Here is a 57371-nt window from a genome sequence, read left to right on the forward strand (position 1 = left end):
GGCACGCTGCTGCCGAGCCCGGGGATCATCCGCCGGCCGGGCGCGTCGCCGAAGGTCACCGAGCCCGCCGCGTCGACGGCCACGATCCGGACCTCCGGGGCCCACTCGCGGAACCAGCGCGCGCACCCCATCAGGGTGCCGGTCGTGCCGGCGCCGACGAAGAGCACGTCGAGGTGCGGGAACTCGCGGTGGATCTCCGGCGCGGTCCGGCGGTAGTGGGCGCGCCAGTTGTCGGTGTTGCCGTACTGGTTGAGCCACACGTACTTCTCGTCCGAGGCGAGCAGGTCGCGAACGTGCCGCAGCCGCGCCCCGAGCAGTCCCTCCTGCGGGTCCGGGTCGGTCATGACGTGCACCTCGGCGCCCAGTGCCTCCATCATGCGGCGGGTCGCCAGGTTGCACCGGGAGTCGGTCACGCACACGAACTTCAGGCCCTTGCTGGCGGCGAGCATGCTCAGCGCGACGCCGAGGTTGCCGGAGGACGACTCGACGAGCACGGACCAGGGGTGGATCACGCCGCGTCGCTCGGCGGCCTCGACCATCTCGGTGGCGGCCTTGAGCTTGATCGACCCGGCGAAGTTGAACCCCTCGCACTTGAGGTGGAGCGGCTGGTCGAGGACGGCGCCCAGGTCGACGTAGAGCGCGTCCTCGTTGTACTGATGGGGCTCGGTGATGACGGGCACGGTGGCCCTCCTCGTCTGACTGCTCGCCGGCGGTCGGCCGGGCCGGACCGGGCGAGACCATGGTGGAGAACGACGGAGGTTCGGGGTCCCGGCACGCGCGCTCGGGCGCCCTCCGTGCCGGGGTGCGGTGCCGGTCGTCGCGCGGGGCGCGGAGGCGGCCGGTGTGCCGGCCGGCCCGCCGTGCGGGCGACCCGGGTGGTCGATGGACGTGGGCCGGCGGAGCGGGCGTCGGACCGGTAGGGCACCGGTCGCTGCAGCCGTCCGTGCGGCCCGGCGGTGCAGCCGGTCAGGGCGGACCGGGCGGCAGCCGCACGGGTGCGGCGGCCGCGAGGCCCGGTGGTCGGCGCGATCGCCTTCGCCTGGACTCGGCTCTCCGGGCGTCGTCGCGAGCGGTCAAGGTTCCCCCCTTCCCGATCGGCGACGGCACCCCCATGCCCCGCCGATCAGTGCCCCGCCGCCCCCTTGCGGCGAGTCGTGCACGTAGATCCCTCGGGACCACCCGGTTGTTTCACGCGAGCCGGGAATTCACTCGGAAGTCGTATAAACGGTTGCGGGACAGCAGCGTTGTGTGCGCGGTCCACGACAGCGGGGTGATCACGGCCCGGAATCACGGTTGATCACGCCGGCGACGCCCTCGCCTGGGTCGATTTGAGTCCATTGTGGACTGTGGGGGCAACGCGGGGTCATCGTGGCCGGCGTACGGTCTTCCGGGAAGACGGTCGTCGAGCCCGCGGCCCCGGTGCCCGGGCCCCGTCCCGCCTCAGCGGGACGGGGCCTCCGGAGTACTACCGTGCGATCGGGTGGACGTTGGCCCTGTCGGTCGCCCGGTCGTCGGGCGTGGCCGCGTCCGTGTCGACGATCGCGCGCAGCACGAGGCCGCCCTGCAGCTTCACGACGCGGGACGTCAGCCTCGCGAGGTAGCGCACGCCCTCACGGGGGTCGAGCACCGTGCGCGGGCCGATGTCCAGCGCGGCCTGCTTGACCTTGGTCGCGAGCTCGAGCGGGCTGGGCTGGTGCAGCCAGGCCGGTCCGGCCGGGCCCTGCGGGCCCTGGACCCCGGGCACGCCGACCGGGCCGGGCGGGCCCTGTTCGCCCTGCGGGCCCTGCGGTCCGCGGATCCCCGGGACCCCCTTCTCGCCGCGCTCGCCCTGGACACCCTGGAGGCCGCGGGGTCCCTTCTCGCCGGTCTCCCCGATGACGCCGCGGGGGCCCTGGGCGCCGGGCAGGCCCTGCTCGCCCCGCGGGCCCTGTTCACCTCGCTCGCCGGGCAGCCCGGCGAGCCCGGACGGGCCCTGCTCGCCCTGCGGTCCGCGGGGCCCCTGCTCGCCCTGCTCACCCTGCTCGCCGGGCAGCCCGGCGAGCCCGGACGGGCCCTGCTCGCCCTGCGGTCCGCGGGGGCCCTGCTCGCCCTGTTCACCGGGCAGGCCGGTGGAGCCGGGGATGCCGCGCTCGCCCTGCGGGCCGGTCTCGCCCTCCGGGCCGCGCGGACCCACGGGGCCCTGCGGGCCCTTGTCCCCGCGCTCGCCCTCGGGGCCGACGGGACCGACCGGGCCCTTCGGTCCTCGCTCGCCCTGCTCACCGGGCGGGCCTGCGGGGCCCTGCGGGCCCTTGTCCCCGCGCTCGCCGGTCGGGCCGGCCGGACCCTGCGGGCCCTTGTCCCCGCGCTCACCGGTGGGACCGGCCGGGCCGGTCGTGCCCTTCGGTCCGCGGTCGCCCCTCTCCCGGTCCGGGCGCGCGGCCCTGCGGGTGCGGTCTGCCTCCGCGACGGGGACGCCCACCGGCGTCACCGGCTCGTCCGGCCCCGCGGTGGCGGGCTTGGGTGTGGTGGGTGTGGTGGGCCTGTTGGCCGTCGGCTTCGTGGAGGTCGTGGTGGGCGTTGACCTGGCGGTCGTCGGGTCCTGAGCCATCCTGGACTTCCTTCTCGACTGTGGCGGCAGCGCGGGTGAGCGCACTCACCCGCGGGTTTCCGGGACGCGTCGGCCCGCTCGACGACATGGCCGGCGCGGTCCCCCGGGCCCCGGCCTCTGGGAGCGAGGCGGGGACGGGTCGGGAGCTACCCCTGCCGTGCGGCGCACACACTCCCGATCATGACCGGCCTGGCTCACACTTTCCGGTGCCCGGCGACCGGCCCGGTTACTGTCGGGTCGTGGAACCGCGGGCGGCCGAGTACCTCCTGGCCGTTGTGGAGCACGGCGGGGTCACCCGGGCGGCCTAGTCGCTGTACCTCGCGCAACCGTCGCTGTCGGAAGCGATCCGGCGGCTCGAGGAGGAGCTCGGCGTCGCCCTGTTCGAGCGGTCCGGCCGCGGCCTCGTCCCCACGCCCGCGGGCCGGGCGCTGGTCGAGCCGGCGCGGCGGATAGTGGCCGACGTCGAGCGGGCCCGCCGCACGGTCGAGGAGGTCGTGGCGCTGCGGGCCGGCGAGTTCGTGATCGCCGCGGTGCCTACGCTCGCCGTCGATCCGCTGCCCGAGCTGGCCGCCGCGCTGGGCCGGCGGCTGCCCGGGGTCCGGCTGGTCCTGCTCGACGGCCCCGCCGAGGGCGTGGAGGCGGACCTGCGGGCCGGTCGCTGCGACGCCGTCCTGACGGACGGGCCGCCCGCCGGCCGCGACCCGCTGTGCCGGCACGACGCCGGGGGCCGGGAGATCGTTCTGGTCACGACCGGCTCCGGAGGACCTTACCGATCCGCTCCCCCCTGCCGGGCTCGCCGAGGTGCCGCTCGTGACGGAGCTGGGCGACAGCTGGCTGCGCGGGGAGCTGGGCGAGGAGGCCGGGCGCACCGTCGTGGAGTGCGCGCACCGGCAGGCGTTGTGGGAGCTGGTCGCCTCCGGGGCGGGCGCGGCCCTGGTCTCCCGCGCGGGTGCCGCCCGGGAGCTGCCCGGCGCGCGGGTGGTCGGCCTGGACCCGCCGTTGCACCGCCCGGTGGTCGTCGCCCACCGGCCGGGGCCGCTCTCCCCCGCCGTCGCCGCGTTCCTCGAGGCCGCCGGGCTTCATTGCGGAGACGGTCGGCCGAGCGCGTCGACGAACGCCTGCCCGGCGGGCGAGAGCCCGGGCCGACCGCCGCGCCGTCCGCGGCGAGGCGCTGCGGACGATCCGGCGGGCGGGCCCGACGAACGCCCGGCCGGCCGCGGTGAGCACCATCCCGCGGCCGATCCCGGTGGAACAGCTCCGCGCCGAGCTCGCGCTCCAGCGCCCGCACGGCCTGCGAGACCGACGGCCCCGCCAGCCCGAGCGCCGCCGCGGCCCCCGCCACCCCGCCGTGCTCGACGACCGCGAGGAAGTACCGGGCCTGCCGCAGCTCCACGGCCCCACCCTAGGAAGGGCCCCGGTCAGATGTGCCGGCCGCCGGTCACCTCCAGCACCGTGCCGGTCATGTAGCTGGACAGGTCGGAGGCCAGGAAGAGGGCGACGTTCGCGACCTCGTCGGGCTCGCCGATCCGGCCCAGCGGCACCTCGGCCCGCTTCGCCTCGAGGATGTCCTCGCGCAGGTCCGCGGTCATCGCGGTGGCGATGATGCCCGGCTGGATCGCGTTCACCCGGATGCCCAGGTGACCCAGCTCCTTGGCGGCCGCCTTGGTCAGACCGACGATCCCGGCCTTGGCGGCGCTGTAGTTCGTCTGGCCCATCATCCCGACCTTGCCGGAGATCGACGACATGTTGATCATCGCGCCGCTGCCCTGCTCGCGCATGACCAGCGACGCCGCCCGGACGCCGAGCCAGCAGCCTCGCAGGTGGACGTCGACGACGACCTCGAAGTCCTCGAGCGTCATCCGGCGCAGGGTGGCGTCCCGGAGGATGCCCGCGTTGTTGACCATCACGTCGAGCGTCCCGTGCCGCTCCACGCAGGTCCGCACGAGCGCGTCGACCTCCTCGGGCACCAGCACGTCGCACGCCACGCCGGTGACCCGCTCCCCCAGTTCCTTCGCGGCCGCGTCGGCGGCCTCGCCGTCCCGGTCCCCGATCACGACCGAGGCACCGTGCGCGGCGAAGGTGCGCGCGATCGCCAGCCCGATCCCGGCCGCCCCTCCGGTGACGACGGCGGCCCGCCCCGCCAGCAGCTCCATGACGTCCTCCTCAGCCCGCCCCGCCGGCCAGCAGCCGCCGGGCGATGATCAGTTTCTGGATCGCTCGTGCCCTCGTAGATCCGGAAGAGCCGGGCGTCGCGGTAGAACCGCTCCACCGGTACCGACCGCATGTACCCCATCCCGCCGTGCACCTGCACCCCCCGGTCGGCGACGCGCCCGAGCATCTCGCTGCAGAAGAGCTTGGCCGACGAGGGCGCCGGCGTCATGTCCTCGCCCGCGTCGTAGGCGCGCGCCGCCTCCAGCACCATCGCGCGGCCCGCGTACAGCTCCGCCTCCGACTCCGCGAGATGGGCCTGGACCAGCTGGAACTCCCCGATCGCGCGCCCGCCCTGGCGGATCGTCGCGGCGGCCTGCGCGGTCTCCTCGAGGATCCGGTCGGCGAGCCCGACGCACAGCGCGGCGACGTGCAGCCGACCCCGGGCCAGGGACTTCATCGCCGTGCGGAACCCGGCTCCCTCGGCTCCGACCAGGGCGTCGGTCGACACCCGGACCTCGTCGAGGACCACCTCCGCGGTCCACGCGCCCGCCTGCCCCATCTTCTTGTCCCGCGGCCCGACGAACAGCCCGGACGTCCCGGCCTCGACGAGGAAGGCCGAGATCCCGCGTGCCGTGCCGGCGGTGTCCGGGTCCGTGCGGGCGAACACCACGAACAGGTCCGCGACGGGCGCATCGGGTGATGAACCGCTTGGCGCCGTCGAGGACCCAGCCCTCCCCGTCCCGCCGTGCCCGGGTCCGCAGCCCGCTCGGGTCCGACCCCGGCGTCGGTCTCGGTCAGCGCGAAGGACGCGATCACCTCGCCGGCGGCGATCCGCGGCAGCCACGTCCGCTGCTGCTCAGGGCTGCCGTCGTGCACCAGCACCTTGCCGGCCAGCCCGTTGTTCGTGCCGACCATGGAGCGGAAGGCCGGGGTGGTCCGCGCCAGCTCGAAGGCCAGCCGGACGTCCTCGGTCATCGAGAAGCCAGCCCGCCGAACTCCTCGGGCAGCGCGAAGCCGAACAGCCCCATTGTTGCCCGCGGTGATCACCCCGTCCGGCCGGAACGCAGGCCGCAACCGGGCCATCGCCTCGGGTGTGCCGCGGCGTCGTGCACTGCCATCTTCCAGCGTCCTCCTCGATGAACACGCAGCCGCGGGTGCGGCCCGACCAGTCAACGGTCGGGGGTGAAGCCGGTCAAAGAGACAGCGGCTCACGAACCGGGAGGAAATTCCTATGACGCGCGGGACCCGGGGGGACCACTGCCCTCCGCGTTTCCGGCCCGGTCCGCCCGGATCGTCCGGCGTGCGGAGCGGAGTACGGCCTCACGCCCGACCGCAGGCCGCGATTGCGCTCCATCAGGCGCAACGGTGTGGGACACATGCCGCGCGACCGGCGCCGTTCCGCAATTCCCGTGGCGGTCGCCCTTCCGTCGCCGCAGGGGAAAGCGCACCATTGATCCATGCCGCGCTGGGTGTGGGGAGTGATCATCGTCCTGGTCATTCTCATCTGGGTCGTGCCCAATCCGGCGGCTGCGGGCGCCGCCGTCGGGAACGCCTTCCAGGCGCTGGTCGTCTTCTTCCGCAGCCTGGGCAGCGCCGCCGTCGGGTAGTCCTCCCGCGGCGCCGGACTTTCCCGTGGTACGACTGATCGAATTCGGCGACATTCCCCTCGGCGCGCAATTCCGTGCCGTCCACCGTGAATCGGTTGCGTGAGCAACGGAAACCGCGCGGCGCCACAGCGAATAGGACTCCGGGACAGGAGCCACCATGACGGCCCGCCCGCCGTGCGATGACGACGAGCCGGAAAAGTTCGGGCGGCGATGTCGAGAACCCGCGGCCGGCTCCGTCCCTGCGGTGCACGCGACCACACTGGGTCGCACCGCACCGAGGAGACACACGATGGCCAAGTACCTGCTGCTCAAGCACTACCGCGGCGCCCCGGCCGCGATCAACGACGTGCCCATGGACCAGTGGACGCCGGAGGAGATCTCGGCGCACGTGCAGTACATGGGCGACTTCGCGGCCCGGCTCGAGCGCAGCGGCGAGTTCGTCGACAGCCAGGCGCTCGCGCCCGAGGGGACGTTCGTCCGGTACGACGGCGAGGGCCGCCCGCCGGTGACCGACGGCCCGTTCGCCGAGACCAAGGACCTCGTCGCGGGCTGGATGGTGATCGACGTCGACAGCTACGAGCGCGCCGTCGAACTGGCCGGGGAGCTGTCGGCCGCCCCGGGCAAGGACGGGAAGCCGATCCACGAGTGGCTCGAGCTGCGCCCGTTCCTGACCGCGTCGCCCACCATCACGGAGTGACCGCTCCGGTGGACGAGGCCCTGCTGCGCAGCCTCACGCCGGGCGTGCTCGGGATCCTCGTCCGCCGCGGAGCCGACTTCGCGGCGGCCGAGGACGCCGTGCAGGACGCGCTGGTCGAGGCGCTGCGCGTCTGGCCGGCCGACCCGCCGCGGGACCCGAAGGGCTGGCTGCTCACCGTGGCCTGGCGCAAGTTCCTCGACGCGACCCGGGCCGACGCCGCCCGGCGCCGGCGGGAGGACCTCGCCGGTGCCGACCCGGCCGAACCCGTGGAACCGGCGCCCGGGTCGGGGCCCGGGCCGGCGGCGGACGACACGCTCCAGCTCTACTTCCTGTGCGCCCACCCGTCGCTCACCCCGTCGTCCGCGGTCGCGCTCACGCTGCGCGCGGTCGGCGGGCTGACCACGCGTCAGATCGCCCGGGCGTACCTGGTACCCGAGGCGACCATGGCGCAGCGCATCAGCCGCGCCAAGCGCACCGTCTCGGCCGTGCGGTTCGACCGGCCCGGCGACGTCGCCACCGTGCTGCGCGTCCTCTACCTGGTCTTCAACGAGGGCTACTCCGGCGACGTCGACCTGGCCGCCGAGGCCATCCGGCTCACCCGGCAGCTCGCGGCCGCGATCGACCATCCCGAGGTGGCGGGGCTGCTCGCGCTCATGCTGCTCCACCACGCCCGGCGCGCCACCCGGACCGCGCCGGACGGCAGCCTGGTGCCGCTCGCCGAGCAGGACCGCAACCGGTGGGACACCGCGTCCATCGCCGAGGGCGTCGCGATCCTGCAGGCGGCGCTGGGCCGCGACCGGCTGGGCGAGTTCCAGGCCCAGGCCGCGATCGCGGCGCTCCATGCCGACGCCCCCACCGCCGAGGAGACCGACTGGGGGCAGATCGTCGAGTGGTACGACGAGCTCGCGCGGCTGACCGACAGCCCGGTCGTGCGGCTCAACCGTGCCGTGGCCGTCGGCGAGGCCCACGGACCACGCGCCGGGCTCGCGGCGCTCGCGGAGGTGGACGAGGCGTTGCCCCGGCACGCGGCGGTGGCGGCGTACCTCCACGAGCGGGACGGCGACCTTGCGCGGGCGGCGCGGCTGTACGCCGAGGCCGCGCACAAGGCTCCCACCCTGGCGGAGCGCGACCACCTGACGCGCCAGGCCGCGCGGCTCAACGCCCGCGGGTCCGGTTGACCACGCGGACCGGGTGCCGCCGGACCGAGGGCCCGGCGGCGCGGTCGTCGCGGCTGCTCAGCTGCCGTGGAGGGCGGCCCGCAGCGTCGTGATCGCCTGGCCGATGGCGGCCTCGGCCGCACCGCTGCCGCGCAGCGGGTTCAGCATCATGAAGTCGTGCACCATGCCCAGATACCGGATCGAGGTGACCGGGACCCCGGCGGCACGCAGCTTGTCGGCGTAGGCCTCGCCCTCGTCGCGCAGCACGTCGGCCTCGTCGACGAGCACCAACGCCGGCGGCAGCCCGGCGAGCTGCTCGGTGGTCGCCCGCAGCGGTGAGGCGGTGATCTGGGCGCGCTCGGCGGGGTCGGTCGTGTACTGGTCCCAGAACCACTTCATGCCCTCCCGGTGCAGGAAGTAGCCGGTGGCGAACCGCTCGTAGGACCCGGTGTCGAAGTTCGCGTCCGTCACCGGGTAGAAGAGCAACTGGGCGGCGAAGGTGACGTCGCCACGCTCCTTCGCCATCAGGGTCAGCGCAGCCGACATGTTGCCGCCCACGGAGTCGCCCGCGACGGCGAGCCGGCCGCCGTCCAGCCCGTGCGCGCCGCCGTCGGCGACGACCCACTGCGCGGCCCGGTAGCCCTGCTCGATCGCGACCGGGTAGCGCGCCTCCGGCGAGGGCGTGTACTCGACGAACACCACGGCCACCCCGGCGCCGACGGCGAGCTCGCGCACCAGGCGGTCGTGCGTCCCGGCGTTGCCGAACACCCAGCCCCCGCCGTGCATGTACAGCACCGTCGGCAGCGCGCCGTCCGCGCCCTTCGGCCGCACGACCCGCACGTCCACGGTGCCGGTGGGCCCGCCCTCGACCGCGACCCACTCCTCGTCGATCTCCGGCTTGTCGATCTCCCCGGACTGGACCTCGTTCACGACCCTGCGGCCCTCGGCCGGGTCGAGCTGGTAGAGGAACGGCGGCGTCGCCGTGGCCTCGACGAAGGCCTGTGCGGCCGGCTCGAGGACCGGGCGGTCGCTCTTCTCGCTCATCGTGCTCTCCGTTCTGCTCGTCGGCCCTCGTCGAGGACCGAGATCCGAAAGCTAGCGCACAAGTAACTTGTGCGCAAGTTACTCTCGCACATGTGATATCGTCGGGCTGGTGGAACACACCGGTGAGCCGACGGAGTCGTTGCTGCTCGAGGACCAGCTGTGCTTCGCCCTCTACGCCGCGTCGCGCGCCGTCACGGCCGTCTACCGCCCCCTGCTCGACGAGCTCGGCCTGACCTATCCGCAGTACCTGGTCATGCTCGTGCTCTGGGAGCGCGGCAGCCTGTCGGTGAAGGAGGTCAGCACCGCCCTGCACCTCGACTACGGCACGGTCACGCCCCTGCTCAAGCGGCTCGAGGCGCTGGGACTGGTCAGCCGGCGCCGGCGGACGGACGACGAGCGCGGCGTCGAGGTCGCCCTCACCGACCGGGGCCGGAAGCTGCGCGAGCGCGCGGGCGGCGTCCCCGTCGAGCTCGGGCGAGCCTTCGGCCTCGACCCCGCCGACCGCGGCGCCCTGCGGGACACCCTCGTCGTGCTGACCCGGTCCCTGACCGACCACGCCCAGGCGGCCGGGCGCCGCTCCGCCTGACCGGGACCCGGGTCACCCTTCTCCTCGACGCAGTCACCGGTTAACGTTCGTTCGTTCAGAACCGGCACGCTGTGCGGAAGGGGGAGCCGGTGGGCGAACTCGTCGTCCGCACCGACCACGACGGGTGGACGGTGCTCACGCTCAACCGCCCGGACAAGCTCAACGCGCTCACGGTGGCGATGTTCGCCGAGCTCCGCGAGCACGTCCTGGCGCTGCGGGAGGACGACCGGGTCCGCTGCGTCGTCCTGCGCGGCGCCGGGCGGTGCTTCTCCGCCGGGCACGACCTGTCGGACATCGCCGCCGGCGAGGCCGTGCCCTCCCGCGGATGGCACAGCGAGACGCTGCGGCTGCTGGAGAAGCTGCCGCAGCCGGTGGTCGCCGCGGTGCACGGCCACTGCTACACGGGCGCCCTCGAGGTCGCGCTGGCCGCCGACTTCCTCGTCGCGGCGGCGGACGCCCGCTTCGGCGACACGCACGCGAGGTTCGCCCTCACACCGGTCTGGGGCATGAGCCAGCGCCTCCCCCGCCGTGTGGGCCTGGCGACCGCCAAGCGGCTGATGTTCACGGCGGACATGATCGACGCCGAGGAGGCCGTCCGGATCGGGCTGGCCGAGTACGTCGTCCCGCTCGCGTCCTTCGATGCGGAGATCGAGGCGCTGGCCGCCCGCATCGCCGCCAACTCCCCCTTCTCGCACGCGGCCAACAAGCGCCTGCTCGACGCGACGGACGGCCGCCCGCTCGACGCCGGGCTGCAGTGGGAGGTCATGGAGGGCGAGGGCCGGGGGCCGGACATGCAGGAGCGCATCGCCGCCTTCACGAACAGGAAGAGCTGATCACGAGTGGACATCGAGCCGAACGCCGACCTCGAGAAGTTCCGCGAGGAGGTGGCCGAGTTCCTGGACACCGCGCCGACCCCGGAGATCCGTGAGGCCGGCCGCAAGACCACCAGCGTCTTCGCCCCGTTCGAGCAGGTGATGGCCTGGCACCGGATCCTGCACGCCCGCGGCTGGGCCGCGCCGGACTGGCCGGTCGAGCACGGCGGGCCGGGCTGGTCGGTGGAGCAGCGGTACGTCTTCGCCGACGAGTACCAGAAGCGCGGGCTGCCGCCGTTGCTGCCCAACGGGCTGCGGATGATCGGCCCGCTGCTGATGGAGCTGGGCACGCCCGAGCAGCAGGCCCGCTACCTCCCCGGGATCCTGTCCGGCGAGGACTACTGGACCCAGGGCTACTCCGAGCCCGGATCGGGCTCCGATCTCGCCTCGCTGAACTGCTCGGCCGTCCCCGACGGGGACGACTACGTCCTCAACGGCAGCAAGATCTGGACGACCTACGCGCACAAGGCCAACCGGATGTTCATGCTCGTCCGGACCAGCCGTGAGGGGAAGAAGCAGCAGGGCATCACGTTCCTGCTGCTCGACCGCATGGACTACCCCGGCCTGGAGGTGCGTCCGATCATCGGGCTCGACGGCGCGCCCGAGCAGTGCGAGGTGTTCTTCACCGACGTCCGGGTGCCGCAGTCCGGGCGGGTCGGGGCGGAGAACGACGGCTGGTCGGTGGCCAAGCAGCTGCTCACGCACGAGCGCGGCGGCTCGGCGCACAGCCCGATGCTGCGCCGCCGGCTCGAGGTGGCCCGGGCGGCCGCCGCCCGGACGCCTTCCGGGTTCGGCGGCACGCTCGCCGAGGACCCGGTGTTCCGGCGCGACCTCGGCGAGCTCGAGGTCGAGGTCGCGTCCTACGAGCACTTCGAGAAGCTGGCCATCAGCGGGCACGAGATCGCGCGGGACCCGGCCTACCCCTCGCTGAACAAGGTGATGAGCTCCGAGCTCACCCAGCGCATCTCGGTGCTGATGACCCGCGTGGCCGGGCTGGACGCGCTGCCGGACCAGCGCGAGGCCCTGCACGTCGGCGCGGACGTCGACCCGCTCGGGGACGATCTCGCGCTCGTCGCGATGCCCTACTACCTGAACAGCCGCGCGACCACGATCTACGCCGGCACCAACGAGGTGCAGCGCGACCTGATCGCGCGCACCCTGCGCCGCTGACCGCGGCACCGAACGGAGACCGGGATGGACTTCAGCTTCACCGAGGAACAGACCCTGCTGCGCGGCAGCGTGTCGCAGTACCTGCAGCGCCGCTACACCTTCGAGGACCGGCAGGCCGTGGTGCGCTCGGAGGCCGGCTGGTCGCGCGAGGTGTGGCGCGGGCTGGGCGAGCTCGGGCTCCACGCCCTGCCCTTCCCCGAGGAGGCCGGCGGGCTCGGCGGCTCGATCGTCGACGTGGTCGCGACCGCCGAACTGTTCGGCGCCCACCTGCTGGTGGAACCGTACGTCGCCTCGGTCGTGCTGGCCGGGGCCGCGCTCGCGGCGGTGCCGGACCACCCCGGCGCGGCCGACCGGCTCGGGCGGATCGTCGCCGGCGAGGCGATCGTGGCCTTCGCCCACGAGGAGGGGCCGGGCACGCCCGACCCGGCGCTGGTGGCCACCCGCGCGGAGCGGACGGCCGGCGGCTACGTGCTGTCCGGCGAGAAGAAGGTGGTGCTGCACGGCGCGGACGCGGACGTGCTGGTCGTCTCGGCCCGCCTGCACGGCGAGCCGGGCGACCCCGACGGCCTCGCGCTGTTCGTCGTCGACGCGCCCGGTGCCGCGGTCGCGGTCACCCCGTTCGTCACCGTGGACGGGCGCCGTGCGGCCCACCTGCGGTTCGACGACGTCGAGCTGGGGCCCGACGCACTCCTCGCGGCCGACGCGCACGGCCTGATCCGGGAGGTCCTCGACCGGGCGATCGTGGCGCTCGCGGCCGAGGCGGTGGGCGCGATGGGCGAGCTGCTGCGCCGGACCGCCGAGTACGCCTCGACCCGCGAGCAGTTCGGCGTCCCCATCGGCACCTTCCAGGCGGTGGCCCACCGCCTCGCCGACATGAAGATCGCCGTGGTGAAGGCGCGGTCGACGCTGCTCTACACCACCGCGCTGGCCGAGGCCGGACGGGCGGGGCCGCACGACATCGCCGTGCTGAAGGCGCAGGTCGGCAGGCTCGGCCGGCTGGTCGGCGAGTCCGCGATCCAGACGCACGGCGGGGTCGGCATGACCGACGAGCTGCCGATCGGCCACCTCCACAAGCGCGTCCTCGCGATCGACGCCCTGTTCGGCACCACCGACCACCACCTCAGGACGATCGGGGCGGGCCGGCGGGAGCCGGAGCTCGCCGCGCGGACCGCCTGAACCCGGCGGGCGGCGGTCAGGCCGGGCTCTTGCGCAGGTCGGCCTTGGCCACCTCGAGGTGCGCCGCCTGGCGGGTGAGCTGGTCGGCACCCTCCGCGGCGTCCACCCCGACCTGCTGCGCGAAGCCGGCGTCCTGCGCGACCACGCTGCCGGTGAAGTCGACCCGGTCCCCCACCGCGACCCTGTAGGGGGACTCGCCGGGCTGGGTGGTCAGCTGCACCCAGACGCGGTCGGTGTCGCTGGTGCCGACCCAGAACCCCTCGTCCGCGGGCACGGACTGCACCGCGACACGCTGTGCGGTCACCGCGCGCCCGACCAGTCCGCTCAGCTCGCCGTTCGGGCCCGCCGCCTGCGCGACCGGCAGCAGTGGCGTGCCGTCCGCGGTCAGGGTGCCCGAGCCGCCGCTCTGCCCGGTCCCGGTCTGGCCCGCGCCGTTCTGGCCTGCCCCGCTCTGGCCGTCCCCGGCCGGCGCACCCGCGGTCGGGGACGCCGCGGCCGGCGGCGCGGTCGTCGACGGGGCGGCGCCGCCCGCGGACTGCGGGTCGTTCCCGCCGCTCCCGGTGCAGCGCACCAGGACGAGCACCAGGATCACGATGATCACCAGCGCGAGCAGCAGCCACAGCCAGAGCGGACGGCGGCGGCGCTGCCGATCGCCGATCGCTGTCGCCCCACCGCTCCTGCCTGTCCCCGGACCCGTCACGATCGCCTCCCACGGCAACTCGATGGTGCCGGGCGAGATCCCCGCGAAGTGAACAGTCCAAACCGGCCGGCTCACCGGATCGGTTGACGATCCACTCCGGACCGTGGCGCATTCGGGGTCAGGCAGGTCGTCGGTCCGGGGCGGGCGGTGCGCGGGTCGAGGCGGTCACGCGGCCAGCCCGAGCTCCGCCGCCCGGGCGGGGAAGGCGAGTACCTGGGCCGTCGGTTCGGGTTGCCACGGTTCGTACGTGACGACGCTTCCGCAGCCCCGGCAGCGGCACGGCCGGGTGGTGAGCCCCGTGCCCTCGGGAACGGTGACGATGGCGGTGCAGGTCCGGCAGAGCGTGGTGGTGAACATCGTGTGCCTCCTGGTCCGTGTCCTCGTACTGCAGACTCCCGCGGGGACGCGGTCTCATCGGTCGCGCGCGTACGCGTCGGCCCTGCGCGGCGGTGCGGGCCGCTCCGGCATGAGCCCTGCCCGTCGCCTCCGCCGCCGTGTGCGCGCCGCCCGTTCGGGGTAGGTGCGACAGCGGGAGGTGCCGTGGTGGGGATCGAGCTCGACGGGTGCCGCCGGTGACGGGCCGGCGCACCTCGGCCGGGGAGCCGCCGCCGGTGCCCCTGCCGATGCTCGCGGTCACCGGGAGCCCGCCGTCGGGGCCGGACTGGGCGGTGGAGTTCAAGTGGGACGGGGTCCGCGCCGTGGTCGCGGTCGACCGCGACGGGGTCCGGATCGGCAGCCGCAACGGGAACGACGTCACGGCCGGCTACCCCGAGCTGGGCGGGATCGGCGACGGCCGGGACCTGCTGCTCGACGGCGAGATCGTCGCGCTCGACCGGCAGGGGCGGCCGGACTTCGCGCTGATGCAGCAGCGCATGCACGTGCGGTCCCCGGGCGCCCGGCTGCTCGAGGAGGTGCCGGTCGCGCTGTACCTGTTCGACGTGCTGTGCGTCGACGGGGAGGACCTGCTCGACCGACCCTACGACGTGCGGCGGGAGCGGCTCGAGGAGCTGGGGGCCGACGCGTGGCCGCGGGTGTCGGTCCCGCCCCGGTTCGTCGACATCGAACCCGCCCGCGTGCTCGACGTGGCGCGCGAGCACGGGCTGGAGGGCATCGTGGCCAAGCGCCGCGGCTCCCGCTACGAGCCGGGGCACCGCTCGCCGGCGTGGGTGAAGACCGCGCTGCTGACCACCCAGGAGGTCGTGCTGGGCGGGTGGACGCCGGGCGAAGGGAGGCGCGGCTCCACGCTCGGCTCGCTGCTGCTCGGCGCCCACGACGCCGACGGGCGGTTGCGCTACCTCGGCCACGTCGGCACGGGCTTCACCCAGGAGATGCTGCGGGCGCTCCTGGAGCGTCTCGAACCGCTGCGCCGCAGGTCGAGCCCGTTCGACGAGTCGGTCCCGCGGGACCACGCCCGCAACGTCCGGTGGGTCGAGCCGCGGCTGGTCGGCGAGGTCGAGTACCGCACCGTCACCCGTGACGGCCGGCTGCGGCACGCCTCCTGGCGGGGGCTGCGCCCGGACCGGGACCCCGGGGAGATCACCCTGACGACGCCGGCCCCGTCCTCGCCCGCGTCATCGGCGGCCGACCGGCTGGCCACCTACACGGAGATGCGCGACTTCACGGTGACCCCCGAGCCGACCGGGGGCACGCCGAGCGCGGAGGCGCCGATCTTCGTGGTGCAGCGGCACCGCGCCCGGCGGCTGCACTACGACTTCCGCCTCGAGATCGACGGCGGCCTCGCCAGCTGGGCGGTGCCGCGGGGCCCCACCCTCGACCCGTCCGTGCGGCACATGGCGGTGCACGTCGAGGACCACCCGCTCGACTACGCGGACTTCGAGGGGGTCATCCCGAAGGGGCAGTACGGGGGCGGCGACGTCATCGTCTGGGACCGCGGGACGTGGGAGCCCGCCGGCACGGACGACCCCGCCGCGGCGGTCGCCCGTGGCGAGCTGCACTTCGACCTGCACGGCGAGAAGCTCGGCGGGCGGTTCGTGCTCGTCCGGCGGCGCGACCGCACCGGCGGCTCGGGCGACTCCGGCAAGGAGCAGTGGGTGCTCGTGCACAAGCACGACGAGCACGCCCGGGAGGGCTGGGACCCGGAGGAGCACCCGCGCTCGGTGCTCAGCGGGCGTACCAACGACGAGGTCGCGGCGGCGCCCGCCGCGATGTGGCAGAGCGGTGCCCCCGCCGAGCACGCCGCCGTGCCGCTCGCGCCCACCGACCCGGCACAGCAGGCCGCGGCGACCGAGGAGGAACTGGCCGCCCTCGACGCGCTGGGTGTGCGGGGCCGGTGGGTCGTCGGCGGGCGCGAGCTCGCCCTGACCAACCTCGACAAGGTCCTGTTCCCCGGACAGGCGGGTCCGCCCGTGACCAAGCGGGACCTGATCCGCTATCACGCACAGGTCGCGCCGTACCTGCTCCCCTACCTGGCGGGCCGGCCCGTCAACCTGCACCGCTATCCGGACGGCACCGCCCGCCCCGGCTTCTGGCAGAAGGAGGTGCCCGGGCACGCGCCGGACTGGCTGCGCCGCTGGCACAACCCCGAGGCCGATCCGGGCGAGACGCAGGTCTACTTCGTCGTCGACAGCACCCCGGCCCTGGTCTGGCTGGCCAACTACGGCGCGATCGAGCTGCACCCGTGGACCTCGAGGCTGCCCGACGTGCACCAGCCGACGTGGGCCCTGATCGACATCGACCCGGGGCCCGCCCTCGGCTTCGCCGAGGTGCTCGTGCTCGCCCGGCTCTACCGCACGGCGTTGGAGCACCTGCAGGTCGAGGCCGCGCCCAAGGTCACCGGGAAGCGGGGCGTGCAGATCTGGGTGCCGATCGCGCCCGGCTACTCCTTCGACGACACGCGCGGCTGGGTCGAGAAGCTCTCCCGCGCGGTCGGCCGCATGGTGCCGGAGCTGGTCTCCTGGGAGTGGCACACCGACCGCCGCCGCGGGCTTGCCCGGCTGGACTACACGCAGAACGCCATCAACAAGACGCTGGTCGCGCCGTTCAGCCCCCGGCCGGGGCCGGACGCCCCCGTCTCCATGACGCTGACCTGGCCGGAGCTCGACGACCCGGATCTCGCGCCGGACCGGTGGACCGTGCGGACCGCCCTCGACCGGCTGCGCGACGCCGGGGATCCGCTGCGCCCGCTCGTCGGCCGGGAGCAGACCCTGCCGCGTCTCTGAGGCCCGTGCGCAGACGTCGCGGGCTGCATCACACCCGTCGGCCGGACTGCGTCGGCTCCGCCGACATGTAGATGGGCGGTGGCTGCGGAGGCCGCAGTGGTGGCCGGTCGGGGCCCGGGGGCCCGGGCGGCGACGGCGGCTCGGTGCGTCCGGGACGGGTCGGCACGCCGATCGCCGGGACCGGTCGCGCCAGGACCTGCCGCAGGAGCTCGTTGGTCTCGAGCGCGGCGTAGTAGGCGGCCAGGGAGGCGTGCGCGGCGGCGTCGTCCTCGGCCACGTGCTCCTCGGCCAGCCGGGCGTGGTGACCCGCCCGCTCCTCGTTCTCGTTCTCCATCCGGGGAGTCTTCGCCGTCCCGTCCGGGAGCGTCAACGCAGCGTGTGGACGCGGGTCGCCGGCCGCACGTGTCGGCCCGGAGCACCGCGGAAAGCGCTGGACGCGCTGTCCTGATCGGGCCCGCGCGCTCACCGGGAGAACAGGTCGCCGTTCAGGTAGATGTCCCAGTCCGCCGCGGTGAGCCCGTGCCCGCCGGAGCGCAGGTGGTAGCTCATCGCCGCGCCGCGGAACCCCTCGTCCGTGGCCGGCGGCCACGTCGCCGACGGCAGACCGGTGCCGCCCAGCCCGTAGAGCTCGTACACCGGCTCCGCGGCGACGTACGCCAGGAACTCCCCCTCCGGGTCGGCGTTCGCGTCGTCCGTGGCGCTCGCGACGACCACCCGCCGCGGCGCCACGAGCGCCAGCAGCTCGTGCTGGTCGACCGGTAGGGCGTCCACGCGGTCGTTGTAGGCCTTGTACGTCGTGGGGAACCAGTGCGGGAACGAGCCGTTGATGCGCTTCACGGTCTCCGCGCCGACGCCGCCGTCGCCGCGCCGTGCGAGCTTGGCGCCGGTCGATCCCGAGTTGTTCGTGACGACCGCGGCGAAGCGGGTGTCCTGCGCCCCGGCCCACAGCGCGGCCTTGCCGCTGCGCGAGTGCCCGATGACCGCAACCCGGGTGGGGTCGATGTCGGGATCCGTCTGCAGGTAGTCCATGGCCCGGCTCGCTCCCCACGCCCAGGCGCTGATGGCTCGGCCGGCGTCGTCCGGCAGCTCCCGGTCGGCGGGGTGGAACAGGCCGATCATCCTGCTGCGGTAGCTGCCGCTGTCGTCGGGGGCGACCTCGCCGGCGTCGAGGACCGCGAACGCGTAGCCGGCCTTCGTGATCGTCGACACCGGCGCGAAGCCGGACGACTGGCCGGGATCGTCCCCCACCTGGCCGCGGTGGTCGATCATGAGGAACGTGCCCTTCGGCGTGCCGCCGGTCTTCGGGACGAACAGGGTCACGTCGAAGCCGCCGGTGCCCTCCGGACCGGTGGCGGTGATCGTGACGGTCTTGCGCGTGACGCCGGTGAAGTCGGTCGACGTGACGTCGAAGGTCTGCGCGGTCGGCTCGGGCAGGCTCTGCCCGTAGACGTGCTGCCGGAAGTCGGCCAACAGTTCCGCGCGGCGCGTGCCCTCCCACTCGGCGGGCGTGGTGACCGGAGCGCCGTCGTGGAGACGCAACGGGTTCGGGTAGTCCTCGCCGTCGATCGTCACGGTCTTCTCCGCCAGACCGCCGCCCTGCGCGGCGGCCACCGTCCGGACCGCGACCGGCTCCGGGATCAGCGTGGCGCCACCGGCGGCACCCATCGCCGCGACGACGATCAACGCAGTCGTATGGGCGGTCACGGTGTGCAGTCGGTCGACGAGGCTGCGCGGACGGCTCGGGGAACGCACGGGGCGAAATCTACGCAGCCATGATCACGCCGCAACTACTGTCCGCTCATCCACGTCCATCGGATGACGATAGCGTGTATCGGAAGGGTGATCGGGGCTCGTCGCGAGCGCGTCACTGCGTGACGGGCAGGCGCCGAGCGGAACACCGCGGAGCCCCCGCGCGTTGGCCGCAGGCCGTCGCCGATCCCCGGAGGTCCCGTGCTACCCGCCATCCCCGCCCAGGTCGACCGACTCGTCTCCCTCGGCGCCACCGCGCCCTTGACCCCCGACGAGCTGCGGATCGCCGCGAAGGCCCTGCCCGACCGGCCCGGTCTGCTCGTCGTCGCGGCCGCCGCACCGTCCGCTCTCGCGCCCCTGCTGCGGCGTGGCGACAAGCCCGGGTTCGTCGTCGCCGACATGACCGACGTCGACGACTTCGCCCCACTGCCGGACATCGTCGTACCGGACGCACCCGTCTACCTCCTCGAGGACCTCGACCGCGGCGACCACCTCGCCAACCGGAGCCCGGAGGAGACGTACCCCGAGCTCGCCCGGGCCGGCCGCACCCCGCTGCTGCTCACCGAGGGCGTGCAGTGGGTCCTCCAGGATCCCGAGGTGCTGGCCCGCAACGCCTGCTTCATGACGATCGGCTCCCGTCTGCGCCGCCCGAGCGGCGGGCTCGACGCGCGGACCCCCGCAGTGTGGATCTCGAACGGGACCGGGCGGGACGGGCGGGAGCGCCGGCACGCCACCAAGATCGGCTGGTGCTGGGCCGGCAACCGGCACACCTGGCTGGGCTTCGCCTCCGCCACCAACCGGGCTACATGAGCCGACAAGGGCCCGGTCGCTCAGCTCCTCGGGCCCGGTGCCGAGCCGGAAGCCCACACCGGGTCGACGCCCGCAGCATCGGCCGTTCCGAGGCGGCCGGATACCATCCGGTCGGAAGGCCGTGGGTTTGGACAGCCCGTACCCGAGGAGAGCGTCGTGCCGCGTAAGCCGCCCGAACGGAGCTACGCGCCGGAGGAGACCCGGCGCCTACTGGTCGAGGCTGCGCTGGACCTCTTCGCGGAGAAGGGCTTCAGTCGGGCGTCCATGCAGGAGGTGGTGCAGCGGGCCGGCGTGACGAAGGGCGCGTTCTACCACCACTTCGCCACCAAGGACGACGTGCTGCACCTCATCCACGACGAGTTCATCGATCGAGCCCTGGAATCGCAGCAACGGGCACTGGCCAGCCATGTCTCGCCGACCGAGCAACTGGCGAAGATGGCGTTCGACACCACGATGATCTGCATCACCTACCAGAAGCACGTCATGGTGTTCTTCCGTGAGCTGCACGTCCTCACCGGCGACGTGCGGGCGGCGATACTGGAGAAGCGCCGGCGGTCGACCTCGCTGTTCGAGGACACTGTGCGGCGGGGTATCGAGAGCGGCGAGTTCGACCAGAACCTCGACCCGACCGTCACCGCGTTGGGCCTGCTCGGCATGTGGGTGTGGTCGTACCAGTGGTACCGGCCGGAGGGTCGGCGCACGCCGACCGAGATCGCCGAGCAGTTCGCCACGATGACCCTGCAGAGCGTGGGCGCGAAGCGGTCCGCGTCGGCCATCGTGACGAGCTGACCCGGCCCTCCTCTGGCGATCGGACCGGTGGCTGCGGTATCACTGACATTCCGACCGGATGGAATGGAGAGGACGACGATGACCACTCTGCACGGGCAGGTAGCGCTGGTGACCGGAGCCGCCGGGGGTATCGGGCGGGCCATCTGCAGCGCACTGCGGGATTCCGGGGCCCGGCTGGCCCTCGCCGACCTGGACAAGGCCGCGCTCGACGAGGCGGTGGCAGACCTCGGAGCGGGCGCCGACAGTGCCGCCTTCGATGTCGACCTCACCGATGACGAGCAGACCACCGCCCTGCCCGACCGGGTTCGCGACCACTTCGGCGGTCTGGACGTCGTGGTGAACAACGCCGGGGTGCGTCAGATCGCGCCGCTGCTCGAGCTGTCGCCGGCCGACTGGCGCAACACCCTCGACGTCGACCTCACCGCCCCCTTCGTCCTGTCGAGGGCCGCCATCCCGGGCATGCTGGAGCAGGGCCGAGGGAAGATCGTCAACATCGCGTCGATGGCCGGCCATCTGGCCTTTCAGAACCGTGCCGCCTACTGCGCGGCCAAGGCGGGACTGATCATGCTCACGAAGACGATCACGCTCGAGTACGGCGGACGCGGCATCTGGTGCAATGCGGTGGCTCCCGGTGTCGTGGAGACCCCGATGACGAGCGCCTACTTCCGGTCCGAGCAGATGGCCGCCTCCATCCGTGCCAACGCTCCGATGGAGCGGTGGGCGCAGCCGGAGGAGATCGCGCGGCCGGTCGTCTTCCTCAGTGGCTCCGACTCCGACTACGTCAACGGGACGACCCTGTTCGTGGACGGCGGATGGACCGCAGGGAAGGGCTACTGACGGCCGTCGGTCGTCCGGACCGACCGGGAGCGGTCGCAGCCGAGCCGGGCGTGGCGCCGCCTGAGGGCGCCGGCCACGCGAGAGCTGCGGCCGGCACGTGAGGAGCGTGCTGAGCCACGCAGGGAGGACTTGCCTTCCGCCACCGGAGCACGTACATTCCGACTGGTCGGATTGCACGGGGACGATGAAGCCCCTGGAGGAGAACCCGATGACGATGACAGAGAACACCGGCGTCGCCGGCTCGGGCATCACGTCCGGCTGGTTGGCGGCAGTGCCGTTCGCGGAGCGGACCGTGGGCCGCGTGCTGGAGCGGGCCGCGGCGGCACGCCCGGACGAGGCGCTGTTCCTCTTCGAGCGCCGGGACTACACCCTCGGCGAGGTCAACGCCCGGGTGGATGTCCTCGCCCGGAACCTGCGGGCGGCCGGGGTCGGCCGCGGAACGCGGGTGGCGTTGCTGATGGCGACCGGTCCGGAGTATCTGTACGGCTGGTTCGCGCTGGCGAAGCTGGGCGCGGTCGAGGTGCCGATCAACACCGCTTACCGCGGCGAGCTCCTTCGCCACCAGCTGGACAAGGCGCAGGTGTCGCTGGCGGTGGCCGACCAGGGCCCGCTGTTCGACGCCGTCGACGCCGTCCGTGGTGATGTGCCGAGCCTGGCCGAGGTGTTGAGCTTCCCGGGGACCTACTCGGAGTTGCTGGAAGAGCCCGAACAGGGCCACTCCGACTCCCCCGGGGACAACGGGACGGCGGACAGCGGCGCCGATCGCTCGGTGCCGCCGGAGGGCCCGGCTCCCGACGACGTCGCCTGCGTGTTGTACACCTCCGGCACCACGGGACCGTCCAAGGGCGTGCTGCTCAGCCATCACCAGCAGGTCGCCTTCGGGCACTTCTTCGCCGAGATCACCGGTCTCGGCCCGCGGGACGTGCTGCTGAACTACTCGCCGTTCTTCCACATCTCCGGCAAGTTCGCGACGCTGGGCTGCCTGCTCACCGGGGCACGCATGGTGCTGCGGTCGCGGCTGACGATCGAGCGGTTCTGGGACGAGGCCCGCGAGTTCGGGATCACCGCCTTCGTCGCGATCGGCGGGGTCTGCCACATGCTCCACGGGCGAACGCCCCGCGAGGACGACGCGGACAACCCGGTGCGGGTGGTGTACGCGGTGCCCGCACCGGCGGAGATCTACCACGACTTCGAGAAGCGTTTCGGTGTCAAGATCGTCGAGGCCTACGGGTCCACCGAGACCAACCTGATCGTCAACTCCTCGCTCCAGGAGTCGCGGCCCGGCGCGTGCGGCCGGGCCAACCCGATCTTCGACGTCCGGATCGTCGACGAGGACGGGAACGAGGTCCCCGACGGCGTCTCCGGTGAGGTCGTGGTCGGCTCCCCCGACCCGCTACTGCTCTCGGCCGGCTACGACGGCCTGCCGGAGGCGACCGCGAAGGCGTGGCGCGGCGGGCGGTTCCACACCGGCGATCGGGCCGTGCGGGACGAGACCGGCGCGCTGTGGTTCAAGGACCGGATCAAGGACTCGATCCGCCGCCGCGGGGAGAACATCTCCTCCTACGAGGTCGAGCGTCTGGTCAACAGCCACCCGGCAGTCGCGGAGTCCGCAGCCGTGGGTGCGCCGTCCGACCTCGGCGAGGAGGAGGTCCGGGTGGTGGTCGTGCTGCGCGACGGCGTTAGGGTCACCGCGGAGGACCTGTTCCTGCACTACGCCGACTCGATGCCGTACCACATGGTCCCCCGCTTCATCGACATCGTCGACGAGCTGCCGCGCACGCCCACCGACAAGGTCGAGAAGTACAAGCTGCGGACGGCCGGCGTCGGGCCGAACACCTGGGACAGCGCCGTCGCCGGATGGCGGATGACGCGTACCGGGCCGATCAGGACGGCCTAGATCGCCCGCTCTCCGCTCACTCCCGTCGTGCCGCTGGTGTCCGCTGCCCGCAGCGGCCGCCGTCGCGCCCGACGCGGCAACCACCGCGAGCCGACCGCTCGCCCCTGCTCGCTCCATGGAGGAACGACGTGCCCGCGATGTCCACCCCCCGACGGCCGCTCGACGAGCAGCGGCTGAGCCAGGCCGTGACGGCTGCCAACCTGCCGACCCTGGCCATGGTCACCTTCCAGCTGACCGGTGACCAGCGCTGGCTCGACGAGCCGTACCGCCCGGTCCGCAGCAGCGGACTCGGACCCAACGACTCCGGCGGGCTCGACGAGACCGCGGCCGCCGAGCTGCGCACCGCCGCGGTCGAGGCGATCACCAACTGGTCGCGCGGCGGGGAGCCCGCGGTGCCCGACCCCGACCACGCCCTGCTGCGGCGGATGCTGTCCACGGCGATGGGCGAGCCGGTGCCCGACGAGTACGAGCGGCTGATGCGCGAGGAGATGGGCTTCGAGCCCGACCCCGGCCCCGTCCCCGTGCCGCCCGCCGTGGTCGCGGAGCGCGACCTGTCCGTCGTCATCATCGGCGCGGGGATCTCCGGGCTGATCGCGGCGGTCCGCCTGCAACAGGCCGGCGTGCCCTTCACCATCCTCGAACGCAACACCGAGGTCGGCGGGGTGTGGCTGACCAACACCTACCCCGGCGCAGGTGTCGACACCCCCAGCTACCTGTACTCGTTCTCGTTCTTCCCGCGGAACTGGTCCACCCACTTCGGCAAGCGCGACGAGATGGCCGCCTACACCGCCGAGATGGCCGACCACTTCGACCTACGGCGACACATCGAGTTCGGCGTGTCGGTCGACTCCGCGACGTGGGACGAGCACCGGCAGCGCTGGACCGTCACCGCGGGCTCGCGCAGCTGGACCGCGTCCGCGGTCATCAGTGCGGTCGGGCTGTTCAACACGCCGAAGGTGCCCGACCTGCCGGGCCTGGACACCTTCGACGGGCCGCTCTTCCACACCGCGGAGTGGCCCGCCGACCTGGACGTCACCGGGAAACGCGTCGCCGTGGTCGGCACGGGCGCGAGCGCGATGCAGGTCGTGCCGGCGATCGCCGAGCGCACCGCCCACCTGACGGTGTTCCAGCGCTCACCACAGTGGATCGCTCCCAACGCCGAGTACTTCCAGGAGGTCGGCGAGGACGTGCACTGGCTCATGGAGCACGTGCCCTACTACCACGCCTGGTACCGGTTCCGACTGGCCTGGGTCTTCAACGACCGCGTGCACGCCTCGCTGCAGATCGACGACGACTGGGACCACCCCGAACGGTCGCTCAACGCCGTCAACGACGGCCACCGCCGCTTCTTCACCCGCTACCTGCACGAGCAGCTGGAGGGCCGGCCCGACCTGGTCGAGAAGTGCCTGCCCGACTACCCGCCCTTCGGCAAGCGGATGCTGCTGGACAACGGCTGGTTCGCCGCGCTGCGCCGCGACGACGTCGAGCTGATCACCGACGGCGTCGCCCGGATCACCGGGACCGGGGTGGTGACCGACGCCGGCGAGCACCACGAGGCCGACGTCGTCGTGCTCTCCACGGGCTTCGACGCCCAGCACTACCTGCCCGGCATCGACGTCCGCGGCCGCGACGGGCTGCGCCTGCACGACGCCTGGAGCGAGGACGACGCCGTCGCACACCTGGGCATCACCGTGCCCGGATTCCCGAACCTGTTCCTGATGTACGGCCCGAACACCAACGCCGGCGCCGGCGGCAGCTTCATCTTCGTCGCCGAGGCCCAGGGCCGCTACATCGTCGACCTCGTCACGACCATGGCCCGGGACGGCATCGGCGCGCTCGAGTGCCGGCCGGAAGCGCTGCAGCGCTGGGTGAGCGACGTCGACGCGCGCCACCAGCGGATGGTCTGGAGCCACCCGGGAATGACCACCTACTACCGCAACTCACGCGGTCGGGTCGTCACGAACTCGCCCTACCGGGTCGTCGACTACTGGGCCATGACCCACGACCCGGACCTCACCGACTTCCACACCATCCCGGTCCCGGCCCGAGCGGCCTGACCGCCACCGCACGATCAACGACGATCATCACTCGGGAGACCACCATGTCCCTGCGGAAGATCCTGCTCGTCGCCGGCACGGGCTCGGCGATCGACTGGTACGACTTCTTCATCTACGGCACCGCGGCCGCGCTGGTGTTCAACAAGCTGTTCTTCCCGGCCGGCGACCCGCTGGTCGGCACCCTGCTCGCCTTCACCACCTTCGCCGTCGGGTTCGCCGCCCGCCCGGTCGGCGGCGCCGTCTTCGGCCACGTCGGCGACAAGATCGGCCGCAAGCCCGCCCTGGTCACCACGCTGTTCCTGATGGGCATCTCCACCACCCTCATCGGGCTGCTGCCCACCTACGACAGCATCGGCGTCGCCGCCCCGATCATCCTGGTGGTTCTGCGGCTGCTGCAGGGCATCGCGGTCGGCGGGCAGTGGGCCGGCGGCGCCCTCATCGCCACCGAGAACGCCCCACCGGAGAAGCGCGGCCTCTACGGCAGCTTCGCCCAGATCGGCGTGTCCGCCGGGCTGTTCCTGTCCACGGGCGTCTTCCTGCTCGCCGGCGCCCTGATGAGCGAGGCGGCGTTCCAGTCCTGGGGCTGGCGGCTGCCGTTCCTGCTCAGCGTGGTCCTCGTCGGCATCGCCTTCTACGCCCAGTTCACCCTCGAGGAGACCGCGCCGATGAGGATGGTCCAGGGCACCGGCGGGCCGTCGCGCTCGCCCGTCCTGGACGTGCTGATCCACAACTGGCGCACCGTCCTGCTCGGCACCGGCTCCATCGTGGTGATCGGCACCAGCTTCTACCTGTTCGGCACCTACTTCCTCTCCTACGGCACCACCGTGCTCGGGCTGCCCCGCGCGCTGCTGCTCGACGGCGTCCTGATCGGCGCCGCCCTGCAGTTCTTCGCGATCCCGCTGTGCGGTGCCCTGTCGGACCGCATCGGCCGACGCACCGTCTACCTGATCGGCGCGGTCGCTCTCGCGGTGTGGGTGTGGCCGGCCTTCCTGCTGCTCGGCACCGGCAGCCCGGCAGCAGTCATCGCCGCGATCGCCGTGGGCGAGGTCCTGGTCGCCCTCGTGTACGGCCCGCAGGCTGCGCTGTTCGCCGAGCTGTTCACCGCCCGGGTGCGCTACTCCGGGGCGTCGCTGGGCTACCAGATCGGCACCCTCATCGGCGGCGCGCTGACCCCGCTGATCGCCACCGCCCTCTACGCCCGGTGGGACAGCTTCGTGCCCGTCGCCGGCTGGGTCGTGCTCACCGCGGTCGCCTCGTTCGTCTCCGTCGTCGTCATGTCCGAGACAGCCCGCACCCAGCTCGACGACGGCCGGACGACGAGCGGCCCCCGCGACCACGCCGTCGATGCGGCTACCGGCTCCGACGTGCGCAACGCGGAGCCGGCATGAGCACCCCGCAGGGCCCACTGGCCGGGCTGAGAGTGGTGGAGCTCGGCGGCATCGGGCCGGTGCCACACGCGGCCATGGTGCTCGGCGACCTCGGTGCCGACGTCGTGCGCGCCCAGCGACCCGGCGGCTTCCGGCTCGCCGACCCGACCCGCGATCACCTCCTGCGCAGCCGCCGCAACCACACCCTGGACCTCAAGGACCCCGTCGACCGCGACCGGGTCCGTGAGCTCGCCGCACGCGCCGACGTCCTCCTCGAAGGGTTCCGGCCCGGTGTCGCCGAACGCCTCGGGCTCGGCCCCGAGGAACTCACCACGGCCAACCCCCGCCTGATCTACGGACGGATGACCGGCTGGGGTCAGGACGGCCCGCTGGCCGCCTCGGTCGGCCACGACATCAACTACATCGCCCTCAACGGCACCCTCCACGCCATGGGTCCCCACGACGGGCCACCGGCAGCTCCGCTGAACCTGGCCGGCGACTTCGGCGGCGGGTCCATGCTGCTGCTCGTCGGCGTGCTGGCCGCGCTGTGGGAGCGCGAGCGATCCGGCCGCGGACAGGTCGTCGACGCCGCCATGATCGACGGCTCCGCACTGCTCATGCAATCCATCTGGGCCTGGCGCGGGATCGGGAACTGGAGCGACGACCGGGGCCGGAACCTGCTCGACGGGGGCGCCCCCTTCTACCGCAGCTACCGGTGCGCCGACGGGGGCTACGTCGCGGTCGGGGCGATCGAGCCACAGTTCTACGCCGAGCTGCTGAAAGGGCTCGGCCTGATCGGGGTGGAACTGCCCGACCAGGACGACCGGACGGGCTGGCCCACCCTGACCGAGCGCTTCACCCGAGAGTTCGCCTCCCGCTCCCGCGACGAATGGGCAGCGGTGTTCGCCGAACTCGACGCCTGCGTGACCCCCGTCCTGTCCTTCGCCGAAGCGGCCCGGCATCCGCACGCCCGGGCGCGTGGGACGTTCCTGGACCTGCACGGCGTCACCCAGCCCGCTCCCGCCCCGCGCTTCTCCCGCAGCGGAGCCGGAACCCCCGCACCACCACGGGCCCCCAGCCCCGTCGAGGAGACGCTGCAGCGCTGGAGCCGGCCGACACCGGGAACCGCATGACCACGCGCACATCGCCGAGCCGGCCGAATCAGCCGAAGCGATCGGGCCGGAACGCCGAGAAGGTTGCTCCTGCGAAGGAATCCGACCTCCAACGACCCCGCCCCCCTTCGACCCTCGCGACTGCCCTCGACGAGCGTGGCCACGCGGTGGGGAGCTGGGTACAGATGAACAGCCCGGAAACCGGCGAGCTCGCCGCCGCGGCCGGCTTCGACTTCGTCGTCGTCGACATGGAGCACGGCACCCTCGACCTGCGCGATGCCGCGCACGCCGTGCGCGCGGTCCAGGGCCGCGGCGCCGACGCGATCGTCCGGGTGCCCTCCGCTGATCCGACGACGATCGCGCGGGTGCTCGACCTGGGCACGCGAGGCGTCCTGGTACCCGGCATCCGCTCCGCCCAGGCCGCAGCCCGCGCGGCCGCAGCAGCGCACTACGCCCCCCGTGGGGAGCGCGGCGCCTGCCCCTGCGTGCCGGGCTTCGACCACGGGCTGCTGCCCTGGGACGAGGCACAGCGGCACGCCGACTCGATCCACGTATGGCTCCTGATCGAACACCCGGCCGCCATCGCGGACATCGAGAACCTCGCCGTCGCCTCCGCAGCGGCGGGTGCCACCGCGCTGGTCCTCGGCCCCTTCGACCTCGCGGTCGCGATGGGCCACGGCGGCGACCACCGCCATCCCGAGGTACGCGCGGCCCTCGAGCAGACCATCGGAGCCGCCCGAAGCGCCGGACTCGACTGCGTGGCCGTCACCCTCGAAGACCACGCGCAGGCCAGCGCCGCAGCCGTCGCGAGCTGGCGGGCAGCCGGCTGCCGGATCACCACCGCGCTGCTCGACCGCTACGCCCTCGGTCACGCCTACCGCACGACTCTCCAGGAGATCTCCCGACTCGTCTGAGCGATCACGCCGCCCGCACCATCCGGCCGAGCGGTGCCACCGCACCCGAGCCCGGACCCGATCGGGTGCCGCTCTTGCATTGACGCAGCACACCGCTAGAGTTCCTCACATTCCAACCGGTCGGAACCTTCCGCCGGGTCGTCATCACCGTCGCCGACGAAGGAGCTGTGCATGCCCCCGTTCCCTCGACCTCAGGAACCCACTGTCTCGCTGGTCAAAGAGCCCGTGGACGGCGCGTGCCCGCGCTGCGGGGCCGAGCAGCTGCGCCGCTACCCGGTGAACTCCGAGGGCGGCTGGTTCCAGGTCGTGAAGTGCCAGAACTGCCTGCATTCGCTGAGCCGTGAGCGGTGGAACCTCCTCGGTTCGCTGCAGCTGCTCTCGGACACCGTCTGAGAAAGGGGCCCTGAACGATGATCGCAGTCGACGTGGGCGGCACGTTCACCGATGTCGTCTCCCTGGAGAACGGCCGCATCCGCACCGCCAAGGTCTCCACCGACGTCACCACCGCGTACAAGCCCGTGCTGGCCGGCGCCGAGGAGCTCGACGTGGCCCGCGCGGCGGTGTTCAACCACGCGAGCACGCACGGCCTCAACGCCGTCATCACCCGCAACCTGCCCAAGATCGGTTTCCTGACCACCGAGGGGCACCGCGACATCCTCGATCAGGGCCGCACCTGGCGCCCGGCCGAGGCCATCCTCGACCCGCGGTGGCGGCGGAGCTTCGGCGACGCCGCGCGCCCGCTGGTGCCGCGCCACCTGCGCCGCGGCATCCGAGAGCGGATCCTCGCCTCCGGTGAGGTGCTCTTCGAGCTCGACGAGGTCCAGGCCCGCGCCCAGCTGGCGGTGCTGCGCCGCTGCGGGGTGACCGGGGTGGCGATCTGCCTGCTCAATGCCTATGTCAACCGCGCCCACGAGGAGCGGCTGCGCGAACTGGTGCTCGAGGAGCTCGGCGAGGTCGCCTGCTCGATCTCCAGCGAGGTCTCCCCGCTGGCCAAGGAGTACGCCCGGGCGTCAACCACCGTGGTCGACACCTTCATGAAGATCATCTACTCGGACTACTCCGAGCACCTCGACAAGGGCCTGGCCGACCTCGGGTTCACCGGGCAGCTCAACTACGCCGACTGCGCCGCAACCCTCGTCCCGGCCGAACGCGCGATGGAACAGCCCTTCCGGATCGTCTTCTCCGGCCCCGCCGCCGGCACGGTGGCGAGTGCGCACTTCGGCGAGCTCATCGGCGAACGCAACCTGCTCTGCGCCGACGTCGGCGGCACCTCCTGCGACATCAGCGTCGTGACCGAGGGCGAGCCGTTCGTCAACACGACCTTCGAACTCGAGAACGACCTGATCGTCAACTCGTTGGCGATCGACATCTCCAGCATCGGCGCCGGCGGCGGCAGCCTCGTCACCATCGGCAAGGCCGGCGAGGTGCAGGTCGGCCCCGGCAGCGCCGGGGCCGACCCCGGCCCGGCCTGCTACGGCCGCGGCGGCACCCGGCCGACCACCACCGACACGTGTCTGATGGCCGGAATCCTCGACGGCGACCACTTCGCAGGCGGCCGGTTCACCCTCGACGTCGAGAAGTCCCGAGCCGCGTTCGAGGCGCTCGACTGCGACTTCACCCTCGCCCAGCGCGTCCGTTACGCCTACGAGATGGGCGTGAACAACATCGCCGAGGGCGTGTTCAACATCGCCATCAGGAACGGCGTCGATCCGCGCGACTACAGCCTGGTCGCCTACGGCGCCGCCGGACCGATGCTGCTGCCGGCGGTCCTCGACCTGATCAAGTGCAAGCAGGTGGTCGTCCCGCCCTACCCCGGCCTGTTCTCCGCGCTCGGGCTGCTGTCCACCGACCAGGTGTTCACCGCCAACCGCAGCGCCTACACCGTGCTGTCCGACGAGGTCGCCGCGGACGTCGACGCGCTGTTCACCGACATGGAGAACCAGCTGCGGGCACGCATCACCCCCGGCCGCGAGGTCACCTTCGCCCGCAGCTTCGACGGACGGCTCGTCGGCCAGAGCTGGGAGACCCCCTTCGTCGCCGTGCCCGAGGGCACCCTGGACGCCGCTGCGCTCACCACGATGATCGGCAACTTCCACGACACCTACGAGCAGCGCACCGGCAACCGGTTCGACGCCTTCCCGGTCGAGGGCGTGACCTTCCGCGTGCGAGCGATCCTCGACACCGAGAAGGTCGAGTACCCGGTCGTGCCGACCCGCACCGACACCGACGGACCGCTCTCCCCGGTGCGCACCACCGTGCTGCGCTACCTGACCGACGACGAGCAGCAGGCCCCGGTCTTCGACCGCACCCGGCTACGCGCCGGGGACACCATCGACGGCCCCGCGATCGTCGACGAGAGCCTGTCCACCACCCACATCGGCGCCGGCCAGACCGCCACCGTCGGTGGCTACGGCGAGCTCGTCATCACGAGGAAGTGAGCAACGACCGATGACCACGACCGAGCTTCCCACCGTGTCGCTGCGCGACATGGACGACGACGAGTTCACCGCGCGCTACGGCACCGACCGCTTCACCGCCTCGGTGATCACCAACCGGCTGCACTACGTCGTCGAACACATGTCGACCGGCTTCCTGCGCGAGGCCTTCTCCCCCATCATCCGCGACTGGTACGACTTCGCCTGCACCATCAGCGGACCGCCCGAGCAGGACTACCCGATGTCGGTGGTCAGCAACAGCCTCGTGGTGTTCCTGGGGACCATGGGCGACGCCGTGCGCAACACCGTCATCGAGTACGGGCCCGAGAACCTGCGGCCCGGCGACGTCCTGATCGGCAACGACCCCTACCGCACCGGCACCCACGTCAACGACGTGCTGTTCATCCACCCGGTGTTCCGCGACGACAAGATCGTCTCGTTCGTCAACATCCGCGCGCACCAGCTCGACATGGGCGGCACCGTCCCCGGCGGCTTCTCCGGCACCAAGGCCAACATCTACGAGAACGGCCTGGTCATCCCACCGGTGCTGCTCTACCGCCAGGGCGAGCCCGTCCGGTCGACGTTCAGCCTGATCTTCGACAACTCCCGCTTCGGCGACATCCTGCTGCCCGACTTCAAGTCGATCTACCAGCAGCTGCACCTCGGCGCCCGGCTCATCGGCGAGAACATCGACCGCTACGGCACCGACGCCTACCTCGGCACCCTGCAGTACGCCGTCGACACCTCCGCCGAGCGGATGCGCGAGGCCATCGCACGCATCCCCGACGGCGACTACGTCGGCACCGGCCTCGTCGACGCCGACGGCATGGACGAGACCGAGGAGTTCCGGATCAAGGTCACCTTGATCAAGCGGGGCGAGCACATCGAGGCCGAGCTCTCCGGCACCTCGCGCCAGGCCCGCACCTCGATCAACGCCAGCATGCTCGACTCCAAGACCGCCGTCGGGGTCGCCATCACCATGCTGCTCGACCCGGAAACCCCGTTCACCACCGGGACCTGGCGCAACATCGACATGGCCTGCCCGCCGGGCTCGCTGCTGAACTCCCTGCCGCCCGAGGGCGCCAGCATGATGTTCTGGGAGATCACCACGACACTGGTCACCGCGGTGTTCGACGCGCTCAACCCCGTGCTCGGCGAGCGCGCCGTCGCCGGCGACTACGGCTCGCTGAACCTGCACAACGCCACGGGCGTCCTGCCGGACGGCACCCCCTGGGCCACCGCGGCCCAGTGCGGCGGCGAACACGGGCCCTGGGGAGCCACCAGCGACGGCGACGGCGACAGCTACACCGTGCTGTTCATGCTCAACAACCTCGACCCCGCCACCGAGGCCATCGAGCACGACGTCCCGGTGGTCCTGCTGCGCAAGGAAGCCGCCACCGACACCGCCGGCGCCGGGTTCCACCGCGGTGGCGCCGCCACCATCCGCGACAGCCTCTGGCTCACCGACGCCTCCGCCTACAGCTCACCGTTCCGCACGAAGATCCCCAGTGGGCTCGGCGCCAACGGCGGCGACACCGGCAAGCTCGGAGCCGTCTGGATCTTCCCTCCCGAGGTGGCGAAGATCCGTGAGCGGGGGCAGGTGATCCCGCACTCGCCCGAGGTCTACGCCGACACCATCCCCGTCGGCGGCGTGCTCGACCCGACCACCAAGGCACTCGACCCGGCCGGGAAGTACTTCTACTTCGCATCCCGGCCGTCCTGGGACACGAAGGCCGGGGCGATGTTCCGCTACCTCACCAACGGCGGCGGAGGATGGGGAAAGGCCTTCGAGCGGGACCCCGAACGCGTTCTGCGCGACGTCCGGGACGGCTACGTCACCGTCGAAGGCGCCGCCCGCGACTACGGCGTCGTCGTCCTCGGTGACCCCGACAACGATCCCGAAGGCATCTCGATCGACGAGGACGCCACGAGAACCCTCCGGAAGGGCTGACCCCGATCCACGGCCGGCCGGCGCACCACCACGACAGCCCCGGCGGCGGGGCGCACCACCCGCCGCCGGGGTCGTCCTGCGGCTGTCACGTGGAGACCGCCCCTGTCACCCGCACCGTCGGGAGCGCGGGCGCTCGCGGACCGGACGGTCGTGCACCCTGGGCCCTTGAGCAGACGGCCGAGACCGATCAGGGCGGGGCGCTGCCCTCGAACCGGAACTCGCGAGTCCGTCGGCGGTGACCAGCCGCCCGAAGGACAGGCCGGGGAGGTGCGCGGGAGCGAAGGGATCACCGGTGGCCGCGAGCTCGTCCGCGATCCGGGCACGGATGGCGTTGGCGGCCTCGCGATCCACGTCGAACATCCCCTCCCACTCGGGGTCGGTGAGCTCGTTGACCGTGTGCACGACGTCCCCGAGCAGCAGTGCCCGCTCCCCCGCGTCGCTCAGCACGAAGACGGTCGATCCCGGGGTGTGTCCCGGCGCGGGCCGGGCACGCAGGCCCGGGAACAGCTCGACCTCCTCGTCGAAGGTCTCGAGCTGCGTCTCGACGGGCGCCAGGGCCTCGGACATCGACTCCTCCGCACCCGGCCCGTGCAGGAAGTACGCCCAGTCCGCGGCTGCACCCGGTACGTCGCGCGGGGAAAGGTCAAGTGGCCCTGCGTGGTCGCCCAGCCGACGTGGTCCACGTGCATGTGGGTGAGCACGACGTCGGTGACGTCCTCCGGTGCGACGCCCGCCCGGATCAGGTTCGCGGGCAGGTCACCGGTGGTGAAGGCCTCGTGGATGACGCCGTTCCCGGCGCCGAGGTCGACCAGCACCCTGCGGTCCCGGACCCGCACGAGGAAGGCGCCGATGTCCATCCGGAGCCGCCCCCCGGTGTCGAGCGGCTGGTGGGCACAGTCCCAGGCCGAGCCCTGCGTGTTCCGCACGGCCATGTCGAGCGGCAGCCGCGCGCTGCCGTCCAGGACGGGTAGGACCTCGATCGCTCCGATCTTCACCGCTCCCACCCACCCCGCGGGCTCCGCCCGCTGCCGTCCCCCAGCCGCACCACGACCTTCCCGACGGTTCCCTGTTCCACGGCGTCCTGTGCCTCGGCCACCCGCTCCAGGGGGAATGACGTGACCGGGAGCGCTGTGAGCCCGCCGGCCGCGAGGACCTCCGAGGTCCACCGGATCGCGGCGGCCAGTTGCTCCGCGGGCACGGTGTAGAGCAACGCGAACACCAGCGTGGCGTTCGCACTCATCAACGGCCCGCCGGGCAGGGTCAGCGTCTCGTCGGCGGCGTAGGTCGCGATCGTGCCGCCGCGGGCGAGCACCCGCAGGTCCAGGTCGAGGTTCGCCATCGGGGCGACCTCGACGATCCGGTCTACCGGCCCGACGAGGTCGAGGACGCGGTTCGCGGCGTCCTCGGCCCTGTACCGCACGACGTGCTCCGCGCCCGCCTCCTCGGCGAGGGCCTGTTTCTCGGGCGAGCTCACCGTGGCCACGACCCGCGCCCCGGCATGCGCGGCCAGCTGGATCGCGTAGTGCCCCACCGCCCCGGCACCCCCGGCGACGAGCACGGTCCGCCCCTTCAGCGCCTCGGGCGCTCCCCCGAGGCAGTGCGCGGCGGTCAGCGCGGGCACGCCGAGGCAGGCCCCGAGGTCGTAGGAAGCGCTGTCCGGCAACGGAACCGCCTGCGCGGCGGGCACCACGGCGTACTCGGCCGCGGTCCCGTACCGGTTGCGGTACGCCGCGAGGTAGAGCCACACCCGCTGCCCGACCGCGAGCCCGACGACCCCCTCCCCCAGGGCGTCGACCACCCCGGCGCCGTCGTGGTGCGGGACCTGGAAGCCGTCCGGTCGGCGGGCGGTGAGCCCGGCGCGCCCCTTCCAGTCCGTCGGGTTGATCCCCGAGGTGACCATCCGGACCCGCACCTGGCCCTCGCCCGGGCCCGGCACCTCGAGGTCGACGACCTCGAGCACCTCGGCCGCGGGGCCGGGCCGGCGGTAGACCGCCGCCCTCACCGCTGTGCCCGGACGTGGTCGGCGTAGTGCCGGACCGCGCGCTGTGGGTCGAAGCGGGGGCTCCACCCGAGGTCCTCGGCGATCCGCGTGTTGTCCAGGACCATGTAGGCGCTCTCCTTCGCGTCCATGGGGTTCAGCCCCGGCCCGACGTCCAGCTGCGCGTCCGGCAGGACCGACCGGATCACCTCCGCGAACTCGGCCACCGACAGCGCCCGGCCGCTGGACACGTTGTAGACGTGGTGGTGCAACGGTTCCGGGGCCGCCACCACGGTGGCGATCGCCTCGGCGACGTCGAGGACGTAGACGAGGTCGTCCCGCTCCTCCCCGCCGTGGTCCAGGGCGAACGGCAGGCCGGAGGCGGGCAGCTCGATCATCGAGCTGTACGCCGAGACCAGGCCGATGCCCACGTTCCCGCCGTGGCGCTGGAGCTTCCCCGGCCCGTAGATCGTGGAGAACCGCAGGCTGACGCACTCCAGGTCGGTGGTGCGGCCGTACCAGCCCAGGACGTCCTCGGCGGCCGACTTGGTGATGTCGTACATCCCGCGGGGCAGCCGCTCCCCGTCCTCGGGGATCGGCTCGTAGGTCGGGAAGCCGCGCTTGCCCGTGGTCGGCCCGTAGACCGCCTTCGAGCTGGTGTTCACGACCCGCCGGACACCCGCGGCGGCGGCCGACGCGCAGACCTGCGCGGTGCCCCCGACGTTGACCGCGATCGCCGTCTGCGGATCCTGCTCGGCGGCGACGAAGGCCGCGAGGTGCACGACGCACTCGGATCCCCGCATCGCCGCGGCCAGCCGCTCGGCGTCCCGGATGTCGCCCACGACCAGCTCGATCCGGTCGGCGACGTCCCGCACCAGGGTCAGGTCCTCGCGGTTCTCGACGACCACGACCTCGTGCCCGCGGCCGAGGAGCTCGCGGACGACCCAGGCCCCGTTCACCCCGAGCCCGCCCGTCACCGTCACCCGCACCGGGTCACCCCTCTCCCGCGAGTCGCCGGAACGACGGCACCATCGGCGCGTACGCCGACATCCCACCGTCCACGACGAGCACGTGGCCGTTGATGAACGCGGCCTCCGGGGAGGCGAGGAACAACGCGGCCAACGCGACGTCGTCGGGGCGCCCGAGGCGCGGGGCCGCCATGTGCTCGGCGAGCACCTCGGTCTGCTCCGCGGTGTACATGCCCTCCGTGCCCGGCGAGACGATCGGGCCCGGCGCCACGACGTTGCACCGGATCCCCTGCCTGCCGTACTCGACGGCGATCGACTTCGACAGCCCGATCACGCCCGCCTTCGCCGTGGCGTAGGCGGGCCGCGACTCCAGCGGCAGCCATCCGACCAGCGAGGACGCGTTCGTGATGCTGCCGCCACCTCGCCGCAGCATGTGCGGCAGGGCGTGCTTTGCGGTGAACACGCACCCCATCAGGTCCACGCTCAGCTGCCGCGTCCACACCGCGGCGTCGGCGCCCGCGACGGCGACGTCCTCGGGCACCACGGTCCGGTTCGACGCGTAGTTCTGCAGGACGTCCAGGCCGCCGAAGGTCCGCACGGCGAACTCCACGAGCCCCTCGACCTCGGCCTCGTCGGAGACGTCCGCGGCGTAGGGCTCCGCGACACCCCCTTCGTCGCGGATCCGCTCGACCGTCGCCGCCGCGCCCGCCTTGTCCAGGTCCGCGACGACGACCCGGGCCCCCTCCCGGGCGAAGATGTCGGCCGTGGCCGCGCCGATCCCCGAGCCCGCGCCCGTGATCAGCGCGGACCTGCCCGTCAGTCGTCCCGAGCTCACGAGACCGAGCTCCGGCGCACCGACACCGAGGTGAGCACGACGACCAGCGTGACCAGTCCGGCCGCGGTCATGTACCAGGCCGGCGAGAGCGTGTCGCCGGTCAGCTCGATCAGCAGGGTCGCGACGAACGGCGCGGTGCCCGCGAAGATCGCCGAGCCGAAGCCGTACCCGATCCCGAAGCCCGAGGCCCGCACCTTGGTGGGGAAGAGCTCGGCGAACAGCGCCGGGATCGCCCCGCCGAAGGCCGCCACCGGTACCCACAGGATCAGCTGGCCGAGCAGCGCCGACCCGAAGCCCGCCGAGCCCATGACGAGCATGCTGGGGTAGGGCAGGACCACGGTCAGGACGCAGGCGAAGAGCAGCACCGCCCGCCGCCCGTACCGGTCCGACAGGTGGCCGAACACGAGCACCATGAACACCCCGAACGTCGTGGCGAGCACCACGCTGGTCAACGCCTGCACGGCCGGCAGCCCGACGACGCTCCGGATGTACGTGAGCACGAACGCCTGTGCCGTGGCCGAGGCGACGCTGAACCCGATGCAGATCCCGATGAGGGTCAGGAACGCCTGCCAGTGCTCTCGGAAGAGTGTCCGGAGGGGACTCCTCGCCCGTGCGTTCTCCGCCTTGACCGCCTCGAACTCCGGCGACTCCGCGATCCGGTAGCGGAGGTACAGCCCGATCGCCAACAGCGGGAAGCCGAGCAGGAACGGGATCCGCCAGCCCCAGCCGTTGAGCGCCTCCGCGGGCATCCAGATCGTGAGGACCAGGACCACCAGGGCGCCGAGCACGCTGCCCGCGGTCGAGGAGAAGAAGGCGAAGGACCCGTAGAGCCCGCGGCGCTGCCGCGGCGCGTGCTCCACCAGGAAGCTCGCGGAGGTCCCGAACTCGCCGCCGACCGACAGCCCCTGCAGGAGCCGCGCGACGCAGAGCAGCAGCGGCGCCAGCACCCCGGCCTGGGCGTACGTGGGCATGACGCCGATCAGCACCGTGGTCACACCCATGATCAGGACGGAGATCGCGAGCGGGATCCGCCGGCCGTGCCGGTCCGCGAGCCTGCCGAACACGATGGCGCCCACCGGCCGCATCACGAACCCGACGGCGTAGAGCGCCAGGGTGGACAGGATCGCCGCGAGCGGGTCGCCGGAGGGGAAGAACAGCTGGGAGATGACCGGGGTCAGCGAGGCGAAGATCGCGAAGTCGTAGAACTCGAGGGCATTGCCGGTGCCCGCGGCGACGACGGACCGGCGCGAGAGTCCGACGTGGGCCGCCGCGGGAGGTGAGCTCACGGCGTCGAGCGGGGATGACTGAGACATCGTTGTCCTTACCATCATCGGGGGTGGGTCAGACGGTCACGGGATCGGTCACGCGGTCGAGTCGGGGAACGACGTCCTCGGCGAAGACCCGGAGACCGCGGACGGTCTCCTCGTGGGTCATGTGCCCGGCCTGCCCCATGAGCAGCAGGTTGCCGAAGCCTCCGACGTGCTCGTAGAAGCGCTCGAGCTGTCCGGCGACCGTCGCCGGGCTGCCCGCGAACACGATGCCCTTCTCGATGAGCTCCTCGAGGGACATCGTGGACAGGTCCTTCGACACCCGGCCGCCCTGACCGGGCAGCAGGGCGGGGTCGCCGATCGCGCTGCGTGCCCGCAGGCCCGCTGCCCTGGCCTGGTACGGGATGTACCCCGGCGGGTAGAGGAACTCGGTCGCGACCTTGTTGGAGTGGATGTACCAGAGGAGCTTGCGGGCCCCCTCGAGCCCCTCCTCGTCGGTCCGTCCCGTGTAGACGAGCGCCGCGTAGCCGAACTTCTCGTCTCCCGCGGCGGGCCTGCCGGTCTCGGCGAGGCGGTCCCGGTACTCCTGGAAGACGCGGCGGGTGCCGGCGAGCCCGGTCAGGAAGGTGCCGATCGTGAAGCCGTTGTCCGCCACCCGCGCGGCGCTGCCGGGGCTCACGGCCGTGACCCACACCGGCGGCGCGGGCTGCTGGTAGGGCCGCGGCCAGATGTTGACCTGGCGGTGGTGGAAGAACTCGCCCTCCCAGTTGAACGGGCCGTCGTGGGTGGACCAGGCACGGGTGATGAGGTCGATCGCCTCCCACATGCGCTCGGTCATCCCGATGGGCTTGGTGTTGGTCGCGGCGATCTCGTAGGGCACGCCCTTCACGAAGCCGACTTCGAGTCGACCGTGACTGAGCAGGTCGACGAGCGCCATCTCCTCCGCGATGCGGACCGGGTCCTTCCGGTTCGCGACCGGGTTGCCCAGCAGCAGGATGCGTGCCTTCGAGGTGACCCGGGCCAGCACCCCGGCGACGACGGGGGCGACCGAGTTCATGCAGGTCGCGGTGGAGTGGTGCTCGTTGACCATCACGTTGAGGCCGCACTCGTCCGCGACCTGCCACTCCCGGATGTAGCGGTCCCACAGTCCCGCGGCGTGCGCGGGATCGATGAGGCCGTTGGGCAGGGTGACCCGGATCGAGGAGAAGTCGTCCGGATCGGGGAGATCGGGGTAGGCCGTCTCGCTGAAGTGCCAGTGCTGCACGGGGTGCCCTCCTCGGGTCGGGTCAGACGGCGGACTTGGCGACGAGCCGGGCGAGGTCCTCCGGACGCTCCACCTGCGGGCGGTGCCCGGCGTCGTCGACGAGCTCGAACCGGGCGCCGGGGATCCGCCCGGCCAGGCCGCGGCCGTGGTCCGGCGCGACGATGCCGTCCAGGCCGCCCCAGACGACGGTGGTCGGCACGGAGATGCGCCAGGTCCAGTCGGGCAGCCGCGGGTTGTGCAGGAAGGGCTCCCAGCCGTAGGTCACGAGCGCCTCCTCGTTGCGCGCCAGCTCGAGCACCGCCTCCATCGGCGCCGCGCCGAGATCGCCGAGCGCGTGCCGCAGGTCCGCGTAGGTCAGCCGGTCCAGCTCGGCGTGCGGCGTGGCGAAGAGGTCGACGACGTCCCGGTCCAGCCGACCGCCGAGCTTCACCCCGAGCGCGTCGACCAGCACGAGCCGCCCGATGCGGGCGCAGCTGCGCACCGCCATCTCCAGCGCGACCCAGCCGCCGAACTGCAGGCCGACGACGGTGACGTCGGTCAGGCCGGACCGGTCGAGCCACTCCAGGTAGAGGTAGGCGAGGTCGTCGACCGACCGGCACCAGCCCGGCCGCGGCGACCGGCCGAAGCCGGGGTGCGAGGGGGCGACGACGGTGAACTCCTCGGCCAGCGCGTCGAGGAATGCCGCGTCCTCGGCGGCGCGCTCGGCGCCCGGGAGCACGAGGGCCACCCGCTCGCTCGTCCCGCCGCGGCGGGTGTCGAGGGGGACGCCGGGGATGAACTCGATGCCGCGGTCGGCGTCGACGAGGTCGAGTGTATGCACGAGTGCCTCCAAACCGGACCGGGGCCCGGTGGGTGTCGGTGTCCTGAAGTCTGGCCGCCGCGGGCGTCCCTGACTGTGACCTGGATCCGGCCGTCTATCCCCTGGTCGGGGTGGCGGTGCCGGTCGCGCTGCGGCCGCCGTCGACGACGTACTGGGCGCCGGTGGTGTTGGACGCCAGGTCCGAGCAGAGGAACAGGACGACGTTGGCGACCTCCTCCGGCGTGCTGTAGCGGCCGGTGGGCTGTGCGGCCCGGTTCCGGGCGGTGAGCCCGGCGGGGTCGTCCGGCGCGATCTGCTCCTCGAGGCGGCGCATCGCGTCCGTGTCGACCGGTCCGGGGCACACGGCGTTGATCCGGACGCCCTGCCGGGCGACCTCGCCCGCCGCCGTCTTCGTCAGCCCGATGACGGCGTGCTTGGAGGCGACGTAGGCGGACGCGCCGGGCGTGGCGATGAGGCCCGCCACCGAGGCCGTGTTCACCACGGCGCCGCCGCCCTGCTCGATCATCACGGGCAGGACGTACCGCAGCCCCAGGAACGCGCCGGTGACGTTGACGGCGAGCACCGCGGCGAAGTCCGCCTCGTCGTACTCCGCGACCGGAGCGACCGTGCCTCCGATGCCGGCGTTGTTGACGAAGCAGTCGATCCGGCCGAACTCCTCGACCGTCGTGCGGACGTACGCCTGCACGTCGGCGGAGCTGGTGACGTCCGCACGCACCGCGAGCGCCTTCGCGCCCGCCTCGCGGACGAGCTCTGCCGTCTGCTCGGCGGCCGTGGCGTCCCGGTCGACCGTCACCACGGCGGCGCCGTGCCGGGCGAACGCCGCGCAGGCCGCCCGCCCGATGCCGCTGCCACCCCCCGTGACCAGTGCGACCTTGCCGGTGAAGTCCATCGTTGCTCCTTCAGTAGTGGACGGTGCCGCGGTTCCCGCCCGCGACGGCGACGGCGTCACCGGTCACCCCGGCCGCTCGGGGGGAGCAGAGGAACACGACGACCGCCGCGACCTCCCCCGGGGTGACGAGCCGACGCAGGCTGGTCGTGGCAGCGAGCTCGGCCCGCACCTCGTCCTCGGCGCGCCCGGTGGCCGCCGCACCGGCCGCGACCAGCGCGTGGACCCGCTCGGTCTCGATCAGACCGGGGTGCACCACCGTCACCCCGACGCCCGCGGGGCCGAGCTCGTCGGCCAGGTTGGCGGTCAGGGCGGCCACGGCGACATTGCGGACGGTGCCAGGGATCGAGCCGGTGCGGCGGGCGTTGACGCCGGAGACGTTGACGATCCGCCCACGGCCCTGCGCGGTCATGTGGGGCGCCACCGCTCGCGCGCAGCGCAGGTAGCCCAGGACCTTGGTGTCGAGGTCGCGGTGGACCTCGTCGTCGGTCAGATCGGCGAGGGCGGGCGGCGCGGTGGTCGAGGGCTCGGCGGCGGCGTTCACCAGGACGTCGACGCCTCCCCACTTGGCCACGACGGCGTTCACCATGGACCGCACGGCGGCGTCGTCGGTGGTGTCGGTGGGGATCGTGAGCACGGTGCCTGCGAGGCCCTCGGCCGCGGTGCGGAGCCGACGGGGGTCGCGAGCGGCGAGGGCCACCCGCGCTCCCTCCTCGACGAGCCCGCGCGCGATCGCGAGGCCGAGCCCGCTCGATCCGCCGGTCACGATCGCCCGGGCGCCGGTCAGCTGCAGGTCCATCGATCGACCTAGCCCCCGCCCCGCAGTGCCGCCGCCGTCGCGACGACGGCCGGGCGGGGTGCGCCCCGCAGCCCGGCGAGGACCTGCTCGACGGCTCCCGGAACGTCGCCGGTGACCCGGTCGACCAGTCCGTGGCGGGCCGCCTCGTCCCCGGCCCACGTCTCGCCGCCGTAGAGCAGGAGCGCCGCCGCCCCGGATCCCACGACCTGCACGAGCCGCTGCACGTGCACGGGTTCGTAGACGATGCCGTGGCGCAGCGACGGGATGCCGAACCGCGAGCGCGGTGAGCAGATCCGCACGTCGCACGCCAGGGCGAGGCTGCAGCCCGCCCCGAAACACGGCCCGTCGATCTCGGCGACCGTGGGCGGGGCCAGGTCCCGCAGCCGCAGCACCGTGGCCTCGGCGAACTCCTGGACGCCGCCGACGTACTCGGGGTCCGGGGTCCGCAGCTCGGTCAGGTCCGCACCTGCCGAGAAACTGCCCCCGGCCCCCCGCAGCACCACGGCGACGACGTCCCGGGAGTCCAGCGCGTCGAGGTGCCCGCGCAGCGTCGCCCACATCTCCGCGGTCACGGCGTTCCGCTTGGCGGGCCGGTTGATCGTCAGCCGGGCCACGCGATCGGTGACCTCGAACCCGATCACCCGCGCACCACGTGGTCCCGGCGCAGCGCGTCGATGTCCCCGGAGTCGTACCCGATCTCCTGCAGGAGGGCGGCGGTGTCCTCCCCGACAGCGGGGGCTCGTCGGTGGGCGCGGGGAGCGCCGTCGGCGACGAGCGGGATGTTCACGATGCGCCGCTGGCCGAACCGGGCGACGTCGCTCGGGAACATGTCCCGCGCGGCGTACTGGGCGTCCTCGAGCATCCCCGGGACGTCGTTGACCGGCCCACAGGGGACCCCAACCTCGCGCAGCCGGTCGATCCAGAGGTCCCGGGGCGCGCTGCCGAACCGCTCCTGCAGGAGGTCGGCGAGCTCGGCCCGATGCGTGAACCGGGCGTACTCCCCCTCGAACCGCGGGTCGCCGGAGAGCTCGATGCCGAGCACGCCGCACAGGTCCTTCCAGGACCGCTCGGTCGCGCCGATCACCAGCGTCTCGCCGTCCTCGCAGGTGAAGGCCTCGTAGGGTGCGGTGAGGCGGTGCGCCGTGCCCAGCGGGCCGGGGGCGGCACCGCTGCCGACGAAGTCGGCGACCTCCCACACGGACCACCCGGCGATGGTGTCGGCGAGCGAGACGTCGATGTGCGCGCCGCCATGCCCCGCGCGGGCTCGCAGCAGGGCGGCGAGCACCCCGATCGCGCCCCACATCCCGGTGCCGAGGTCGCCGATCGGGTAGCCGGCCTTGGCGAGCTCGCCGCTCGTGCTCCCGGTGACGCTCAGCAGACCCCCGTAGGCCTGCGCGACGAGGTCGATGCCCTTCGCGTCCCGCATGGGCCCGAACTGCCCGAACCCGGAGATCGAGCAATAGACGAGGTCCGGGCAGTCCCCCTTGAGGTCCTCGTAGGACAGACCCTGGCGGCCGAGGGCGCCGACCCGGAAGTTCTCGACCAGGACGTCCGAGCGTGCGGCGAGGGCCTTGACCGCCTCCCGCCCGCGCTCGGACTTGATGTCGACGGCGAGGCTGCGCTTGTTGCGGTGGACCAGGTCGAACGGCAGTGAGGTCTGCTCCTCCCCGACGAGCCGTCGGCGGAGCGAATCCCCCTCCACCGGCTCGACCTTGATCACCTCGGCACCGAGGTCCGAGAGGATCGTCGTGCAGTAGGGGCCCGCGAGAGCACCCGTGACGTCCAGGACCCGGACGCCGCTCAGGAAGTCCCCCATCTACCGATCTCCCAGCATGGTGCGCAGCACGGTGGTCTCCTCCGTGCGTTGACGGTCGCTCACCGCGGCACCCCGGACCGCGAGCGAGCCGTGGTACGTGCCGGGGAACAGGTGCAGCTCGACGGGGACCCCGGCCATCAGGAGGCCCCGCGCGAAGTCGATCGCCTCATCCCGCAGCGGGTCGAACTCCGCCACTGAGACGTAGGTGCGGGGCAGCCCCGTGAGGTCGGTCGCGCGCGCCGGTGCGGCGTACGGCGACACCGCCGCGCTGCCCGGCACCACCGACCCGAGGTATGCGGACCAGCAGACCTCCAGGTCGCGGCGGGTCAGCGCGGGGGTGTCGGTGAAGCAGCGGCTGCTGGCCGTCGCGAGCCGGTCGTCCGTCACCGGCGAGACGAGGAGCTGGCCGTGGACCGGCGGCCCGCCGCGGTCGCGGGCCAGCAGCGCGGCCCCGGCCGCCAGCGCGCCGCCGGCGCTCACCCCGTGCAGGACGGCCCCGCCGCCGATCCAGACGAGCCCCGCGTAGACGTCCTCGACGGGTGTGGGGAAGGGCCACTCCGGCGCCAGTCGGTAGTCGACCGCGACCACGTCCGCCCCGACCTCCCGCGCGATCTCCGCGTTGCGGAGGTGGCTCGATCCGAGGTCGCCGAGGATGAACCCGCCCCCGTGCACGTGGTAGACCACGCCGTCACTCGTCCGGCGGTCCGGCCGGTACACCCGCAGCCGGACGCCGTGCCCGTCCGCGCTCGGAACCTTCTGCTCGGAGACGGACACGCCCTCGGGCGTCCCGGTGTCGGGGCTCGCGGTGATCCTTCGGGCCTCCATCACGTCCGTCCGGTCCACGCGAGGCAGCGCGGCGGCGGCCGCCCGCAGCTCCTCGTCCAGCGCGTACGGGCTCACGACGGCCCCGCATCACGCGTCCAGCCACCCAGCGGGCTCGAGGCCAGGGAGCGCAGCAGCCCCGGGTCCTCGATCCAGATCTGGCGCCGGGAGCGGCGGATCGCCCCGGTGTCGCTCAGCTTCTTCAGCGCCCGGGCGACGACCTCCCGCACCGAGCCGATCGCGTTGGCCAGCTCGGTCTGGTCCGTCTGCACGAGCAGGCCCTTGACGGTGGGGGTCGCCATCTCGAGGAGGTGGCGGCTCACCCGCTGCTGGACGGAGCCGAAGAGGTTGTCCTCGTAGTAGGCCACGGTCTCGTAGGTGGACTCCGCCAGGTATACGGCCACCTGGTAGCTCAGCTCGGGGTGGCGGCGCATGAGACGCCGGAACGTGTCCGGGTTCAGGACAGACACCTCGGTGGCCGTGACGGCGTGCAGGGAAGCTGGTGCCCCGTGCGTGAGCATCGCCGGCACGGCCGTGACCTGCCCGCTCGTCATGTACCGGGTGGTGACCTCACGGCCGTCCCAGGACGTGATGGCAGCCCGGATACGACCACTGTGGATCAGCGCGACGCGGTAGTCCTCGTTCGCGCGGCAGACGACCGCACCGGCGGGGTAGCGCACGACACGGCTGTCGCCGAGCAGCGCGTCCCGGACACCGGGATCCTGGCCTGCCAGGAAGCTCTTCGACCACGCCTCCAGCGCACGCGGGTTCATCCTCGACCTCGCCTCGTCCCTGGGGTTCCTCCCGACGAGGACGCCGCTACCCGGCAACAGACTCGGTCCGATCGAGGTCGAACTGCAAGGTGGCCAGGGACCTGGGGTCCCGTTCGGGCCACGCGCCCGCCTGCACGCGGGAGAGGAACCAGCGGACGAGGTCGGTGAAGCGCCGCGGGTCCTCCAGGTTCGGGACGTGCCCACTGTTCGGGAGCACCACCAGCCCGCAGGCGGGGACGGTCCGCTTGAGCAGCAGTCCCGTCGACAGGCAGGCCTCGTCCTCGTCCCCGACCACGACGAGCAGCGGCACCCGGAGCCCCGCGAGGTGGTCGACCAGGTCGTGCAGGGAGGGCCGTCGGCCCTGGACCTCGACGATCGTGTGCGCCAGGCCCTCCACGGAGTGCTCGGCGAACTGCGCAACCATCTCGTCCCAGGCCGCCGGGTCCGCCGCCTTGAGCTGCACCCGGCTGGGTCCCTCGGCCATCCGCCGCCCGACGAAGTCCGCCCCGCGGCCGCGCAGCTCGGCGGCGACGACCTCGGTCTCGGCCAGGTACGCCGGGCGCGTCGCCGGATCGGAGCCGGACCCGACGCTCGCGGCCAGGATCGAGCGCACCCGGTCCGGGTGCCGCAGGCCCAGCTGCAGCGCGGTGTAGCCGCCCATCGACAGCCCCACGACGTGGGCACTCTCGAGGTCGAGCGCGTCGAGCACCGCGACGGCGTCGGCCACGGCGCGTTCCCAGGAGTACGCGGCGGGATCGTCCGGCACGTCCGACGGCAGGTAGCCGCGCGCCGCGCACGTGACGCAGCGGTGGTCGGCCGCGAGCCCGGCGACCTGACCGGCCCAGCTGCGCTGGTCACCCGCGTACTCGTGGAGGAAGAGGACCGGGACGCCGCGCCCGGTCTCGGTCACCGCCAGTCGCACGCCGTCCGACGTCGCCACCCTGCACCGCTGCTCTGCTGCATCCACGTCGATGCCCCTTCCTGCTCTGCACCCATGCTCGCCAGGGGCGGCCGCCGGGTCTGTGACCCCGGTCCGCTCAGAACGCCGCGGCGATCGGGATGATCCGCTCCCCGAACAGCTCCAGCGGGGCGATCCCGGCTGCCCCGGGCACGCGGGAGTGCGCGTGCGCGATCCCCAGGCCCGCCAGCCGTTCCAGCTCGCCGAGGACCGCGTCCACGTGTTCGCCGCGGGGGCCGGGGTCCATCGGCAGGACGACCGTCTTCTCGATGTCGTCGTAGTTCCGCCCGACGGCCGCGCAGTGCTCGCGGAGGACGTCCAGCTTCCGCTCGAGCTCCGGCGAGGCGAAGAGGTTGCAGGCGTCGGCGTACTGTGCGACGAGGCGCAGCGTCCGCCGCTCGCCCCCGCCCGCCACGAGGATCGGCGGTCGCCGAAGCGGTTGCGGCGCGTTGAGCGTCCGCTCGAGGGTGTAGTGCCTGCCCGAGTAGGGCTTGTCCTCGTCCGACCACATCTGCCGGCAGATCTGCAGCGTCTCCTCCAGCCGGTCGAAGCGCTCGGCCGTCGACGGGAAGGGCAGGCCGAGCCCGCGCGCCTCCTCGGCGTACCACCCCGCTCCGACACCCAGCCAGGCCCGGCCGCCGCTCAGCACGTCCAGCGTCGTCACGCACTTGGCGAGCAGCGCGGGCTCGCGGAACATCACCGCGCTGACCCAGGTCAGCAGCTCCACCCGGGACGTGCACGCCGCGAGGTAGCCCAGCGTCGTGTACGCCTCGAGCATCTCGCCCTCCGCGGATCCGTTCGCCGGGATCTGCCAGAGGTGGTCCGCGACCGCGAGCCGCGCGAACCCGGCGTCCTCGGCCGCCACCGCCGTCCGCCGCAGTTCCGCCGCGAGCGCGGGCGGACCTCCGGGGACGGTGAAGTCCGAGACCTGCAGACCGATCTTCATGGGCGACACTGCCTCCCCTTCGGCGACTGGCCGAAGGGATCCTCCCCGCCCGAGGCCGCAGAGGATGTGACCTGGATCCGCTGACTCACGCGCCGAGCGGCTGGGCGCGCACCCTGGTCGAGGCAGCGCGCTCCGACGCTTCTGCTGCGAGCACGACTAGAACATGCCGTTGTCGTTGGCCGAGGTGGCGGGAACGACCTGCAGGACGTCCCAGTGCTCGACGACCTTGCCGTCGTCATCCACGCGGAAGATGTCGATGCCGGCGTAGTCGTCGCCACCCGGCCAGGTCTGGTGGCAGTGCAGCACGACCAGGTCGCCCTCGGCGATCACGCGCACGAAGCGCACGTGCTTACCCGGGTGGTCGGCGGCCATCCGCTCGAAATAGTCGATGAAGGCCTGCTTGCCGTCGGCGACGTGCACGTTGTGCTGTGTGTAGGTCGCCCCGGCGTAGAGCTCGAGAGCTTCGGCCGGTCGGCACTTGTTGAACATCAGGTCGTAGAAGGCGACGACAGTGTCCTTGTTGCGTCGCAGGTCGGTGTCGGTCACGCCGGCTGCCTCCGCTGTCACGTGGTTCGACGAGGAGCTCGATTCGGATCCTCGCCACGAGCATGGCCTCGACGAGACAGATCCCGGAGCTCACCCGCGCGGGACCTCGTAGGGGCCGTGGCGCCGGCGTCGATGGGCAACGCGACGCCGGTGATGTAAGCGGGCCTCGTCGGAGGCGAGCCACACAGCTAAGTTGCTGACGTCGACCGCGTAGACCCAGGGCACCGGATGGGCCTTCAGGCCCTTCATCGGCTCCGCGGCCGTCTCGCGGTCGGGTCCGGTACGCCGGGGACGAACAGCTCGCGCGTCTCGACGTTGTCGAGCCAAGCTCCCGATCCCGGTGTTCGCGACGACGACGTCGATCCGGCCGGACCGGTCCAGCGGCGCGTCGCGCACCGACCCAGGTGTGGTGGTGGGCGTGCCACCCGCGCCCCAGCGGACGCCCCGTCCGCCACGGACCCGTCCTCCACACCATTGACGAGCTCCTCGAGGTGGTGGCGCGCGGCGAGGCGATCGCCATCACCGGCGAGTCCGTCGTGGACAGCCATCGCCATTCCCACGTCGCCTTCGTCCGATCACGGACGTCGATCCGTGCCCCATCTCGCTGTGCACGCGCGAGGACGAACAGTCGCCGCTGATCGCTGCGCTGCGCCGGGCCACGCAGCTCGTCCGAGCTGAGCTCGAGAGCAGGTCCGGCACGTGGGAGCGGCCGTCCGAGCGCGCTCTGTGAGGTGCGACCGGTAGGAGACCTGGTACTCACCGACCAGGCTCGACACCGGTGTTGAGCTCAGGGCCGCTCGAGAAGGAGATCCCTGAGGTTCTCGTACCGGTCGGTCGCCAGTCGCCCGGCGCTCCACGCGAGGTCGGCACCTGCTCGAGACATGGCGCAGTACGCGGGCAGAGCTGCGGGCGCGGCGTCCCTGAGCGCTCTCAGATGGATGCCGACTGTTCCCAGGTCCCCGCGCACCACAGGACCAGTGGCGCCCTCGGCGCCCCGGGTGAGGGCGTTCGCGAGTGCCGCCTGGAGGGGTGGCCCGAGCACGTCGGCCGGAGAGGCGACGCCCGCCGCTTCAAGCATCTGCGCCGCCTGCACGACGAGAGTCACGATGTGGTTGCTGCCATGCGCGAGCGCTGCGTGATAGAGCCCGCGATCGGCCTCCGCGATCTCGATCGGCTCACCTCCCATCCGTCGCACGAGTTCTCGGACCCGCCCGACGCACTCGGGGCCGGCGGTCACGGCGAAGCGGGCACCCTGCAGACGTTCGATCTCGGTCGCCACGTCCCCCGTGAATGCCATCGCCGGGTGCATCGCCCCGGTGGCTGCTCCCAGTTCTGCGAGAGGCTGGAGCACCCGAGACCCATGTCGACCACTGACATGGAGGACGACGATGTCGCGCCATGGCTCGGACCCGGAGGCGAGAGCCTCGACCACGTCCGGGAGCACGTCGTCAGGCACTGCGACGATGATCAGACCGGCATGTACGGCCAGGTCCGAGGCGGTGGTCAGCCGCAGGATCGGAGTGAAGAGCTGCTCCGCCCTGCCCTGGGCAGCCTCGTCGGGGTCCCAGAACGCCGAGACCCGATGGCCGGCCTGCTGCAACGCGCCTGCCAGCACGAGCCCGACCTTGCCGGCCCCTACCAGGCCCACAGCGGGAAGGTCCGCAGCAGCACCGGAGCCCATGTCAGCCCTCGGCGCCTTGCGTGACGGGTTGGTCCGACGGGGCGGGCGTCGCATCGCGACGGGCGATGCGGCGTCCCACTCCGAACATCGAGAGTGTGGCCAATGCGAGGAACACCGCTGCGGCGATGACCGCCGTCGCACTGTTGCCGAGGCCCACTCCCTCGCCCTTGATCAGTGCCACCATGTAGGGAGACACGAAGCCGGCGATGTTGCCGATCGCCGCGATCAGGGCGATGCCGCCTGCGGCTGCAGCCCCGCGGAGGAGGTAGGGCGCCTGTGCCCAGAACACGGCCAGGGGTGAGAGGCAGCCGGTCGCGCCGAGGGTGAAGCCGACCAGGGCGAGGACGGGCGACGTGCTCAGACTCAGGGCCGCGACCACCAGCCCGACGACGCCGACGAGGGTCGTGATGATGTAGTGCCAGGTCCGCTCGCCGGTTCGATCGGAGTTGCGCGAGAGCAACCACATCAGCAGGGCGGCGAACAGATAGGGAACCGCGGTCAGGAGGCCGATCTGACCGGTCGTGAAGGTGCCGAGCTGCTTCACGATCGTCGGCAGGAAGAACGCCAGCGCATAGATCGGAATGATCATGCAGAAGAACGCGGCCGACATCCCGAGAACCCCGGGATCCTTCGCCGCCGCCGCGAGTGTGCCCGGTCGGTGGCCGGCGGCGTCATGAGCTGTCTCCTCGCGCTCCAGCTCGCCGAGCAGCCATTCACGCTGCTGATCGGTCAACCAGGTCGCCTGCGACGGGCGATCGGTGAGGAAGCGGAGGACGACGAAGGCCATGACCAGGCACGGCGCACCCTCCACCAGGAACATGAACTGCCAGCCGGTCAGACCCCACGGGGTGAAGCCCATGAGCCAGCTCGAGAGCGGGGCGCCGATGACAGTGGAGATGGGAACGGCGAGGTAGAAGATGCCGATCAGCCGGGCGCGACGCGTGGCAGGAACCCACTGCGAGAGGTACAGGACGACCCCGGGAACGAGACCCGCCTCGGCGACGCCGAGCAGGAAGCGCAGGATGTAGAAGCTCCACTCCCCCTGCACCAGGAACATCGCCATGGACACCAGTCCCCAGGTGAACATGATGCGCGCGATCCAGAGTCGTGCACCGACCCTGTGCAGGATCATGTTGCTGGGTACCTCGAACAGCACGTAGCCGACGAAGAAGAGTCCGGCGCCGAGACCGAACGCCGCCTCACTGAGACCGAGGTCCGGCTGCATCTGCAGCTTGGCGATCGAGATGTTGGTGCGGTCGAGGTAGTTGAGGATGTAGACGAAGAACAAGAGGACCGCGAGGCGCAGGGTCACCGCGCGCATGGTGCTGCGTTCGAGTTGGGCGGCAACAGCGGTGTTGTCCGACATGACGTCTCCCGTAGTGGATCCGATGAGTGGAGAGAGCTGCGGAGCGCATCAGGGATCGCCGCCGCCCCGGTTCACGGGGCCGCGACGACCACTGCTCGAGGACGGGACGAGGGCCTCCCGACCCGGTCAGGTGGGAGGGGTGAAACGCCCGTCGACCGCGGTCCAGCCACCGTCGACCATCAACGTCGAGCCGGTGACGAAGCTGGCCGCATCGGAGGCGAGGTAGACGACCGCGCCGGCCAGCTCCGACGGCTGGGACCACCGGCCGAGGGCCCCCTTGGTCGCGTAGGCGTCGTACCAGCCCTTGTCGGCCTTGATCTGATCGGTCAACGGGGTCTCGACGACACCGGGAGCGACGGCGTTGACGCGGACGCCCGCCTCGCCGAACTCGACCGCGGCGGTCTTCACCAACTGGATGGCGCCGGCCTTCGTGGCCGCGTAGACGGACTGTCCGGGCTCGACCACGAACCCGCGTACCGAGGAGAAGACCACGATGCTTCCCGAGCCGCGCCGGACCATCTCCCGCCCGAAGGCCTGCAGCACGGTGAAGGTGGCCCTGAGGTTGAGCCCGCTGACTCGGTCGAACTCCTCCGTGCTGTAGTCCAGGATCCGCTTGCGCACGTTCATCGCGGCGGTGAGCACCAGCACGTCGACGTCGCCGAGATCGACCGCCGCGCGCTGCACGGCCTCAGGGTCGGTGATGTCCAGGGTGACGGCGTCTCCGCCCACGGCGGCTGCGGTGTCCTTCGCGGTGAGGGGGTCCTTGTCGACCGCGGCGACGTGGGCGCCGTGAGCGGCCAGGGCGAGGGCGACCTCGCGGCCGATGCCGCCGGCGCCGATGAGGACGGCCCGGCGCCCGTCGAGGCGGAACATGGTCGTGTACGGGTTCTGAGTCATCGCCTGCTCATTCCGGCCGGATGACGGCCATACGGGTCACGGTCAGCTCTTCGATCGCGAACCGCGGGCCCTCGCGGCCGATCCCGGAGTCCTTCACCCCGCCGTAGGGCATGATGTCCGACCGGAAACCGGGCACCTCGTTGATCACGACGCCGCCCACCTCGAGCTCCTCGATCGCGGCGAACGCGGTGGTCAACGAGCGGGTGAACACGCTGGCGTGCAGGCCGTACCGCGAGCGGTTCACCGCCTCCAGCGCGCTGGGGAGGTCCGGCACGGAGCGGAGGGCCACGACCGGCGCGAAGAGCTCCTCGCACCAGGCGTTCGCGCTCTCCGGGACGTCGAGGAGGATGGTCGGCTCGATCGTCCGGTCCACGACCCGCCCGCCGTGCAGTACCTTCGCCCCGGCCTGCTCGGCCTCGTCGATCCACATCAGGACCCGCTGGGTGGAGTCGTCGTTGATCAGCGGAGCGACCCTCGTCGCGGGATCGCGTGGGTCGCCCACCGTCAGCTCGGCGATCCGCGCACTCAGCCGGGAGACGAAGTCGTCGACGACGGGGGCGCAGACGATCACGCGCTGCACGGCGATGCAGGCCTGCCCGTTGAAGTAGAAGCCACCCCTCAGCACCGCGTCCGCAGCCTTGTCCAGGTCGGCGTCGACGTCGACGACGAGCGCCGCGTTGGACCCGAGCTCCAGCAGGGTCTTGCGGGGCGCCGCGTCCTTCGCGATCTGGTGACCGACGGCGGCCGAACCGGTGAACGACACGGCACCGACCCGCGGATCGGTGACGAGCGTGCGCCCGACCTCGGCGTCTCCTGTGACGATCTGGACGATCTCGGCCGGTGCACCGTGCGCGGCCGCTGCCCGCCGCACGATGTCGGCGAGCCACAGGGTGGCCAGAGGGGTTGCGGGCGCCGGCTTGCAGATGACCGGACAGCCTGCCGCGATCGCCGGGGCGATCTTGTGGCTGGCCAGGAGCAGCGGTGCGTTGAAGCCCGCGACCCCGATGACCAGCCCGATCGGTTTGCGCTGCCAGAAGCCGACCATCCCGACCCCGGCGGCCTGCAGGTCGAGGGGAACCGTCTCGCCGTGGAGGTGGGACACCTCCTCGGCGGTCGCGGCCCAGGTGAAGAGGGTGCGGGAGAACTCCACCGCGCAGTCCGAACGGGTCTTGCCCGTCTCGGCGACGAGCAACTCGATGAACTGCTCGTCGTTCGCCGCGAGCTCTCGCTCGACGTCGAGCAGGATGGCGCGCCGCACGGCCGAGCTCAGCTTGCCGACCGGGCGCACCGCTGCCACCCCCGCTTCGAGCGCGGCCTGCGCGTGAGCGACGGACCCGACGGGCGCCCGGGCGACCACCGATCCGTCGTAGGGGAACACGATCGGCGCGGACTCGACGTCCGTCGCCCATCCGGAGCCGATCGGCAGTCCGGGTGGTACTTCGGGAAGAACGAAGCTCGACGGCGAGCTCATCAGCGGAATCTCCTCTGGACGACGTCGTCCCCAGTCTGGACGCGGCCGGGATTGCGGGCGACCCTGGTCCGAGCTGGTCGGACCAGCTGCCCGCGAAAAGAATGCACGGTCGATCGGGGATTGGTCAAGCCACGGGGGCAGAAAGGAGCTTGAGCAGGAGTTCTCCCAGCACCGGGCCAGAGGGGTTGCGAGATCCTCTTGCCGACGGTTGCCGCGCGCAGGATTCTTCGACACTGTATCCACGGTCTGAGCGGTGCTCGCTCGGCGAAGGGCACCATCCGGAACCAGGCGCCGAGCGCTTCTGGTCGCAGAAGACGACGAGGATGTCGACGACGACCACTCCCATGCCGGTCACCACGGCGTCGACCATGGTCCCCGCTCGACAGCCGGTCCGGAGGCGGTTCCCGCGCTGGTCCGAGGTCAGACCGTTGCTCGGGTTCGAACCGTTGCAGCTGAGTGCGCGACGGCGTCGACTGGCGAGAGCGGTGACCGTCGAGGACCTGCGGGCTGCCGCGCGGCACCGGGTCCCCCGGTCGGTCTTCGAGTTCGTCGACGGTGGCGCGGAGGCCGAGCTCACGATGCACCGCACGCGTGACGCGTTCGCGCGCGTCGAGTTCCGTCCTTGCGTCCTCGCGCCGCCGAGACCGTCGACACCTCGACGACCCTGTTCGGACGGAGGATCACCCGTGGACACGCCGTCACCGGACAGCGCCTGCGCGACGTGCGCATCGGCTTCTCCGTGCCGCCGAAGCCGACTCCCCGCACGCTGCTCGACCCTGTCTCGACGGCCGGCCTGGTGGATGAACCTGCTCACCACTGAGCGACTGGCCTTCGCCACCGTCCCGGCGGGTGAGCCGGAGGCACACGCCGCGTTCATCGACGGGGTCTTCGACCCCGCGGTCTCCTTCGAGGGTCTCGAACTGGTGCGGGAGGCATGGGGCGGCCCCCTGCTGCTCAAGGGCATCCAGACGGTCGAGGACGCCAGGAGGGCCGCTGACCACGGTGCCGACGTGGCCGCCGCCGTCGGGCTCGGCGCCAAGGCCTGCCTGGTGGGGCGGCCGTACCTCGACGGGTTGATAGCGGGTGGCGAGGAGGGCGTCGACACGATGATCGAGATCTTCGCCTCCGAGCTGCGGCGGACGATGAAGCTGCTGGGCGCCTCGAGCGTCGACGACATCACGCCCTCGATGGTGCGGCTCCGAACGCGCTGAGATCCGGCGACGGTGCGGCTCCGAACGCGCTGAGATCCGGCGACGGTGCGGCTCCGAACGCGCTGACATCCGGCGACGGACCCTCTGTCCTCCTCGGCCTCAGCTGGTCGACACGCGCCCGCCGCACTCGCGGACCAGGTCGGCCATCACGGCACGCTCCGCGTCGTCCACGTAGCCGGCGTAGTAGGCGTAGAGGGTCTCCCGTGCCAGCCGGGAGGCGAGCAGCCCGTTGCGGTCGGCGATGGCGTCGAAGACCGCCCGATGGTGCCGGATCGACTGCAGCATGTGCGCGGTCTGGTCGTCCGCGTTGAGGATCGTCTGCGAGATCAAGCTCTGGATCGCCTCGCGGGTGACGTCGCCGTACACCTGCACGAGCTGGTTCCCTCCGGCCTCGGCCACGAGCTCGTGGAACTCGGTGTCCGCCCGGCTGAACTCGTGGTAGCCCTTCGGCATCGACTGCCGCATCCGGGCCATGTTCCGTTCGAGGGCGACGAGCTGCGCCTCGGTGCGGCGGTTCGCCGCGAGCAGGTTGGCCGAGGCGTCCGCGATCATGCGGAACTGGACGAGCTCACCCAGGGTGAAGACCTTCGCCGACGTGAGCATGGCGACCGAGCGCCGGACCGGACCGACGGAGACGGGCAGGACCAGCGGGCCACGGGGGTCCCGCGGCTGGGACCGCACGAGCTCCATGCTCTCGAGCACCCGCAGCGCCTCCCGGACCGAGGCCCGCCCGATGGAGAACTTCTCGACGAGCTCCCGTTCGCTGGGAAGGCGGTCGCCGGGTTTGAGGTCACCGGCGGCGAGCGCGTTCTGCACGTAGTCGACGACGCGCTGGAAAACCCGTCCGTCTGCCTCGGTCGTCACCCGCACACCTTCCGGGATGCTCGTGGTCAGTGCCGACGATTCGGCGTGCCCTCGAGGATACCGGGAGTGCCGCACCACCCCGGCCGACCCGGAGTGTCCCGGGCCGGCTCGGGGCGGCCCGGCGGTCAGGCGGTGAGGACGAAGTCCTTCCAGGTCTTGCCGTCCGCCGGCTCCGTGTCGACCCACAGGGTGGTGACGCACCCGGGGCAGACGTAGGCGACCGCGGCGAGGTCGGCGTGCACGTTCACCCGGGACCCCAGGTCGTCCGGCCCGAGGACGACGCGGCCGGCGATGGCCTCCCAGCCCTCGTCGAGCGGTCCGAGCACGGTGGAGCAGTGCCGGCAGGAGGCGATCCCCCCGTCGTGGGTGCGCAGCGAGGCGCCCCAGATCCCCGTCGGCTCCCCGGCCTCGGAGCCGGTGCTGCGCTGCGGCGCGGTCATCCGCGCACGCCGGGCGTCCCGGATCGACGCGCGCCGGGACTCGGTGGCGGCCTCGTCCACGCCGCCGTCGGTGAGCACGACCCCGTACAGCCGCGCCGCGGCGTCCAGGGAGACCGCGCGCGCCTCCACGTCCGCGGCGACGCGGGCCGGGTCGCGCAGGAGCGGGTCGCCGTAGCCGCCGCCGTTCTGCACCGTGCACTCGAAGACGTCCCCGTGCGCGATCCGGGCGGCGGGAGACACGCCCGGCAGCACCTGGTGCTCGCCCGCCAGGTCGGTCAACGCCCCCACCGGGCGCCCGGAGCCGAGGTGGTCGAGCACCCCGGATCCGGTGATCCGCTCGAACCGCGCACACGAGCCCGGCAGCCCGCCGAACAGCCCGGTCCGGTTGGGCACCGCCACACCGTGCGTGCCCAGCACGCCCGTCACCTCGGCGGTGTCGATCGGGGTGAGTGCGAACTGGATGCCGTTGCCGCCGCGGAAGGTGCCGGCGCCGCCGGAGTCGGGGACCTGGCGTCGCCACAGGTAGAGCAGCGGGTGCCGCATCTCCTGCTGCTCGACGTCGCCGGCTCCTCCGCCCAGGATGACCATGGAACCGCCGGTGTCGACGCCGTCCCGGAACGAGAACGCGGGCCCGCCCCAGAGCAGCGAGTCCATGTACATCGACGCGAACGGCTCGCCGTGCTGGTCGATCCCGCCGAACTGGTTGAGCTGCCACGACCCGTCCGACGGGCCGAACGCGTGGTTCTCGTACTTCTCGCTGAACGACAGCATCTTCGCGATCGCGCCGCCCGCCGAGCAGGTGGCGGTCCAGTTCGCCCCGGCCGCGCCGCCGGACACCGGCATCGGCTCGATGGCGGTCACGCACAGCCCGTCCGGCGCCACGACCTCGACCGGTCGCATCAGCCCGTGATTCCACGCGATGTCGGAGCCGAAGGTGCACAACATGAGCGTGGCGACGGCGCCGAGCAGGCCGCCGCGCGTGGTCATGCCGTAGGCGGGGGACTGGGGGCTGGAGTCGGAGAAGTCGAAGGCGATCCGGTCGTCGGTCTTCGTCATCCGGCACGGGACCTGCAGCAGCTCGATGTCCCCGTCCGAGAAACCCCCCGGGCGGTCCAGGTAGGACGTGTGCTCGTACACCCCGTCCGGCAGCTCGCGCAGCATCGCCCGCAGCTCGGCCTCGGAGTTGTCCAGCGTGCGCTCCATGGTGGCCTCGACCTGCGGGGCGCCGTAGCGGTCGCACAGCTCGTGGAAGCGCTGCTCGGCCACGCGCAGGCCGGCGAGGAAGGCGCGGAAGTCGTTGGCGACCGTGTCGTGCATGCGGGAGTTGAGGACGATCGTGTCCCACAGCTCCTGGTTGAGCACGTCCCGGCGCACGATCCGGCCCGGCGGGATCCGGATGCCCTCCTGGAACACGTCCGTCGCCGTGGTGCACCAGCTGCCCGGGTCCATGCCGCCCAGGTCCACCTGGTGGGCCATGCAGCCCAGCCAGGCCACGATCTCCCCGTCGCGGAAGACCGGCTTGCAGAACTGGACGTCGTTCTGGTGCATGGCGGCGAGGTACGGGTCGTTGATGATGAAGACGTCGCCCGGCTCGATGTCGTCGTACCGGTCGAGGAAGACCTCGATCGCCATGGCGCCCGTGTAGATGGGCGTGAGCAGGTACGTCCCGATGATCGCCATCTCGCCGGCGGCTGTGTAGATGCCGAAGTTGTAGTCCGTGGCGTGCACGACCGGTGAGCCGGAGACGTGCTCGACCGTCGTGGCGCCCTCGGAGTTGATGGACCAGAGCTTGTGCCGGATGACCTCGAAGGTGACCGGGTCCACGGCGGTCGGGATGTCGGTGGAGGAGGTGGGGTGCGTCATCGCCGGTCCTCTCCGGTCAGCGGTTCTGGATGATGATGTCGCCGAAGTTGTCGAC

The 57371-nt window shown here is 72.4% G+C and carries 52 protein-coding genes and 5 pseudogenes (2 of these 57 cut by a window edge); 22 read left to right on the forward strand and 35 right to left on the reverse strand.

Annotated features, from left to right (window positions below; all coding sequences use genetic code 11):
• Window positions 1-680, reverse strand: the 5' portion of a protein-coding gene (sbnA, locus tag ABD990_RS09745) for a 2,3-diaminopropionate biosynthesis protein SbnA (RefSeq protein ID WP_345379899.1). Its footprint begins 304 nt before the window's first position; the window shows 680 of its 984 coding nt (coding positions 1-680); the start codon lies at window positions 678-680; its stop codon lies off the left edge, out of view.
• A 785-nt stretch (window positions 681-1465) separates the two neighbouring features.
• Window positions 1466-2587 carry a collagen-like domain-containing protein gene (locus ABD990_RS09750; RefSeq protein WP_345379900.1) on the reverse strand — a complete coding sequence of 374 codons (1122 nt, stop codon included), beginning with the start codon at window positions 2585-2587 and terminating at the stop codon, window positions 1466-1468.
• A gap of 344 nt (window positions 2588-2931) precedes the next feature.
• Here ABD990_RS09750 and ABD990_RS34340 point away from each other — a divergent pair.
• Window positions 2932-3270, forward strand: a pseudogene (locus tag ABD990_RS34340) (LysR family transcriptional regulator); the annotation flags it as partial.
• Between the two features lie 127 nt (window positions 3271-3397).
• Window positions 3398-3601: pseudogene (locus ABD990_RS34345) on the forward strand (LysR family transcriptional regulator); the annotation flags it as partial.
• 286 nt (window positions 3602-3887) lie between these two features.
• On the opposite strand, the pseudogene ABD990_RS09765 reads toward ABD990_RS34345, so the two are convergent.
• The 4 genes and pseudogenes from ABD990_RS09765 to ABD990_RS34355 all read right to left on the reverse strand — a co-directional run.
• A pseudogene (locus tag ABD990_RS09765) lies at window positions 3888-3980 on the reverse strand (LysR family transcriptional regulator); the annotation flags it as partial.
• Window positions 3981-4005: 25 nt separating this feature from the next.
• Complete coding sequence (fabG, locus tag ABD990_RS09770; protein WP_345379902.1) at window positions 4006-4740, reverse strand: 3-oxoacyl-ACP reductase FabG; 735 nt, start codon at window positions 4738-4740, stop codon at window positions 4006-4008.
• On the reverse strand, window positions 4638-5408 hold the full coding sequence (locus ABD990_RS34350; protein WP_425569567.1) for an acyl-CoA dehydrogenase family protein: 771 nt from the start codon (window positions 5406-5408) through the stop codon (window positions 4638-4640). Before ABD990_RS34350 ends, fabG begins: the two co-directional genes overlap by 103 nt.
• Window positions 5409-5614: 206 nt before the next feature.
• A pseudogene (locus ABD990_RS34355) lies at window positions 5615-5821 on the reverse strand (hypothetical protein); the annotation flags it as partial.
• Between the two features lie 374 nt (window positions 5822-6195).
• On the opposite strand from ABD990_RS34355, the gene ABD990_RS09780 reads away from it, so the two are divergent.
• The 3 genes from ABD990_RS09780 to ABD990_RS09790 all read left to right on the forward strand — a co-directional run bounded on the left by ABD990_RS09780 (window position 6196) and on the right by ABD990_RS09790 (window position 8220).
• Window positions 6196-6345 carry a hypothetical protein gene (locus ABD990_RS09780; protein WP_345379903.1) on the forward strand — a complete coding sequence of 50 codons (150 nt, stop codon included), beginning with the start codon at window positions 6196-6198 and terminating at the stop codon, window positions 6343-6345.
• Between the two features lie 289 nt (window positions 6346-6634).
• Entirely contained in the window at window positions 6635-7042 is a 408-nt protein-coding gene (locus tag ABD990_RS09785; protein WP_345379905.1) for a YciI family protein, read from the forward strand.
• Window positions 7043-7050: 8 nt separating this feature from the next.
• Window positions 7051-8220, forward strand: coding sequence for an RNA polymerase sigma factor (locus ABD990_RS09790; protein ID WP_345380029.1), 1170 nt, complete (start codon window positions 7051-7053; stop codon window positions 8218-8220).
• 57 nt (window positions 8221-8277) lie between these two features.
• Here ABD990_RS09790 and ABD990_RS09795 read toward each other — a convergent pair whose 3' ends face one another.
• A complete protein-coding gene (locus ABD990_RS09795) occupies window positions 8278-9243 on the reverse strand; it encodes an alpha/beta hydrolase (RefSeq protein WP_345379906.1) in 966 nt (321 codons plus the stop codon).
• Between the two features lie 109 nt (window positions 9244-9352).
• On the opposite strand from ABD990_RS09795, the gene ABD990_RS09800 reads away from it, so the two are divergent.
• The 4 genes from ABD990_RS09800 (at window position 9353) to ABD990_RS09815 (ending at window position 13047) form a co-directional block, all read left to right on the forward strand.
• Window positions 9353-9829, forward strand: a complete 477-nt coding sequence (locus ABD990_RS09800; protein ID WP_345379908.1) for a MarR family winged helix-turn-helix transcriptional regulator — start codon at window positions 9353-9355, stop codon at window positions 9827-9829.
• A gap of 89 nt (window positions 9830-9918) precedes the next feature.
• Window positions 9919-10662 carry an enoyl-CoA hydratase/isomerase family protein gene (locus ABD990_RS09805; protein ID WP_345379910.1) on the forward strand — a complete coding sequence of 248 codons (744 nt, stop codon included), beginning with the start codon at window positions 9919-9921 and terminating at the stop codon, window positions 10660-10662.
• Window positions 10663-10668: 6 nt separating this feature from the next.
• On the forward strand, window positions 10669-11871 hold the full coding sequence (locus tag ABD990_RS09810; RefSeq protein WP_345379912.1) for an acyl-CoA dehydrogenase family protein: 1203 nt from the start codon (window positions 10669-10671) through the stop codon (window positions 11869-11871).
• Between the two features lie 24 nt (window positions 11872-11895).
• Window positions 11896-13047 (forward strand): acyl-CoA dehydrogenase family protein, encoded by a 1152-nt coding sequence (locus tag ABD990_RS09815; protein ID WP_345379914.1) that lies wholly within the window; start codon window positions 11896-11898, stop codon window positions 13045-13047.
• A gap of 16 nt (window positions 13048-13063) precedes the next feature.
• Here the strand turns inward: ABD990_RS09815 and ABD990_RS09820 are convergent, their stop codons facing one another.
• Window positions 13064-13747 (reverse strand): hypothetical protein, encoded by a 684-nt coding sequence (locus ABD990_RS09820; RefSeq protein WP_345379916.1) that lies wholly within the window; start codon window positions 13745-13747, stop codon window positions 13064-13066.
• 165 nt (window positions 13748-13912) lie between these two features.
• Entirely contained in the window at window positions 13913-14104 is a 192-nt protein-coding gene (locus ABD990_RS09825; RefSeq protein WP_345379917.1) for a hypothetical protein, read from the reverse strand.
• A gap of 215 nt (window positions 14105-14319) precedes the next feature.
• On the opposite strand from ABD990_RS09825, the gene ligD reads away from it, so the two are divergent.
• A complete protein-coding gene (ligD, locus tag ABD990_RS09830) occupies window positions 14320-16926 on the forward strand; it encodes a non-homologous end-joining DNA ligase (RefSeq protein WP_345379919.1) in 2607 nt (868 codons plus the stop codon).
• Window positions 16927-16954: 28 nt separating this feature from the next.
• Here ligD and ABD990_RS09835 read toward each other — a convergent pair whose 3' ends face one another.
• Together ABD990_RS09835 and ABD990_RS09840 are read right to left on the reverse strand one after the other, a co-directional pair.
• Window positions 16955-17260, reverse strand: coding sequence for a hypothetical protein (locus ABD990_RS09835; protein ID WP_345379921.1), 306 nt, complete (start codon window positions 17258-17260; stop codon window positions 16955-16957).
• 128 nt (window positions 17261-17388) lie between these two features.
• Window positions 17389-18678 (reverse strand): glucuronyl esterase domain-containing protein, encoded by a 1290-nt coding sequence (locus ABD990_RS09840; protein ID WP_345379922.1) that lies wholly within the window; start codon window positions 18676-18678, stop codon window positions 17389-17391.
• Window positions 18679-18876: 198 nt separating this feature from the next.
• Here ABD990_RS09840 and ABD990_RS09845 point away from each other — a divergent pair, with 198 nt between their 5' ends.
• The 11 genes from ABD990_RS09845 to ABD990_RS09895 all read left to right on the forward strand — a co-directional run bounded on the left by ABD990_RS09845 (window position 18877) and on the right by ABD990_RS09895 (window position 32844).
• Window positions 18877-19485, forward strand: a complete 609-nt coding sequence (locus ABD990_RS09845) for a DUF5701 family protein (RefSeq protein WP_345379924.1) — start codon at window positions 18877-18879, stop codon at window positions 19483-19485.
• Window positions 19486-19641: 156 nt separating this feature from the next.
• Window positions 19642-20274, forward strand: coding sequence for a TetR/AcrR family transcriptional regulator (locus tag ABD990_RS09850; RefSeq protein WP_345379926.1), 633 nt, complete (start codon window positions 19642-19644; stop codon window positions 20272-20274).
• 78 nt (window positions 20275-20352) lie between these two features.
• Window positions 20353-21111, forward strand: a complete 759-nt coding sequence (locus ABD990_RS09855; RefSeq protein ID WP_345379928.1) for an SDR family NAD(P)-dependent oxidoreductase — start codon at window positions 20353-20355, stop codon at window positions 21109-21111.
• Window positions 21112-21319: 208 nt separating this feature from the next.
• Window positions 21320-23008, forward strand: coding sequence for an AMP-binding protein (locus ABD990_RS09860; RefSeq protein WP_345379929.1), 1689 nt, complete (start codon window positions 21320-21322; stop codon window positions 23006-23008).
• Window positions 23009-23145: 137 nt separating this feature from the next.
• A complete protein-coding gene (locus tag ABD990_RS09865) occupies window positions 23146-25065 on the forward strand; it encodes a flavin-containing monooxygenase (RefSeq protein WP_345379930.1) in 1920 nt (639 codons plus the stop codon).
• A 44-nt stretch (window positions 25066-25109) separates the two neighbouring features.
• Window positions 25110-26453, forward strand: coding sequence for an MFS transporter (locus ABD990_RS09870; protein WP_345379931.1), 1344 nt, complete (start codon window positions 25110-25112; stop codon window positions 26451-26453).
• Complete coding sequence (locus ABD990_RS09875; protein WP_345379932.1) at window positions 26450-27565, forward strand: CaiB/BaiF CoA transferase family protein; 1116 nt, start codon at window positions 26450-26452, stop codon at window positions 27563-27565. The genes ABD990_RS09870 and ABD990_RS09875 overlap by 4 nt, the downstream gene beginning before the upstream one ends.
• Window positions 27562-28458: an HpcH/HpaI aldolase family protein gene (locus ABD990_RS09880; RefSeq protein ID WP_345379933.1), complete on the forward strand. Its 897-nt coding sequence runs from the start codon at window positions 27562-27564 to the stop codon at window positions 28456-28458. Before ABD990_RS09875 ends, ABD990_RS09880 begins: the two co-directional genes overlap by 4 nt.
• Window positions 28459-28629: 171 nt before the next feature.
• Window positions 28630-28851, forward strand: coding sequence for a hypothetical protein (locus tag ABD990_RS09885; RefSeq protein ID WP_345379934.1), 222 nt, complete (start codon window positions 28630-28632; stop codon window positions 28849-28851).
• A 17-nt stretch (window positions 28852-28868) separates the two neighbouring features.
• A complete protein-coding gene (locus ABD990_RS09890) occupies window positions 28869-30896 on the forward strand; it encodes a hydantoinase/oxoprolinase family protein (RefSeq protein WP_345379936.1) in 2028 nt (675 codons plus the stop codon).
• A gap of 10 nt (window positions 30897-30906) precedes the next feature.
• On the forward strand, window positions 30907-32844 hold the full coding sequence (locus tag ABD990_RS09895; protein ID WP_345379938.1) for a hydantoinase B/oxoprolinase family protein: 1938 nt from the start codon (window positions 30907-30909) through the stop codon (window positions 32842-32844).
• Window positions 32845-32949: 105 nt separating this feature from the next.
• On the opposite strand, the gene ABD990_RS09900 is transcribed toward ABD990_RS09895, so the two are convergent.
• From ABD990_RS09900 to ABD990_RS10000, 21 genes and pseudogenes are all read right to left on the reverse strand, one after another.
• Window positions 32950-33411, reverse strand: a complete 462-nt coding sequence (locus ABD990_RS09900; protein WP_345379940.1) for an MBL fold metallo-hydrolase — start codon at window positions 33409-33411, stop codon at window positions 32950-32952.
• Between the two features lie 155 nt (window positions 33412-33566).
• Window positions 33567-33776, reverse strand: a pseudogene (locus ABD990_RS09905) (MBL fold metallo-hydrolase); the annotation flags it as partial.
• Between the two features lie 59 nt (window positions 33777-33835).
• Complete coding sequence (locus tag ABD990_RS09910) at window positions 33836-34846, reverse strand: NADPH:quinone reductase (protein ID WP_345379941.1); 1011 nt, start codon at window positions 34844-34846, stop codon at window positions 33836-33838.
• Complete coding sequence (locus ABD990_RS09915; protein ID WP_345379943.1) at window positions 34843-35811, reverse strand: NAD-dependent epimerase/dehydratase family protein; 969 nt, start codon at window positions 35809-35811, stop codon at window positions 34843-34845. Before ABD990_RS09915 ends, ABD990_RS09910 begins: the two co-directional genes overlap by 4 nt.
• A 4-nt stretch (window positions 35812-35815) precedes the next feature.
• A complete protein-coding gene (locus tag ABD990_RS09920; RefSeq protein ID WP_345379945.1) occupies window positions 35816-36625 on the reverse strand; it encodes an SDR family NAD(P)-dependent oxidoreductase in 810 nt (269 codons plus the stop codon).
• Entirely contained in the window at window positions 36622-37938 is a 1317-nt protein-coding gene (locus ABD990_RS09925; protein ID WP_345379946.1) for an MFS transporter, read from the reverse strand. The genes ABD990_RS09920 and ABD990_RS09925 overlap by 4 nt, the downstream gene beginning before the upstream one ends.
• 28 nt (window positions 37939-37966) lie before the next feature.
• The gene (locus tag ABD990_RS09930) at window positions 37967-39157 is read right to left on the reverse strand and encodes an LLM class flavin-dependent oxidoreductase (RefSeq protein ID WP_345379947.1); all 1191 of its coding nucleotides are present in this window, start codon (window positions 39155-39157) and stop codon (window positions 37967-37969) included.
• A gap of 22 nt (window positions 39158-39179) precedes the next feature.
• Window positions 39180-39977 carry an alpha/beta fold hydrolase gene (locus ABD990_RS09935; RefSeq protein ID WP_345379949.1) on the reverse strand — a complete coding sequence of 266 codons (798 nt, stop codon included), beginning with the start codon at window positions 39975-39977 and terminating at the stop codon, window positions 39180-39182.
• Between the two features lie 94 nt (window positions 39978-40071).
• The gene (locus ABD990_RS09940; protein WP_345379950.1) at window positions 40072-40866 is read right to left on the reverse strand and encodes an SDR family NAD(P)-dependent oxidoreductase; all 795 of its coding nucleotides are present in this window, start codon (window positions 40864-40866) and stop codon (window positions 40072-40074) included.
• 10 nt (window positions 40867-40876) lie between these two features.
• Window positions 40877-41662, reverse strand: coding sequence for an SDR family NAD(P)-dependent oxidoreductase (locus ABD990_RS09945; RefSeq protein WP_345379951.1), 786 nt, complete (start codon window positions 41660-41662; stop codon window positions 40877-40879).
• Window positions 41663-41670: 8 nt separating this feature from the next.
• Complete coding sequence (locus ABD990_RS09950) at window positions 41671-42303, reverse strand: enoyl-CoA hydratase/isomerase family protein (protein WP_345379953.1); 633 nt, start codon at window positions 42301-42303, stop codon at window positions 41671-41673.
• Entirely contained in the window at window positions 42300-43478 is a 1179-nt protein-coding gene (locus tag ABD990_RS09955; protein WP_345379955.1) for a CaiB/BaiF CoA transferase family protein, read from the reverse strand. The genes ABD990_RS09950 and ABD990_RS09955 overlap by 4 nt, the downstream gene beginning before the upstream one ends.
• Entirely contained in the window at window positions 43479-44378 is a 900-nt protein-coding gene (locus tag ABD990_RS09960; protein ID WP_345379957.1) for an alpha/beta hydrolase, read from the reverse strand. It abuts the gene before it with no gap.
• Window positions 44375-45073: a Crp/Fnr family transcriptional regulator gene (locus ABD990_RS09965; protein ID WP_345379958.1), complete on the reverse strand. Its 699-nt coding sequence runs from the start codon at window positions 45071-45073 to the stop codon at window positions 44375-44377. Before ABD990_RS09965 ends, ABD990_RS09960 begins: the two co-directional genes overlap by 4 nt.
• 46 nt (window positions 45074-45119) lie before the next feature.
• The gene (locus tag ABD990_RS09970) at window positions 45120-46013 is read right to left on the reverse strand and encodes an alpha/beta fold hydrolase (protein WP_345379960.1); all 894 of its coding nucleotides are present in this window, start codon (window positions 46011-46013) and stop codon (window positions 45120-45122) included.
• Window positions 46014-46110: 97 nt separating this feature from the next.
• The gene (locus tag ABD990_RS09975; protein WP_345379961.1) at window positions 46111-46977 is read right to left on the reverse strand and encodes an LLM class F420-dependent oxidoreductase; all 867 of its coding nucleotides are present in this window, start codon (window positions 46975-46977) and stop codon (window positions 46111-46113) included.
• 156 nt (window positions 46978-47133) lie between these two features.
• Window positions 47134-47523: a nuclear transport factor 2 family protein gene (locus ABD990_RS09980; RefSeq protein WP_345379962.1), complete on the reverse strand. Its 390-nt coding sequence runs from the start codon at window positions 47521-47523 to the stop codon at window positions 47134-47136.
• A gap of 787 nt (window positions 47524-48310) precedes the next feature.
• Window positions 48311-49171: a Rossmann-like and DUF2520 domain-containing protein gene (locus ABD990_RS09985; protein ID WP_345379964.1), complete on the reverse strand. Its 861-nt coding sequence runs from the start codon at window positions 49169-49171 to the stop codon at window positions 48311-48313.
• Between the two features lie 34 nt (window positions 49172-49205).
• Window positions 49206-50570: an MFS transporter gene (locus tag ABD990_RS09990; RefSeq protein ID WP_345379965.1), complete on the reverse strand. Its 1365-nt coding sequence runs from the start codon at window positions 50568-50570 to the stop codon at window positions 49206-49208.
• Window positions 50571-50696: 126 nt separating this feature from the next.
• Entirely contained in the window at window positions 50697-51467 is a 771-nt protein-coding gene (locus tag ABD990_RS09995; RefSeq protein ID WP_345379967.1) for an SDR family NAD(P)-dependent oxidoreductase, read from the reverse strand.
• A 7-nt stretch (window positions 51468-51474) separates the two neighbouring features.
• Window positions 51475-52938: an aldehyde dehydrogenase family protein gene (locus tag ABD990_RS10000; RefSeq protein ID WP_345379968.1), complete on the reverse strand. Its 1464-nt coding sequence runs from the start codon at window positions 52936-52938 to the stop codon at window positions 51475-51477.
• Window positions 52939-53306: 368 nt separating this feature from the next.
• Between ABD990_RS10000 and ABD990_RS10005 the strand changes: the two genes are divergently transcribed.
• Entirely contained in the window at window positions 53307-54149 is an 843-nt protein-coding gene (locus ABD990_RS10005) for an alpha-hydroxy acid oxidase (RefSeq protein WP_345380030.1), read from the forward strand.
• 99 nt (window positions 54150-54248) lie between these two features.
• On the opposite strand, the gene ABD990_RS10010 is transcribed toward ABD990_RS10005, so the two are convergent.
• The 3 genes from ABD990_RS10010 to ABD990_RS10020 all read right to left on the reverse strand — a co-directional run.
• Entirely contained in the window at window positions 54249-55013 is a 765-nt protein-coding gene (locus ABD990_RS10010; protein WP_345379969.1) for a FadR/GntR family transcriptional regulator, read from the reverse strand.
• Window positions 55014-55138: 125 nt separating this feature from the next.
• Window positions 55139-57316 (reverse strand): hydantoinase B/oxoprolinase family protein, encoded by a 2178-nt coding sequence (locus ABD990_RS10015; protein ID WP_345379971.1) that lies wholly within the window; start codon window positions 57314-57316, stop codon window positions 55139-55141.
• A 16-nt stretch (window positions 57317-57332) separates the two neighbouring features.
• Window positions 57333-57371, reverse strand: the 3' end of a protein-coding gene (locus ABD990_RS10020; RefSeq protein WP_345379972.1) for a hydantoinase/oxoprolinase family protein. It continues 2061 nt past the right edge of the window; 39 of the gene's 2100 nt are visible here — the last part of the coding sequence; its start codon lies off the right edge, out of view; its stop codon occupies window positions 57333-57335.

Source organism: Pseudonocardia yuanmonensis (assembly GCF_039542425.1).
In the GTDB taxonomy this organism is placed as follows: Bacteria; Actinomycetota; Actinomycetes; order Mycobacteriales; family Pseudonocardiaceae; genus Pseudonocardia; species Pseudonocardia yuanmonensis.

Bases quoted from the DNA above. Each gene is read 5' to 3' on its own strand.
- ABD990_RS09900 (WP_345379940.1), bottom strand. From the start codon at position 33,411: ATGTCCGAGGCCCTGGCGCCCGTCGAGACGCAGCTCGAGACCTTCGAC.
- ABD990_RS10005 (WP_345380030.1), top strand. From the start codon at position 53,307: ATGGTCCCCGCTCGACAGCCGGTCCGGAGGCGGTTCCCGCGCTGGTCC.
- ABD990_RS09750 (WP_345379900.1), bottom strand. From the start codon at position 2,587: ATGGCTCAGGACCCGACGACCGCCAGGTCAACGCCCACCACGACCTCC.
- ABD990_RS09925 (WP_345379946.1), bottom strand. From the start codon at position 37,938: ATGTCTCAGTCATCCCCGCTCGACGCCGTGAGCTCACCTCCCGCGGCG.
- ABD990_RS09780 (WP_345379903.1), top strand. From the start codon at position 6,196: ATGCCGCGCTGGGTGTGGGGAGTGATCATCGTCCTGGTCATTCTCATC.
- ABD990_RS09875 (WP_345379932.1), top strand. From the start codon at position 26,450: ATGAGCACCCCGCAGGGCCCACTGGCCGGGCTGAGAGTGGTGGAGCTC.
- ABD990_RS09995 (WP_345379967.1), bottom strand. From the start codon at position 51,467: ATGACTCAGAACCCGTACACGACCATGTTCCGCCTCGACGGGCGCCGG.
- ABD990_RS09955 (WP_345379955.1), bottom strand. From the start codon at position 43,478: ATGGGGGACTTCCTGAGCGGCGTCCGGGTCCTGGACGTCACGGGTGCT.
- fabG (WP_345379902.1), bottom strand. From the start codon at position 4,740: ATGGAGCTGCTGGCGGGGCGGGCCGCCGTCGTCACCGGAGGGGCGGCC.
- ABD990_RS09865 (WP_345379930.1), top strand. From the start codon at position 23,146: ATGTCCACCCCCCGACGGCCGCTCGACGAGCAGCGGCTGAGCCAGGCC.
- ABD990_RS09945 (WP_345379951.1), bottom strand. From the start codon at position 41,662: ATGGACCTGCAGCTGACCGGCGCCCGGGCGATCGTGACCGGCGGATCG.
- ABD990_RS09975 (WP_345379961.1), bottom strand. From the start codon at position 46,977: ATGAAGATCGGTCTGCAGGTCTCGGACTTCACCGTCCCCGGAGGTCCG.
- ABD990_RS09785 (WP_345379905.1), top strand. From the start codon at position 6,635: ATGGCCAAGTACCTGCTGCTCAAGCACTACCGCGGCGCCCCGGCCGCG.
- ABD990_RS09965 (WP_345379958.1), bottom strand. From the start codon at position 45,073: ATGAACCCGCGTGCGCTGGAGGCGTGGTCGAAGAGCTTCCTGGCAGGC.
- ABD990_RS09835 (WP_345379921.1), bottom strand. From the start codon at position 17,260: ATGGAGAACGAGAACGAGGAGCGGGCGGGTCACCACGCCCGGCTGGCC.
- ABD990_RS09880 (WP_345379933.1), top strand. From the start codon at position 27,562: ATGACCACGCGCACATCGCCGAGCCGGCCGAATCAGCCGAAGCGATCG.
- ABD990_RS09795 (WP_345379906.1), bottom strand. From the start codon at position 9,243: ATGAGCGAGAAGAGCGACCGCCCGGTCCTCGAGCCGGCCGCACAGGCC.
- ABD990_RS09940 (WP_345379950.1), bottom strand. From the start codon at position 40,866: ATGGACTTCACCGGCAAGGTCGCACTGGTCACGGGGGGTGGCAGCGGC.
- ABD990_RS09870 (WP_345379931.1), top strand. From the start codon at position 25,110: ATGTCCCTGCGGAAGATCCTGCTCGTCGCCGGCACGGGCTCGGCGATC.
- ABD990_RS09895 (WP_345379938.1), top strand. From the start codon at position 30,907: ATGACCACGACCGAGCTTCCCACCGTGTCGCTGCGCGACATGGACGAC.
- ABD990_RS09855 (WP_345379928.1), top strand. From the start codon at position 20,353: ATGACCACTCTGCACGGGCAGGTAGCGCTGGTGACCGGAGCCGCCGGG.
- ABD990_RS09890 (WP_345379936.1), top strand. From the start codon at position 28,869: ATGATCGCAGTCGACGTGGGCGGCACGTTCACCGATGTCGTCTCCCTG.
- ABD990_RS09815 (WP_345379914.1), top strand. From the start codon at position 11,896: ATGGACTTCAGCTTCACCGAGGAACAGACCCTGCTGCGCGGCAGCGTG.
- ABD990_RS10015 (WP_345379971.1), bottom strand. From the start codon at position 57,316: ATGACGCACCCCACCTCCTCCACCGACATCCCGACCGCCGTGGACCCG.
- ABD990_RS10000 (WP_345379968.1), bottom strand. From the start codon at position 52,938: ATGAGCTCGCCGTCGAGCTTCGTTCTTCCCGAAGTACCACCCGGACTG.
- ABD990_RS09885 (WP_345379934.1), top strand. From the start codon at position 28,630: ATGCCCCCGTTCCCTCGACCTCAGGAACCCACTGTCTCGCTGGTCAAA.
- ABD990_RS09860 (WP_345379929.1), top strand. From the start codon at position 21,320: ATGACGATGACAGAGAACACCGGCGTCGCCGGCTCGGGCATCACGTCC.
- ABD990_RS09990 (WP_345379965.1), bottom strand. From the start codon at position 50,570: ATGTCGGACAACACCGCTGTTGCCGCCCAACTCGAACGCAGCACCATG.
- ABD990_RS09825 (WP_345379917.1), bottom strand. From the start codon at position 14,104: ATGTTCACCACCACGCTCTGCCGGACCTGCACCGCCATCGTCACCGTT.